Origin of the sequence: Enterococcus sp. NPDC086594 (assembly GCF_044746145.1) — a bacterium.
In the GTDB taxonomy this organism is placed as follows: Bacteria; Bacillota; Bacilli; order Lactobacillales; family Enterococcaceae; genus Enterococcus_D; species Enterococcus_D entomosocium.
The window spans coordinates 1-57,671 of sequence record NZ_JBIVBP010000016.1; the positions used below are offsets into that span (position 1 = coordinate 1).

General features: G+C 42.3%; 52 protein-coding genes (1 of these 52 running past the window's edge). 6 read left to right on the forward strand and 46 right to left on the reverse strand.

The genetic code is table 11. From position 1 onward, the window contains the following. Positions 1-68 precede the first annotated feature (68 nt). The 4 genes from lepB to clpB all read right to left on the reverse strand — a co-directional run bounded on the left by lepB (position 69) and on the right by clpB (position 6,089). Entirely contained in the window at positions 69-659 is a 591-nt protein-coding gene (gene lepB / locus ACIPK1_RS15675; RefSeq protein WP_400451291.1) for a signal peptidase I, read from the reverse strand. Positions 660-826: 167 nt separating this feature from the next. Further along, a complete protein-coding gene (locus ACIPK1_RS15680; protein ID WP_400451292.1) occupies positions 827-1,780 on the reverse strand; it encodes an ABC transporter ATP-binding protein in 954 nt (317 codons plus the stop codon). Continuing rightward, complete coding sequence (locus tag ACIPK1_RS15685; protein WP_061054205.1) at positions 1,777-3,318, reverse strand: ABC transporter permease/substrate-binding protein; 1,542 nt, start codon at positions 3,316-3,318, stop codon at positions 1,777-1,779. Before ACIPK1_RS15685 ends, ACIPK1_RS15680 begins: the two co-directional genes overlap by 4 nt. A 164-nt stretch (positions 3,319-3,482) precedes the next feature. Beyond that, positions 3,483-6,089, reverse strand: coding sequence for an ATP-dependent chaperone ClpB (clpB, locus tag ACIPK1_RS15690; protein WP_008380058.1), 2,607 nt, complete (start codon positions 6,087-6,089; stop codon positions 3,483-3,485). 308 nt (positions 6,090-6,397) lie between these two features. On the opposite strand from clpB, the gene ACIPK1_RS15695 reads away from it, so the two are divergent. Next, on the forward strand, positions 6,398-7,924 hold the full coding sequence (locus tag ACIPK1_RS15695) for an ABC-F family ATP-binding cassette domain-containing protein (RefSeq protein WP_034872663.1): 1,527 nt from the start codon (positions 6,398-6,400) through the stop codon (positions 7,922-7,924). 39 nt (positions 7,925-7,963) lie between these two features. Here the strand turns inward: ACIPK1_RS15695 and ACIPK1_RS15700 are convergent, their stop codons facing one another. The 12 genes from ACIPK1_RS15700 to ACIPK1_RS15755 all read right to left on the reverse strand — a co-directional run bounded on the left by ACIPK1_RS15700 (position 7,964) and on the right by ACIPK1_RS15755 (position 18,184). Continuing rightward, complete coding sequence (locus ACIPK1_RS15700) at positions 7,964-8,995, reverse strand: lysylphosphatidylglycerol synthase transmembrane domain-containing protein (RefSeq protein WP_016620081.1); 1,032 nt, start codon at positions 8,993-8,995, stop codon at positions 7,964-7,966. A gap of 27 nt (positions 8,996-9,022) precedes the next feature. Beyond that, positions 9,023-9,295, reverse strand: coding sequence for a DUF1294 domain-containing protein (locus tag ACIPK1_RS15705; protein ID WP_005235800.1), 273 nt, complete (start codon positions 9,293-9,295; stop codon positions 9,023-9,025). A gap of 33 nt (positions 9,296-9,328) precedes the next feature. Beyond that, positions 9,329-10,237 carry a diacylglycerol kinase family protein gene (locus ACIPK1_RS15710; RefSeq protein ID WP_016611838.1) on the reverse strand — a complete coding sequence of 303 codons (909 nt, stop codon included), beginning with the start codon at positions 10,235-10,237 and terminating at the stop codon, positions 9,329-9,331. 101 nt (positions 10,238-10,338) lie between these two features. Continuing rightward, a complete protein-coding gene (gene pepT, locus ACIPK1_RS15715; protein ID WP_301389208.1) occupies positions 10,339-11,571 on the reverse strand; it encodes a peptidase T in 1,233 nt (410 codons plus the stop codon). An 11-nt stretch (positions 11,572-11,582) separates the two neighbouring features. Further along, positions 11,583-12,701, reverse strand: a complete 1,119-nt coding sequence (locus ACIPK1_RS15720; RefSeq protein ID WP_301389207.1) for a Nif3-like dinuclear metal center hexameric protein — start codon at positions 12,699-12,701, stop codon at positions 11,583-11,585. After that, positions 12,698-13,393 (reverse strand): tRNA (adenine(22)-N(1))-methyltransferase TrmK, encoded by a 696-nt coding sequence (locus ACIPK1_RS15725; protein ID WP_008380063.1) that lies wholly within the window; start codon positions 13,391-13,393, stop codon positions 12,698-12,700. The genes ACIPK1_RS15720 and ACIPK1_RS15725 overlap by 4 nt, the downstream gene beginning before the upstream one ends. Before the next feature lie 95 nt (positions 13,394-13,488). Further along, complete coding sequence (locus tag ACIPK1_RS15730; protein ID WP_008380064.1) at positions 13,489-13,947, reverse strand: hypothetical protein; 459 nt, start codon at positions 13,945-13,947, stop codon at positions 13,489-13,491. A gap of 23 nt (positions 13,948-13,970) precedes the next feature. Next, complete coding sequence (gene dnaI, locus ACIPK1_RS15735) at positions 13,971-14,903, reverse strand: primosomal protein DnaI (protein WP_016611842.1); 933 nt, start codon at positions 14,901-14,903, stop codon at positions 13,971-13,973. Then, positions 14,903-16,279, reverse strand: coding sequence for a replication initiation and membrane attachment family protein (locus ACIPK1_RS15740; protein ID WP_087664101.1), 1,377 nt, complete (start codon positions 16,277-16,279; stop codon positions 14,903-14,905). Before ACIPK1_RS15740 ends, dnaI begins: the two co-directional genes overlap by 1 nt. Positions 16,280-16,292: 13 nt before the next feature. Then, a complete protein-coding gene (gene nrdR / locus ACIPK1_RS15745) occupies positions 16,293-16,763 on the reverse strand; it encodes a transcriptional regulator NrdR (protein WP_005226004.1) in 471 nt (156 codons plus the stop codon). Positions 16,764-16,966: 203 nt separating this feature from the next. Beyond that, positions 16,967-17,608: a FusB/FusC family EF-G-binding protein gene (locus tag ACIPK1_RS15750; protein ID WP_086316160.1), complete on the reverse strand. Its 642-nt coding sequence runs from the start codon at positions 17,606-17,608 to the stop codon at positions 16,967-16,969. A 246-nt stretch (positions 17,609-17,854) separates the two neighbouring features. Next, a complete protein-coding gene (locus ACIPK1_RS15755) occupies positions 17,855-18,184 on the reverse strand; it encodes a hypothetical protein (protein ID WP_008380072.1) in 330 nt (109 codons plus the stop codon). A gap of 177 nt (positions 18,185-18,361) precedes the next feature. On the opposite strand from ACIPK1_RS15755, the gene ACIPK1_RS15760 reads away from it, so the two are divergent. Then, positions 18,362-19,141 carry an ABC transporter ATP-binding protein gene (locus ACIPK1_RS15760; protein WP_016620074.1) on the forward strand — a complete coding sequence of 260 codons (780 nt, stop codon included), beginning with the start codon at positions 18,362-18,364 and terminating at the stop codon, positions 19,139-19,141. Between the two features lie 174 nt (positions 19,142-19,315). On the opposite strand, the gene coaE is transcribed toward ACIPK1_RS15760, so the two are convergent. From coaE to ACIPK1_RS15895, 27 genes are all read right to left on the reverse strand, one after another. Beyond that, positions 19,316-19,909 (reverse strand): dephospho-CoA kinase, encoded by a 594-nt coding sequence (gene coaE, locus ACIPK1_RS15765; RefSeq protein ID WP_005235783.1) that lies wholly within the window; start codon positions 19,907-19,909, stop codon positions 19,316-19,318. Beyond that, the gene (gene mutM / locus ACIPK1_RS15770) at positions 19,906-20,748 is read right to left on the reverse strand and encodes a DNA-formamidopyrimidine glycosylase (RefSeq protein WP_016611848.1); all 843 of its coding nucleotides are present in this window, start codon (positions 20,746-20,748) and stop codon (positions 19,906-19,908) included. Before mutM ends, coaE begins: the two co-directional genes overlap by 4 nt. Positions 20,749-20,763: 15 nt before the next feature. Continuing rightward, positions 20,764-23,409, reverse strand: coding sequence for a DNA polymerase I (gene polA / locus ACIPK1_RS15775; protein ID WP_400451297.1), 2,646 nt, complete (start codon positions 23,407-23,409; stop codon positions 20,764-20,766). A gap of 125 nt (positions 23,410-23,534) precedes the next feature. Then, on the reverse strand, positions 23,535-24,227 hold the full coding sequence (locus ACIPK1_RS15780) for a Bax inhibitor-1/YccA family protein (protein ID WP_016620070.1): 693 nt from the start codon (positions 24,225-24,227) through the stop codon (positions 23,535-23,537). Then, positions 24,220-24,693 (reverse strand): MaoC/PaaZ C-terminal domain-containing protein, encoded by a 474-nt coding sequence (locus tag ACIPK1_RS15785; protein WP_005235769.1) that lies wholly within the window; start codon positions 24,691-24,693, stop codon positions 24,220-24,222. Before ACIPK1_RS15785 ends, ACIPK1_RS15780 begins: the two co-directional genes overlap by 8 nt. A 141-nt stretch (positions 24,694-24,834) precedes the next feature. Further along, positions 24,835-26,169 carry a UDP-N-acetylmuramate--L-alanine ligase gene (murC, locus tag ACIPK1_RS15790; RefSeq protein WP_400451298.1) on the reverse strand — a complete coding sequence of 445 codons (1,335 nt, stop codon included), beginning with the start codon at positions 26,167-26,169 and terminating at the stop codon, positions 24,835-24,837. Positions 26,170-26,283: 114 nt separating this feature from the next. After that, on the reverse strand, positions 26,284-26,748 hold the full coding sequence (locus tag ACIPK1_RS15795; protein WP_400451299.1) for a SprT family protein: 465 nt from the start codon (positions 26,746-26,748) through the stop codon (positions 26,284-26,286). Then, positions 26,745-28,931 carry a Tex family protein gene (locus ACIPK1_RS15800; protein ID WP_061054213.1) on the reverse strand — a complete coding sequence of 729 codons (2,187 nt, stop codon included), beginning with the start codon at positions 28,929-28,931 and terminating at the stop codon, positions 26,745-26,747. The genes ACIPK1_RS15795 and ACIPK1_RS15800 overlap by 4 nt, the downstream gene beginning before the upstream one ends. Positions 28,932-29,066: 135 nt before the next feature. Further along, positions 29,067-29,801 carry a metallophosphoesterase family protein gene (locus tag ACIPK1_RS15805; protein ID WP_400451300.1) on the reverse strand — a complete coding sequence of 245 codons (735 nt, stop codon included), beginning with the start codon at positions 29,799-29,801 and terminating at the stop codon, positions 29,067-29,069. Between the two features lie 163 nt (positions 29,802-29,964). After that, positions 29,965-30,336 carry a VOC family protein gene (locus tag ACIPK1_RS15810; protein ID WP_008380092.1) on the reverse strand — a complete coding sequence of 124 codons (372 nt, stop codon included), beginning with the start codon at positions 30,334-30,336 and terminating at the stop codon, positions 29,965-29,967. A gap of 22 nt (positions 30,337-30,358) precedes the next feature. Then, the gene (locus ACIPK1_RS15815; RefSeq protein WP_008380094.1) at positions 30,359-30,772 is read right to left on the reverse strand and encodes a DUF1149 family protein; all 414 of its coding nucleotides are present in this window, start codon (positions 30,770-30,772) and stop codon (positions 30,359-30,361) included. A gap of 91 nt (positions 30,773-30,863) precedes the next feature. Continuing rightward, positions 30,864-31,916 (reverse strand): SepM family pheromone-processing serine protease, encoded by a 1,053-nt coding sequence (locus ACIPK1_RS15820; RefSeq protein ID WP_005235759.1) that lies wholly within the window; start codon positions 31,914-31,916, stop codon positions 30,864-30,866. Further along, positions 31,906-32,400 (reverse strand): pantetheine-phosphate adenylyltransferase, encoded by a 495-nt coding sequence (gene coaD / locus ACIPK1_RS15825; protein WP_005231326.1) that lies wholly within the window; start codon positions 32,398-32,400, stop codon positions 31,906-31,908. The genes ACIPK1_RS15820 and coaD overlap by 11 nt, the downstream gene beginning before the upstream one ends. Position 32,401: 1 nt before the next feature. Beyond that, positions 32,402-32,956 carry a 16S rRNA (guanine(966)-N(2))-methyltransferase RsmD gene (gene rsmD / locus ACIPK1_RS15830; RefSeq protein WP_194199712.1) on the reverse strand — a complete coding sequence of 185 codons (555 nt, stop codon included), beginning with the start codon at positions 32,954-32,956 and terminating at the stop codon, positions 32,402-32,404. A gap of 100 nt (positions 32,957-33,056) precedes the next feature. Further along, a complete protein-coding gene (locus ACIPK1_RS15835; RefSeq protein WP_005235753.1) occupies positions 33,057-33,401 on the reverse strand; it encodes a YlbG family protein in 345 nt (114 codons plus the stop codon). Further along, entirely contained in the window at positions 33,388-33,816 is a 429-nt protein-coding gene (locus ACIPK1_RS15840; RefSeq protein WP_005235752.1) for a YlbF family regulator, read from the reverse strand. Before ACIPK1_RS15840 ends, ACIPK1_RS15835 begins: the two co-directional genes overlap by 14 nt. Continuing rightward, a complete protein-coding gene (locus ACIPK1_RS15845) occupies positions 33,803-34,933 on the reverse strand; it encodes a CAP-associated domain-containing protein (protein ID WP_086373002.1) in 1,131 nt (376 codons plus the stop codon). Before ACIPK1_RS15845 ends, ACIPK1_RS15840 begins: the two co-directional genes overlap by 14 nt. Before the next feature lie 15 nt (positions 34,934-34,948). Next, positions 34,949-38,377 (reverse strand): pyruvate carboxylase, encoded by a 3,429-nt coding sequence (locus ACIPK1_RS15850; RefSeq protein WP_005235747.1) that lies wholly within the window; start codon positions 38,375-38,377, stop codon positions 34,949-34,951. Positions 38,378-38,399: 22 nt separating this feature from the next. Beyond that, positions 38,400-39,563, reverse strand: coding sequence for an FtsW/RodA/SpoVE family cell cycle protein (locus ACIPK1_RS15855; protein WP_005235746.1), 1,164 nt, complete (start codon positions 39,561-39,563; stop codon positions 38,400-38,402). Between the two features lie 2 nt (positions 39,564-39,565). Further along, on the reverse strand, positions 39,566-39,865 hold the full coding sequence (locus ACIPK1_RS15860; protein ID WP_008380108.1) for a YlaN family protein: 300 nt from the start codon (positions 39,863-39,865) through the stop codon (positions 39,566-39,568). Positions 39,866-40,237: 372 nt separating this feature from the next. After that, positions 40,238-41,272, reverse strand: coding sequence for a diacylglycerol kinase (locus tag ACIPK1_RS15865; protein WP_400451301.1), 1,035 nt, complete (start codon positions 41,270-41,272; stop codon positions 40,238-40,240). 10 nt (positions 41,273-41,282) lie between these two features. Then, positions 41,283-42,713, reverse strand: a complete 1,431-nt coding sequence (gene gatB / locus ACIPK1_RS15870; RefSeq protein WP_005225979.1) for an Asp-tRNA(Asn)/Glu-tRNA(Gln) amidotransferase subunit GatB — start codon at positions 42,711-42,713, stop codon at positions 41,283-41,285. Next, entirely contained in the window at positions 42,710-44,182 is a 1,473-nt protein-coding gene (gene gatA / locus ACIPK1_RS15875) for an Asp-tRNA(Asn)/Glu-tRNA(Gln) amidotransferase subunit GatA (RefSeq protein WP_400451302.1), read from the reverse strand. The genes gatB and gatA overlap by 4 nt, the downstream gene beginning before the upstream one ends. Further along, positions 44,182-44,487: an Asp-tRNA(Asn)/Glu-tRNA(Gln) amidotransferase subunit GatC gene (gene gatC / locus ACIPK1_RS15880; RefSeq protein WP_005225977.1), complete on the reverse strand. Its 306-nt coding sequence runs from the start codon at positions 44,485-44,487 to the stop codon at positions 44,182-44,184. The genes gatA and gatC overlap by 1 nt, the downstream gene beginning before the upstream one ends. A 215-nt stretch (positions 44,488-44,702) precedes the next feature. Next, positions 44,703-46,733, reverse strand: coding sequence for an NAD-dependent DNA ligase LigA (ligA, locus tag ACIPK1_RS15885; protein WP_400451304.1), 2,031 nt, complete (start codon positions 46,731-46,733; stop codon positions 44,703-44,705). 13 nt (positions 46,734-46,746) lie between these two features. After that, positions 46,747-48,990, reverse strand: coding sequence for a DNA helicase PcrA (gene pcrA, locus ACIPK1_RS15890; protein ID WP_400451306.1), 2,244 nt, complete (start codon positions 48,988-48,990; stop codon positions 46,747-46,749). 214 nt (positions 48,991-49,204) lie between these two features. Further along, on the reverse strand, positions 49,205-50,671 hold the full coding sequence (locus ACIPK1_RS15895) for an alpha-amylase (protein ID WP_016611862.1): 1,467 nt from the start codon (positions 50,669-50,671) through the stop codon (positions 49,205-49,207). 205 nt (positions 50,672-50,876) lie between these two features. Here ACIPK1_RS15895 and ACIPK1_RS15900 point away from each other — a divergent pair, with 205 nt between their 5' ends. The 3 genes from ACIPK1_RS15900 to ACIPK1_RS15910 are packed head-to-tail and all read left to right on the forward strand — an operon-like array spanning position 50,877 to position 54,485. Then, on the forward strand, positions 50,877-51,632 hold the full coding sequence (locus ACIPK1_RS15900; protein WP_061054220.1) for a DeoR/GlpR family DNA-binding transcription regulator: 756 nt from the start codon (positions 50,877-50,879) through the stop codon (positions 51,630-51,632). After that, the gene (pfkB, locus tag ACIPK1_RS15905; RefSeq protein ID WP_008380122.1) at positions 51,629-52,546 is read left to right on the forward strand and encodes a 1-phosphofructokinase; all 918 of its coding nucleotides are present in this window, start codon (positions 51,629-51,631) and stop codon (positions 52,544-52,546) included. Before ACIPK1_RS15900 ends, pfkB begins: the two co-directional genes overlap by 4 nt. A 13-nt stretch (positions 52,547-52,559) precedes the next feature. Then, positions 52,560-54,485, forward strand: coding sequence for a fructose-specific PTS transporter subunit EIIC (locus ACIPK1_RS15910; protein ID WP_005235722.1), 1,926 nt, complete (start codon positions 52,560-52,562; stop codon positions 54,483-54,485). A gap of 42 nt (positions 54,486-54,527) precedes the next feature. On the opposite strand, the gene ACIPK1_RS15915 is transcribed toward ACIPK1_RS15910, so the two are convergent. Next, positions 54,528-55,859: a hypothetical protein gene (locus ACIPK1_RS15915; RefSeq protein ID WP_016611865.1), complete on the reverse strand. Its 1,332-nt coding sequence runs from the start codon at positions 55,857-55,859 to the stop codon at positions 54,528-54,530. A gap of 130 nt (positions 55,860-55,989) precedes the next feature. On the opposite strand from ACIPK1_RS15915, the gene ACIPK1_RS15920 reads away from it, so the two are divergent. Continuing rightward, a complete protein-coding gene (locus ACIPK1_RS15920) occupies positions 55,990-56,166 on the forward strand; it encodes an SPJ_0845 family protein (RefSeq protein ID WP_005235717.1) in 177 nt (58 codons plus the stop codon). Positions 56,167-56,277: 111 nt separating this feature from the next. Here ACIPK1_RS15920 and ACIPK1_RS15925 read toward each other — a convergent pair whose 3' ends face one another. Together ACIPK1_RS15925 and yihA are read right to left on the reverse strand one after the other, a co-directional pair. Continuing rightward, on the reverse strand, positions 56,278-57,159 hold the full coding sequence (locus tag ACIPK1_RS15925) for a helix-turn-helix transcriptional regulator (protein WP_400451309.1): 882 nt from the start codon (positions 57,157-57,159) through the stop codon (positions 56,278-56,280). 170 nt (positions 57,160-57,329) lie between these two features. Then, positions 57,330-57,671, reverse strand: partial view of a ribosome biogenesis GTP-binding protein YihA/YsxC gene (gene yihA, locus ACIPK1_RS15930; protein ID WP_400451310.1) — the 3' portion only. 243 nt of this gene lie beyond the right edge of the window; the window shows 342 of its 585 coding nt (coding positions 244-585); its start codon lies off the right edge, out of view — the gene reads right to left on this strand; its stop codon occupies positions 57,330-57,332.

Sequence of the window (57,671 nt, forward strand, 5' to 3'; positions counted from 1 at the left end):
GTAAGATAACAAAAAATCTGAGCCAGAATGAGGTTCATTCTGACCCAGATTTGATTTTGCACAACTCATCAGTCCTTATTGACAAAGAGCCAGAAAAGTTTGATTTGATTCAAAGGCCAAAAACGCAGCAGCACTTTCCCCTCCATTTGATCTTCTGTTACGACCCCGAAACTACGACTGTCCCGAGAGATCAAACGATTGTCTCCCATCACAAAATAGCTGCCTTCAGGAACAGTTACCGTAAAATCGTCGGTAAAGTGTTCTGCACCAGCGGCGATCTGCTGAAACATTTCGCGATAAGAATATTCGTCTTGTAATTGATCGTCCGCAAATTTCTCTTTAAACTCATCTAAATAGGGTTCTTCGTATACTTCTCCATTGATTGTTAGGACATCATCTTTCATCTCAATCGTATCACCGGGTAAACCAATCAGCCGCTTGACAGCAATTTTGCTTGGATCATCTGGTTCAACACATATCACGATGTCTTGGCGGTCATATGAAGAAATTTTTGATGCAATCAAACGCTGCTTATCGGCCAAAGTTGGATCCATAGAATGGCCACTGACTTGAACTGGCGTCAGGACAAACAAACGGATGAGAACCACGGCGACGATAAAGAAAAGCAGTAACCAATTCTCTTTTAGGATTTTTACCATAGCTGCTCTTTCGCTCCTTTACTGCATCTTTTGTCATTATCAAAGCTCGTTTCTGGCATTCTGACAAAAGATATCTTCCTCAATCTTACGTGGAATTTTTACATTGAGCAAGAGAAATCATCGATTTTTAAAAAAATATGACATTTCTAGTGGCCATAAAGAACCTTTTACGTTCGATCACGACTCAAGAAAGCAAACACATCTTTTCGACTTAGACTCCCTACGAGTTTCTGCTCTTCTTCAATCACTACCGTGTCATGAGTTGCAAATAAGGTATACAACTCATTTAAAGTAGTAGATGCAGCGATTTGAGTAGCCACTGGGTTGACTTCATCGCTGAAAAAGTTCATCCGCATCAAATCCCCTGCAGTGACCAGTTTTGCTTCGTCTTCACCGGTCTCTTCAAAAAAACTTTTCACAAAAGCAGTTTTTGGTTGCGAGACAATCACTTCCGGTGTATCACATTGGACGATCTTCCCTTGATTCATGACAGCAATGCGCGTACCTAGTTTTACCGCTTCTTTCATGTTATGCGTGACAAAAATAATCGTCGTCCCAAGCTCTTGGTGCAAATCGAGGACTAACTCCTGTAAGGAATTTCGAGAAATTGGATCAAGAGCACTAAAGGGCTCGTCCATCAGAATAATTTCTGGGTTAGCAGCTAACGCTCTTAAAATCCCGATCCGCTGCTGTTCTCCTCCTGACAACTCTTTAGGCATTCGATGGCGGTATTGCTCTGGGTCAAGTTTGACCTGTGTCAGCAAACGATCCACGGCTTCTGAGCGATCTTTTTTCGACCACCCTAACATCTCTGGGATTACTTCAATATTTTGCTTCACATCCATTGTCGGAAACAGGGCGATTTGTTGGAGAACATACCCCATTTGCCAACGCATTTTTTGGATATTGTATTCTTTGATTCGTTTTTCTTTGAAGTAAATATCGCCATCCGTTGGTTCTGACAACGCGTTGATCATCTTCAAAGTCGTCGTTTTCCCACTCCCAGAAGGACCGACCAAAACAAAGATTTCCCCTTTATTGATGCTCAGATCTAATTGATCGATCACTATTTTTTGATCAAACTTTTTACTGACGTTTTTAAATTCAATAATTGGTGTCATTCTTGTCCCTCCTTAATTAATCCTTCATCTATCAGGAAGGTACGCGCGACTTCTGCTGGATTTTTTCCTTCGACATTGACCTGATAATTCATTTCACTCATTTGTTCTTCGGTGATTTTACCTGCCAGCTTTTCCAATGCACGGACGACTTCTGGATGTTCCTTGGCAAAGGCTTCTTTCATCAAAGGCGCTCCTTGATAAGGTGGAAATAGTTCTTGATCGTCTTCTAGAATAACTAAGCCATATTGACGCAATTCACTGTCCGTGGAATAGGCATCCAGTAGATTGATGTCGCCATTATTGATGGCTTGATAACGCAATGCTGGTTCCATACTTTGGACACTTGGAAAATCTAGCCCATAGAGTTCTTGGATGCCCGCATAACCGTCCGTCCGATCAATGAATTCGAGGGTAAAGCCGGCTTTGATTTGATTTTCGATTTTCTTCAAATCAGAGATCGTGGTTAGTCCATTTTCCTCAGCAAATTCTTTTTTCACAGCCAACGCATAGGTATTTTGATACGCCATCGGCTGAAGCAAGGTCATCTCAAACTGATCCTTTAACAGATTGACTGCTTCGGTATAGGTTTCGTCAGAGTCAAGTTTTTGACTAGCGGTTTTTTCCGGTACATCCACTAAACTCTCCAACACAGTTCCAGTAAATTCTGGATAAATGTCGACTTGGTCATTGTCTAAAGCACTGAATAAGAAAGAAGTTTTCCCAAAGTTAGGTTCCAATTCAACCTGTGCATCAGGATCTTCTTGCTCAATCAATTCTTTGTACATGTTGATCAAGATATCAGGTTCAGACCCTAACTTCCCAGCTATGGTAATGGTTTTCGGCGCGAAAAATCCGCTCTGTGAAAAAGAAACGCCGCCAATCAGCAAGATGATCGCTGCCAGCGTAATCAAGGTATAGCGCGGTTTCAGGTGTTGTAGATAACGGATCAACGTACTGAAAATAATAGCCAGTAAAGCAGACCCGATCGCGCCGATCAACGTTAATTCAGGGGCATTCCGATCGATCCCCAACAAAATAAAGGAACCTAGCCCACCAGCGCCAATCAGAGCGGCTAAAGTCGCTGTTCCGATGATCAAGACCAACGCCGTGCGAATCCCCGAAATAATGACAGGCAAGGCAATCGGCAATTCGACTTTGATCAATCGGCGCATCCGAGACATACCAAATGCCGCCGCAGCTTCTTCGATTGATGGATCGATCTCCGAAAGGCCAATATAGGTATTTTGAAAGATCGGCAATAACGCATAAATAACTAGTGCGATCAACGCAGGCGGCGTTCCGATCCCCACAAATGGAATCAATAAACCTAACAGTGCCAGTGATGGAATCGTTTGTAGCACACTCGTTATTTGTAGGCCGACTTCCGCTGCCCGTTTATGATTAACCAGCCAAATGGCTAACGGGACAGCAATAACGATCGCCACCAGCAGCGCAATGATCGACAATGACAAATGCTCAAAGACAGCTGTCAGCAATTCCCCTTTTCGCTCATTTAACGTTTCAAAAAAAGTATTCATCTTTTCATTCCTCTCCTACTCCATAAGAACAGTATAATCGAAGTGCGAATTTCCTCCAAACAACAAGCAAGAGGAACTTTTTTGTCTTATGTTGAGCGACAAAAAAACGATGGCTACCAATGAAACGGCAACCATCGTTTTGCATTTATCCATTTTTTATCTTTTTATTCCTCGGTAATTGGCGTATTTTCAAAAACCAGCTGTTCGTTCAATAATTCGATCGTGACTTGGGTCTTTGGTAAGACTCTGCCGGCAACGATTTCTTTTGCCAACGGAGTTTCGACTTCTCTCGTGATAAACCGACGTAGAGGTCGCGCACCATACGCTGGCTCATAAGCATTTTCAGCGATCCAGCGTTTGGCTTCTTCAGTGATCGTCAACAGTATATCTTGGACTTCCAGTCGTTGTGACAGCTGTGCGATGATCTTGTCGACGATGCCTGTCACATCGTTTAGACTAAGCGGTGTGAACAAAATCGTGTCGTCGATCCGATTTAAGAATTCTGGTTTAAAATGCCCTCTCAAAAGATTACGGACATTTTCAGCAACGTTTTCTGGGATCGTCCCTTCTGCGGTCACACCATCTAGCAAGACTTGAGAGCCGATATTGCTAGTCATGATCAAGACTGTATTTTTGAAATCAACGACTCGCCCTTTTGAATCTGTCAAACGGCCATCATCAAGCACTTGTAATAAGATATTGAAAACATCAGGATGGGCTTTTTCGATCTCATCCAATAAGACGATCGTGTATGGATTGCGTCGAACAGCTTCAGTCAATTGGCCACCTTCTTCAAACCCTACATAGCCTGGAGGGGCACCGACTAAGCGAGACACCGAATGTTTTTCCATGTATTCGCTCATATCGATCCGAACCATATGCTCTTCTGAATCAAAGAGGTTGACCGCCAACGCTTTCGCTAATTCGGTCTTACCGACGCCGGTCGGACCTAAGAACAAGAAGGAACCTAATGGTCGATTTGGATCTTGCAGGCCAGCTCGTGAACGAATGACGGCATCACTGACGGCATCGACGGCTTCGTCTTGTCCGATCACTCGTTGATGCAAGGTCTCATTTAATTTCAACAGTTTTTCCCGTTCGCCTTCCACTAATTTCGCAACAGGAATCCCTGTCAAACGTCCAACGACTAGGGCAATCTCATTTTCGGTCACTGATTCTTGGACCATCCGAATGCCTTCGTCTTGGTTTTTTTCTTCCAGTTCAGCTAGTTCTTTTTCCAGTTGTGGAATCGTCCCATGACGAAGAACAGCTGCCCGTTCCAAATCATAGTTATTTTCAGCATCTTCCAACTCATGCTTGGCTTTATCGATCTCTGCCCGTTTGTTGGAAACTGCATTGACTTCTTCTTTTTCCGTTTCCCACTGCATTTTCATGGTATTGACTTCTTCACGCAATTCCGCCAATTCTTCTTGTAAAATGCCTAAGCGTTTTTTCGATGCATCATCGGATTCTTTTTTCAGTGCGGCTTCTTCGATCTCTAGTTGCATCAAACGACGGGTAACTTGGTCGAGCTCAGTAGGCATCGAATTCATTTCCACCCGAATCGTGGCACTTGCTTCATCGATCAAATCGATGGCTTTGTCTGGTAAAAAGCGGTCCGTGATATAACGGTCAGATAAGGTAGCCGCTGCAACAAGCGCGTTGTCATGGATGTTGACGCCATGATGGATCTCGAACCGTTCTTTCAACCCACGTAAAATTGAGATCGTGTCTTGAACGGTTGGTTCCTGTACCAGCACTTTTTGGAAACGACGTTCCAAAGCTTTATCCTTTTCCATGTATTGACGGTATTCATCAAGGGTGGTTGCGCCAATCGTATGCAATTCTCCCCGTGCCAGCATTGGTTTCAGTAAGTTTCCAGCATCCATGCTGCCTTCCGTCTTACCAGCACCTACAATATTGTGGATCTCATCAATAAAGAGAATGATGCGTCCATCGGCTTTTTTCACTTCTTGTAAGACAGCTTTCAAACGCTCTTCAAATTCACCTCTGAATTTAGCACCTGCGATCAAGGCACCCATATCCAGAGAAAAGATCGTTTTGTCTTTTAGGTTTTCTGGGACGTCTTTTCGCACGATCCGTTGTGCCAATCCTTCAACGATGGCTGTTTTACCAACTCCTGGTTCACCAATCAAAACGGGATTGTTTTTTGTCTTCCGAGAAAGGATGCGAATCACATCACGAATTTCTTCGTCTCGTCCGATAATTGGGTCCATTTTTCCGCTGCGGACTTGTTGCACCAGGTCAACGCCGTATTTTTCTAATGCTTTGTATTGTTCTTCTTGATTTTGTGAGGTCACACGATCCCCTCCTCTTAATGTTTCGATCGTTTGCTTGATTTCTTTCGCAGTGATTCCTTGTTTCTTTAAATACACCGTCAATGGATGATTTTTCAATTTCATCAACGCATAAAGGACGATTTCTGTGGAAAGATACTCGTCTTGAAATTCATTTTTTAATTGATCTGCCTCAGACAAAAGATGAAACAGATTTTGACTCATAGATTGACCATAACGAACATTTCCTCCTTCAACCGAAGGCAGTTCATCTAATAGTCGGTCGACTTCTTTTTCAAAAGCATCGACATCGAGACCTGTGTCCGTGTAAAAATTGCGGCCGAATTGATTGGCTTGCAATAAAATCTTCCATAAATGTGGAATATCAATTTCTTGATGGTGACGGGTCATGGCAATCTGCTGGGCTTCAGCGATAGCACTTTGTAATGTAGTCGTCATTTTTTCTGGGTTCATACTTTTCCCTCCCAAAATGGTAGTCAGAAAATAAGTACACTGCAAGCAGTATGCTTTTTTCTACTCTTTTATTATACAACGTTGGTCAGTAATGGTCAAAAGATTTCCCTCGAACATCAAGATTTTTTTCAGTATTCTTTCATGAAAATTGACAGATGGGAAGCAGCAATGGTATGCTAGGTCCTGATTGGTCAGGAACAATCGATTTTCCTGATCGTTTTGATCGCTCTTTGGCGATTTTTATTCAGTAAGATTATCTACTTAGCTGTAACGTCTACTGTTTACAGCTTTTTTATATGGAGGAAATGATGTTAACATTAACGAATATTAGCCAACAATTTGGCGACAAATTGCTTTACGAAGACGTTTCCGTTCAAATCAACCGTGGTGAAAAAGTCGGTTTGATTGGACGGAACGGCGCTGGCAAAAGTACTTTAATCAAAATCATTACAGGAGAAATTCTCCCCGATGATGGCTTCGTCCAATTTCCGAAAAATTTGAAAATGGGCTATTTGGATCAATACGTCAATGTTGATGAAACGCAATCAATCCGTGATTTTTTGCGCTCTGCCTTTGCAGAAGACTTCGAAAAAGAACAACAGATTGCCGATCTTTATACTTCTTATGGCGAAAGCCTCGACGATAAGCTTTTAGAAAAAGCGGGCGAATTGCAAAATCAATTGGATCAAGGAAATTTCTACCAAATGGATACATTGATCGATGATTTAGCAGAAGGGTTAGGTATTTCGGTTCTCGGAATGGATACCCCCCTCGCTTCTTTAAGTGGTGGTCAACGCTCAAAACTGATCTTGGCAAAAATGCTGCTAGAAAAACCCGACATGCTGATTTTAGATGAACCGACCAACCACTTAGATGATGAGCACATCAAATGGCTGGTTGAGTTTTTACAGGACTTTACCGGTACCTATTTAGTCGTTTCTCATGATCGTCAATTCCTTAACGAAATCACGACCCATATCATTGATATCGAATTTGGCAAGCTTTCTAAGTATACGGGGAATTTGGACAAAGCATTAAAACTAAAAACGCTGCAAAATGAAAGCTATATGAAGCAATACGAAGCACAACAAGAGCATATCAAGAAAACCGAAAGCTATATTCGTAAATACAAAGCTGGTTCTCGTTCAACGATGGCAAAGAGTCGTGAAAAACAGTTGGCAAAAATTGATCGTTTGACCCCACCGCAAGATGTCCCTAAACCCCATTTAGGATTTGATTTGGCACCAATCGTTACCACCTTGGCCTTGGAAACCACCAATCTAGTCATTGGATACGACCAAAAGCCATTACTCTCCCCGATCAACCTAACGATCCGCTATGGCGAAAAAATTGCTATACGGGGATTTAATGGGATCGGTAAATCAACATTGATCAAAACGATTCTTGGTGTGATCCCAGCAATTGAGGGATCCGTTTCTTACCCACAGCATACAAAATTCAATTACTTTTCTCAAGACCTTGACTGGGAATATCCATTGCAGACCCCTCTTCAATACCTTGAGGATCTTTTTCCGAAGGCCACCAACAAAGAATTGCGACGGCAACTTTCTCGGGCAGGTTTACCTAGCCAATTAGCCCAGGAAGAATTGAAGCTATTAAGTGGTGGTGAACAGACAAAAGTCAAACTAGCCGAAATGATGTTGATCAAAAGTAACTTCTTGATTCTTGATGAACCGACCAACCATATCGATCAAGATACGAAAAACAATTTGGAAGAAACCCTAGCGGCCTTTCCTGGAACAGTTTTGATCGTTTCCCATGAAGGCGAGTTTTATGAATCCTTTGTTGATCGGATCATTGATTTGAAAGACTAAAAAAACACGCTTATCCTCTATTCGAAGATAAGCGTGTTTTTAACTTTCCACTTTTTCTTTTCTTAATTCAGTCAACTCTTGGCTAATATCTTTGCGTTTTTCTTTCATTACATAAGCAAAACCAATTATGAAGGGCCAAATGAATGTTGCTAAACGGTACAGTAGCATGGAAGACGCAGCATCGACCGTGCCAACTAATGGACCAAAAAGCAGCATATAAATAAATTCAAATGATCCGATCCCTGCCGGTGTTGGAATCACCCCGGACAAGACGACGGCAAAACTGATGAAGGATAACGTCAACAAGAAATCGATCTCTGGATGCTGCACAACAAGAATCACATAAGGAATCACATACCAAGGCAGCATCTTCAAAAGATTCCACAAATAGATACGCAAGAAAGCGGTGCGGTCGGTAATGATCGCATTGACTGTTTCTCGTAAAGAATAAATTTGGGTGTTGCATTTGTCAACGATTCCTCTTAATGTCGCACTTTTGAACAGCTTATTGCTGACGATCACGAAAAAGACTTGAATGTTGATGCTGACCGAAAGTGCTAACAAAGCGGCAATGATCAAAAAAACGAGTACGATCCCCGCTAAAATTACCCAAATCATATTGGGTGCATTGTCATAGAATAGCGAAAATTGAATGATCAACCCAGCGATTGCATAAGTCAATATGGCGAACTTATACATCACCATGTGTAAGGTGGTGACCCCAACGCCCTGTGACAACTGCAAGCCATTTTTACGGTAAAAATTCACCTCTGAGATTAAGGTGCCTGCCCCAAACGTCACAATCCGATAAAAACCACTGTAACAGACGGTCAGAAACCCCGCCTTGGTTGTGAATTCCGGTTGGAAAGTCACGGCAATCTCTTTGACTGTTCGTCCTTCAATCACTAGGTACAATGTGCCAAGCCCCATAACCAGTAAGACGACGAGAAAGCTGGTCTCTCTTAGCCCCGCCAAAATATCCATCATCGAGTTACGGACAAAAAAATACATCACACCCAGAATCCCTACTAGTAAAAGTAAATTAAGGGCGAACTTCACTTTAGTTTTCATATTAACTCCTTGCTTGTTATACCGAATTTATGCAAAAAAGACCATCAGCAGGATAGCAAAAACGGTGCCAAAAGCAAAAAAGAGGTGAAACTTCTTCTTTCTTGTTTTGTGGCGAAATACGCGTTGCGCAATTAAACCGCCTAATCCTCCGCCAATCGCCCCCATAAAAAGGAGATTTGCTTCGGGAACCCGCCAACCTTGTTTCACTGCCTGATATTTATCATACCCCATCAGACAGAAAAGATAAAGATTGACTGCAATTAAATAAAACCACAATGGATTGTAAATCAGTGCATTCATCCATTTCCTCCATATGATTGATCGTAGGGATCATTATTTTGATTCTTGTGCTTCTTCAGGTACCAGCATCGTCAAACCATGTTTGATAACTTTCATCTCAATCGGTAGATCATCCGTTGGGTCGCCATCGGTTCGAGTATGAACCGTTTTTTCTTTGGCCTTTATTGAGACCTTTGCGGCAGTGAAATATTCAACACTTGGTACTTTGGCAATTCTACCACGAATAATTCTTGGTAAATACAAAATAAATCGTAAAATATTCAGTTTTGGCAAAAGAATGATATGAAACAATCCGTCATCAGGCTTTGCTTCTTCATCGAAGTTCTTAAACCCACCTGCTGAATTCGACATGACGATCGTCAGTAATTGAGTTTTCCCCTGCCATTTCCGTTCGTCAGCAATGACTTCTAATTTGTATTGTTTCTTTTTGATCAACAGATGAATGAACCGTTTCATAAACGCTAACGGCCCATATTGCTGTTTTTCTTCTTGGGAAGTGGCTGCGGCGGTATCTGCCAGAAGACCAATGGTCATGGTCGAGATCATGACTTGATCATTGACCGTCCCGTAGTCGATCGATCGCTCAACCCCCGTTAAGATCGTCTCGAAGGCCTCTTCGGGCTTCACCGGTATCCCCAACATTCTGGCAAAATTATTTACGGTTCCACCAGGAATGATGCCGACCTTCAACACATCTAACTTTTCTTTAAAGGTTTGCAATCCATGATGGATCGTCCCATCTCCACCAATGATCACAATCGTATCGACTGCGTGTTTTTCGGCAGCCTCTCGAACGTCTTTGGGATCGACGTCTGGATTTGAGGCCTGCAAGAACGCTTGATGCTCTTCGCCTTGTTCTTTCACATAGGCTTGGAATTTTTCTGCTGTTTCTTTTGCTTCACTTTTCCCCGCTGTATCATTGTATAAAACGAGAATTTTCATCCTATTCACATCCTAAAAAGGCCGGGTCTTACGCAAGACCTGCGTGAAGAGTTCCCAGCCCAAGAGTTTTTCATTTATTCCAACAAATCAAAAATCAACGTTTATGCTTGAGCATTCAGTTCGGCGATTTTCACAATCACATCGGTCGCTTTCATCATTGATTGTAGTGAGACGAACTCATAACGTCCGTGCATATTTTCTCCACCAGCAAAGATATTCGGTGTTGGAATCCCTAAATAGGAGATTTTCGAGCCATCGGTTCCACCACGAACAGGTTCTGTGATCGGAGTGATTCCCACTGCTTCCATCGCATCTTTTGCTAGATCAATGATACTCATATCTTTTTCGATGATTTCTTTCATGTTGTAGTATTGATCATATAGATGAACGTGTACTCTCGGTTCATCAAAGCGGGCATTCAAGCTTTCTTGAACCGCTAGTAATTGTGCTTTTCTTTCTTCAAAACGGGTCCGGTCATGGTCTCGAATAATGTATGCCATTTTCGCTTCTTCTACTGAGCCGCTGAGACTCATCAAATGGAAGAACCCTTCTGTCCCTTCGGTTTTCTCAGGAACTTCATCAGCCGGTAGCGCATTTTGAAAATCGACTGCTAGTTGCAAAGCGTTGATCATGGTGTCTTTAGCAGTTCCAGGGTGGACATTTTTTCCTTGGATCGTAATTTCAGCTTGCGCCGCATTAAAGGTCTCGTATTGCAATTCTCCTACTGGACCGCCATCCATTGTATACGCAAAATCAACATTGAAATCTTCAACATCGAATTTATCTGCACCAACCCCAATTTCTTCATCAGGGCCAAATGCGACTTTGATTTCCCCATGTTTGATCGTTGGGTTTTTAAGTAAAATTTCCATGGCTGTCATGATTTCTGCAATACCTGACTTATCATCAGAACCTAATAAAGTAGTACCATCAGTAGTGATCAAGGTTTCCCCAGCATAATTTTTTAAATTCGGAAAATCTTTTGTGTTTAATGTGTATTTTCCTTCTTTATCTAATTTAATGGTTGATTCGCCATCGTAATTTTCGATGATCTGCGGATCAACATTCTCTGCATTAAAATCGGCGGTATCCATATGGGCGATAAAACCGATGGAGCGTACGTCATGATCCACGTTACTTGGTAATGTTGCGATCACAAAACCATTTGATTCATTGTAATGAACATCGCTTAATCCTAATTCTTCAAGTTCTTTTTGCAGTTCTTTGGCAAACGCGACCTGTGTTTGGGTAGAAGGTGTTGTCGTGCTTGTCGCATCAGAGCGAGTTTCTGTTTTTACATAATTCAAAAAGCGAGGCAATAAATTTTCGTACATAAAAGATTCTCCTATCTATAGTCAAATGGATTTGTTGAAGTGGTGGAAGGAACAAAGGTCACAGCCCAGTTCTCTTCTGCTTTCCACTGGTTGAATTTCTCAATAAACCGAGGAATACATTCCTTTTCGATATTGTGCCCTGGATCGATCCCAATCAACCCATTGGCTTGCATGTCATGGGCGAAATGGTAACTGATATCGCCAGTGATGTACACATCCGCTTGATGGCGTAAAGCATCCGAATAAAACGATTGGCCACTGCCGCCGCAAATGGCGATTCGCTGAATTTTTTCAGGTGCACCAGGAAAGCTGACGAGGCGTAAAGCAGTCAAACCAAAGCGCTCTTTGACACGTTCGACAAACTGATCAAGGGAAAGAGGCTCAGCGAGGTTGCCAACCCGTCCGATTCCATAGGTTTTCGGCAAATTGTCTAAGGCATACAGATCATAAGCTGGCTCTTCGTAAGGATGAGCAGCGATCATTGCCGAAAGCACCTTTTTCTCGATCGTTTCTGGAAAAATGACTTCGATCTTCGCTTCTTGCACCTGTTCTTCTTTTCCGATCTCACCAATGGCAGGATGTGCCGCTTGCTGTGGCGTAAAGCGACCGGTGCCAATCAAGGAATAGCTGGTATTTTGGTAATTGCCTTGCTGACCAGCACCTGCTTTACCTAATGCCTTTCGTAACGCTGGTGCCGATTCAACAGGGGTAAAAACAGCTAGCTTCTTCATTTTTACTTGATGGGTTTGCTTCAAATACGTGTCGGGTTCAACTTCTAATAGTTCACAAAACCAATCGTTCAAACCATCTTCAATAATATCCATATTGGTGTGGGCGGCGTAAACGGCAATATCATGCTTGACGAGATCCATTAGCATCTTTTGTTGTGGATCATCTGTCAGCAAGCGGTTCAAAGGCCGAAAGATCGGTGGGTGTTTGGCAATGATCAAGTCGATCTTTTTCTCGATGGCTTCTGCAACCACTTCTGGACGTACATCAAGAGTCATCATGACTCGCTCGAGCGGTTTGTTTAATGTGCCAACATGTAGACCAACAGGATCGCCTTCTTCTGCCAACCACAAAGGGCAGTATGCTTCAAAGCGTTTGATAAATTCTTGACCAGAAATCATGCCAACACCTCCTTGATCCATTCGATCTGATCCTTTAATTCATTGATTTTTTCAGCAGGTGGTTCTTTGGCTTTCTCTAACTCTTTAATGACGCGTTGTCGTTGCTTTAATTCATGTTGCCATTTTTTAAGGAAAACTGGATTTTTTTCTTTTAATAAAAAAGGACCAAAAAATAATTGCTGGGACGTATACGTCGTTTTTCCAGTTTCCGCAACGATAATTTCATAGTTTTTGTCGTTTTCTTCTAAAAGTACTTCATGAATGATTATAAAGTTGTTGCTAACGAGCCATTCTCGCAAAGTCCGTTCCCCAACATTCGGTTGTAAGACCAAGCGTTTGACTCCCGCTAAGCGATTTTTCCGGCTACCTTCTTCTAAAATCGAACGTATCAGTGTGCCGCCCATTCCAGCAATGACAACGGTGTCGATGTTGTCTTCAGGTTGAATCGCGTCCAGTCCATCTGCCAAGCGAACCACGATTTTATCAGCTAACCCGTTCTTACGCACTTGTTTGCTGGCAGAATCATAAGGTCCTTGAACAACTTCTCCAGCTACAGCATAAGAGATTTTGTTCTGCAGCATCAATGCTACAGGCAAGTAAGCATGGTCGGAACCGATGTCGGCGAAACGTGCTTGGTCGGGAATTTGTTCGCCCACGCAAGCCAAACGATCCGATAATGCATGTTCGTTCATATTGTCACTCCTTCTTTTGTAGTATAACACGCTTTCCATAAATAGAAAAAAATGTGCGTCTTGACTGTGGTGCCATTGCCAAGGCGCACATTGCATTAATCGTTCACTAATTCAACCTTTTGGATCGAGTTGCCCGGAATTTGAGGCGGGATCGACATCGTCATGATCGGTATGCCTTGCAACGTCACCTGGACGGTAGCACCTTCCGTCAATTCCTCCAGATCTCCTGAATAAGCCTCGACTGGGACATGTAGGATGACCCCATCATTTTGAAAACTTTGGACGACTTGATCGTCATCTTCCACTGCCGCCACCTCTTTCAAAAAGAGTGAAAAGGTATCATCCGATCCTGCTATTGCATCTTCTTGGATAACACCAGTAAAAATTGCGGCTGTTTCCGTTTCTGATGTACTATTTGATACGGAACTGGTCTGCTCGCTAGTTTCAGAAGTTCCAGTCTCCCCATTTGCAGCGCTGTTTCCCTGATTGCCGCAAGCTGTTAAAAGCAGCATTGCTGCAAAGGATAATCCTATTATTACCTGTTTTGTCATCATCTTCTTCCTCCAGTAATAGTCAGTTATTGGCCATCATTTCGTCGGTTTTTACCAGTCATTTGAATTTCTTGTGTCAAATAACGGATACGTTCCATAATGCGCTTGGCTTTTAATGGTTCGGATTCACCTCGTTGCGTCACCGAAAGATGCTGTTCTAACTCATGCATAGTAAAATTCGAAGTAAAAAAGGTCGGCAGTTGTTCTTGCATGCGGTATTGCAATATGACACCGAAGACTTCGTCGCGAATCCAGCTGCTCATCGCATCAGCACCGATATCATCCATCATCAAAATTGGGGCTTTTTTCACTGCATTCAGCTTGTCCCCCACTTGATCTTTGCCGATTGCTTGTTTCATCTCTACCGCAAATGTTGGAAAGTGGACAAGTGTCGTTGTATACCCCGCCTCTGCTAAATCTCTGGCGATTGCTCCAAGCAGGTAAGTCTTGCCAATCCCAAAACTTCCTACAAAGTAAAGGCCTTTATGAAATTCTTGCGGATTCGCTGTCAACTCACTAATAAAATCAACGGCGGCTGCGATAGCCTCCATTCGTCCAGGCGTTTGCTGATAATCTGCAAAGCTCGCTTCTTGAATATCTTTAGGCATATCCATCGCTTTGATGCGACTGCGGATCTCTTCTTGTTTCTGGTAAGCCAGTAACTCTTTGGTTGGCACATAAGTGACATCAATAAAATGAAAATTTAACGCTAAGCGTGGTTCATAGCCCGGTGCGATCATGGATGGATCATTGATGCGGAATTTCCGCTTTTCTTGAACGAACTCATACAGTTTCGCATAGCTTTTTTGAATATCCGCTTCGGTCAATGCTTCTTCATTTTCGGCAATAAACGCTTTGACATCAGGATCTTGCAAAACTTCTGCCATCATTGATGAAAACTGATCACGGTAATTGCGTTTATCCAATAATTTCCCTAAGTTTTTTCCAACATCTTCCATTACTTGTCACCAGCTTTCTTATGCAAGTAGTTTTGCAGTTTTTTATCTAATTCTGCTTGTCGCTCTGGCGTTAATGCTGTCTCTTCCACTGGTTTTTCAGCCCAAGAAGGCAGCTTTTCTTCGCGAATGATTTTTTTGCCGCTTGTTTGTGGTCGGCTGCGTTTTTCCTTGGCACTTCGAACAAGGCTCCGAACATGCTTGATCGCATCTTCTGCCGTACCGATTTTTAATTCTGACCACTGGGCGGCAATATTATTTACATAATTTCCGGATAAAGCGGCATTGTTTTGGACTACTAAAACGTAATGAACCAGAACATTGATCACACTATTCGGCAATGGTGATCGTTCGACAAGGCTTTTGATCAACCATTGTTCTGAATCGGTCATAAAACTGTTTTTCTCCGCTTTGATCGCTTTTAGAAAGGCGATCGGCGCATTATTTTCACTTTCTTGAATCAATAATACATCATTTTCCGAAAAACCATTCTGCTTCAATGTATTGAAGCGCCGCAACTGGCTTTCTGCTTGAGGATCTTCTCTTGTCGATGTTTTCGTGAAGGTCTGCCGCGATTTTTTCATGATCGCTTGTTCCAACTTCTTCTGATCGACCTCTCCTGTTGTCAAAGAAACATTGTCCGCCATCAAATCCAACAATTCCAACACATCATAGCCGTATAAGGAATGATATAGAACTAACTTTTGTCGAAAACTCGGCGTGAAATTAGCGGCACGGATATACCGACGTTGCGCTTCATATAAAAGAAAGTCCCAATCTAACTGCTTTTCGTCAAGCACCAAGTTTGCATTGGATTCTTGAAAAGAATTACTGACTGCCTGTAACGTTTCTTCATGAGAGGCGAAACGAGCGGTATTTAACCCATAGGCAACTGAGAAGGATTGGGTCACTTCCTGATAATCGGTTAAAGAACATTGCTTTGGTTGATACAGCTTGACCAGCTGATTAAATTTACGCTCCCCGACTCTTTCCAACAAAAGATAGGTATACAATTCATCTTGAAAAAACGCTGCCGGATGAACCGGTTCTTGCAGCCAATACAGATAGGAGGATCCGTTTTGCAAATCTGCTTTTTCATATGATTTCAGCAAGCCGATACCTTCTAGGTTTTGCTTGGCTTTTATGAAGCGAGGCATTCCGACATTCATGGCATTCAAGATATCTAGATGCACGGTCGTCATCGACTCCTCGCCAGAAATGCTTTGGGCTTGGACATCGCTTGCTAGTGTCAAATACAACGCTAAAGCATCACTTTCAATAATTGGTTGATACAAATAAATGAGGGCGTCTTTCCCTTCCGTTGTAAGTGGACGGCTTTTGAACACTTTGTACGATTGATTCGGTAAACTATTGCCCACTTGTTGTCCCCCTCTATTCTTGTGGTTCTTTCGCTTTTTCGACGATGTCTTGTAGTTCTTTTAAGAAAACTGACATGTCTTTAAACTGGCGGTATACACTGGCAAAACGGATATAAGCGATCTCGTCTAAATCAACTAGATCTTCCATCACATACTCACCAATTTGTGTCGTAGATATTTCATTTTCACCAAGAGCACGGACACGACTTTCCACATGATCGACGATTGTTTCCATCTGATCCATTGTCACTGGTCGTTTTTCAGCAGAACGAATCAAGCCCCGTAAAATTTTTTCTCGGTTGAATTCTTCACGGGCACCATTTTTCTTGATCACAAGCAAGGGTGCCTCTTCAATACGTTCAAATGTTGTAAAGCGATAGCCGCAATTTTCGCACTCACGACGACGGCGAATCACACGTCCATCATCGGCTTGTCGACTATCAACTACCCTCGAATTGTTATGATGACATTTTGGACATTGCATAGTTCCACCTCATTTTCTCTCTTATGCGCTTACGTTTTCACGTAAAGTCATCGGTTTCTATGATTAATTATAACATGAAATCCATTGGTACAATAGCCAAAGTGGTTTATTCTGTTCATTTAATACAAAATTTAAATAATGCTATAACTGTTGTTTTTTTCAATGAGAAAAAACGGCAGAAAGATTTCTGCCGTTTCATTTCGTTATTTATCTTTCATTTGCAGCAAAGAAACAAAATCATGCAAATTTGCTGGCTGTTCCAACTGCTGATTGCACCTTTGGCTATCACGGCAAATATAATTCCCGCGTTTCGTATATGTTCCATCGCCGTTGCTCTTGGTCAAAGAAAGAAACATCGACACATTTCCTTCATGCTGGCACAAGGGACAGATCCCTTTTTTGACCTCGGTTGACACATGACCGTGAAGTCCTGTAAATCCCTGCTCAGTGGCTATGATCATAAACTTGCTTTGACTACCGATATCATCCCAAGCAAGATAAGTGGTCTCTTTTAAATCAACGGAAGCAAAATCAGGTATTTTCAGTTTTTTTACTTTCCGAAACATTTTTTCAATTTGTTTTGTTGTCGGCACCTGAAAGGGTCGGACGTACTCTTTGAGTTCTGTTAACAGCTCATTGCTGCGACTGATCGTCATCCCCTGTTGAAAGAAAGCAGCTAAAATTTCACGTGGTGCTGTTTCTTCTTCAGGAAAAAAATGTTCTATGGCGTCTTTGGTCATCGTTTCAACCGTTTTGATCGTTCGAGGATCATTCACCGATTGATAGGTTCGAACTAATTGGTATACTTGATGTTTAATTGAATGAAATTGGTAAGGTTCGATCATAAAAAAGCCTTCTTTCTAATTTTCCGTTTCCTATTGCGGCTGTTCTACTTTCTTGACAGTCGTACACAATGCATAAATAAGCATTTGATGACCACCTCCCAATTTCTTTGCTTCTCTCTATGCGATCTTAATGGATTATAATGAGATGTTGAGCAATTGTCAACTGAGCAGTAGTCTCTTGACTCTTCATCCACTCTGGTTAACAAAAAAATGCCTCGTCTAGAAGACGAAGGCATCCGTGTTCAGTTATAATTTATCTTCAATTCCAGTATAATGCTTCAGCTGGTCTGCATCTCGACGATCGGCAGAAGAAATTTTATTGGCATCAGGATTTTCAGCTCGCAACAATTCTTCACTGCTGACATTTTCTGGGGTAGTTCGATCATTGCGGGCATCGCGCTCGTCATTTTGATCTTCTAATTCATTGACTCTTTTTTGATCGTGCTCTTTCTTGATCTGACCTTCGTGTGCTTGTTCTTTCCCAGAATGGGCAAGTTCTTCATTATTGGTCCACTCACCGATTTTTTCTTTAGCCTTGCCAACGATCACATCTTTTTCGTCTTTAAAAGTACCCATAGTTATCATCCCTCCTGTATAGTTTCATCATAACAAGCATTCTGAATTCTGACAAAAGATATGAATGCGATACCAAACAGTCAGCAAAATGTTTTTCTTTATGCTATAATATGAGCGATTATTTTCTGAATATTCTTACAACTGGAGGTGAAGAACCTGTTTAAGGTTCGACAATAGATGACAATCCTCGATTTCCAACAGGTTTCATTCGTTCGCGACAAGAACTATTTATTAAAAGCGATCAATTGGCAAGTGAAAAAAAATGAGCATTGGGTGATTTTAGGTCTGAATGGTGCTGGCAAAAGTTTATTACTCCAAATGATCACGGGAAGTTTATGGCCTTCTTCTGGTCAACGAACGGTCTTAGGTGAGCGTTACGGAAAAACGTCTGTGCCCGATCTTCAACGGCGCATTGGTTGGGTCAGTTCAGCGCTGCAAAGCAAGTTTTATGGTCGCGATCTTGCCGAAGAGATCGTTCTTTCGGGGCTTTATTCCAGTATTGGTCTTTATGAGTCCTATGAAGAAGAGCAGCTGATCCAAGCAAAAGCGCTTTTGACTGACTTAGGTTTGTCGCATTTGATCAATCGTTCCTATCACGTCCTTTCTCAAGGGGAAAAACAATTTGTCATGATCGCACGGGCCATGATGGCACAACCAGAGATCCTGATTTTGGACGAACCTTGTACGGGCCTTGATCTATTTGCGCGAGAAGAACTGCTAACCCGTCTGGAGGCTTTTTCACAACTGCCGAATACGCCGACTCTTCTTTACGTTACCCATCATACAGAAGAGCTACTACCGATTTTCACTCATTTGCTGATGTTAAAAAACGGCAAAGTCCACGCCGCTGGTCAACGAGAGACGATTTTTACTGAGGAGGTTCTCACCTCTTTTTATGATCAGCCGATCGTTCTTCACCCCTTTTCCAGCAATCGCGTGATCGTGACCCCAAAATAAATCAGGGCTGGTACTTTGATATTTAACCATTCATAAACGATCGTCTTACTTTCCAAACCAAACAGTTTCCGACATGTTTCAGCGCCAGTTGTTTTTGGAAATGATAGGGCTAGGTTTGCTATTGAAAGATAAAATAGCAGGTTCCCTTTTACTGAAGGGAACCTGCTGTCTTATCTATTTGTTTAAGGATGCTAACCAATCATCGATCTGCTGATTGAGTTGGGCGATCGTTCCTTGATTATCAAAGACAATATCGGCCCGTTGTTTCTTTTTCTCAATTGAAAGCTGACTGTCGATTCGTTGTTGCGCGTCTTGCTCATTCAATTGATTACGTGCCATCAACCGCTCTTTTTGAATCGCTTCTGGCACATAAACGACTGCGGTTTGATCCATGTATTGGTCGTAGTCGGCTTCATAAAGCAAAGGAATGTCAACGATCAACAAGGGCACTTCCTGTTTTTTTTCTTCGATCTGAGACAAAATCTCTTGTCGAATAAAAGGAGATAACGTCTGATTCAGCATGCGGCGTTTTTCTGGATCGTTAAAAATCAAAGCACCGAGGGTTTGTCGATCTAGGTGCCCATCATCTGTCAAAATCTGCGGACCAAAGGCTTGCGTCACCGCCTGCAAGCCCTCCGTATTCGGTTCAACGACTTCTCTTGCGATGATATCGGCATCAATAATCGGTAAACCCAGTGATCGAAAATGCGCGACTGCAGTACTTTTTCCAGTGGCGATTCCCCCAGTGACGCCTAAAACAAAACTCATTTGTTGGACCTCACATGCAGTTTTTGACACTGAGGACAAAAATGCGTCCCCCGTTGGGCAACTTTGATCTTGACGATTGGTGTGCCACATCGGCCACAAGGATTGCCTGTCTGGCCATAGACATTTAATGACATTTGGAATTTCCCGGCTTCTCCTAGTGCATTGAGATAGGTCCGAATGGTAGTTCCGCCTGCTTCAACAGCTCGTTCTAAGACATCGATGATTGCTTTATGCAGCACATCTACTTCAGTTGGCATTAATGAATCCGCTGGTTGCTCTGGATGGATTTTTGCTTGCCACAGCGCCTCATCTACATAAATATTGCCCAAACCAGTAACGAGCTTTTGGTCAAGCAATAACGGTTTGATGGCTTTTTTCGAACGCTTCAATCCTTGTTCAAATGCCTCTAATAAAAACAATTCAGGCTTAGGCTCAGGACCTAATTGCATGATGCCTTTATAGGCTGCGCTTTGGTCTTTATCCACTAAGGTCATACGTCCAAATTTTCTTACATCATGGTAATTTAACTGACTGCCATCCGTAAAATGGAAAATGACATGTGTATGTTTATCGACAATCGGGTCTGACTCAAAATACTCGTACTTGCCTTCCATTCGTAGATGAGAGATCAGATCATAATCTGTCAATTTAAAAATCAAAAATTTTCCACGTCGTTCAAATTTTTCAAAACGTTGCCCTTTCAAAAGCGCCGAAAAGATCGGTACTTCAGGACTTTCAATGATTCGCGGCCACAGGATCTCGACCGATTCGATCGTTTTATTCAAAACAAGTTTTTCAAGTCCTTTACGGACCGTTTCAACTTCTGGTAATTCCGGCACCTCTGTTCACCTCATTTATTTTGCATCGTACCATGTTTTGCCCCAATTGCTGTCTGTCAGTAAAGGGACATGCAATGCAACGGCTTGCTCCATCACTTCTTTCACTAAAGCGTCAAGACGAGGCAATTCAGATTCAGGTACTTCAAAGACTAGTTCATCGTGTACTTGCAGCAGCATCGTTGCTGCTAATTTTTCTTCTTTCAAACGTTTCTCCAGATCGATCATGGCAATTTTTAAGATATCCGCCGCACTTCCTTGAATCGGTGTATTGATGGCGGTTCTTTCAGCAAAAGTTCGAATATTGAAATTGCGAGAATTAATATCAGGTAAGTAACGACGGCGATGATACAAGGTTTCAACGTACCCTTTGTCCTTCGCCTCACGAACCACATCCTCCATATACGTTTTCACACCAGGATATTTTTCAAAATACGTATCGATGTATTGTTGGGCGGCTTTTCTGGTGATTCCTAGATTCTGTGATAATCCATAATCAGAAATACCATAAACGATACCGAAGTTGACCGCTTTGGCTTGACGACGCATATTTGGTGTCACATCTTCTGCTTTTTCGATACCAAAGACTCGCATCGCTGTGCTTGAATGGATATCTTGACCTTCGATAAAGGCTTCTTTCAAATGGGTATCATCTGAAATATGTGCCAACACCCGCAATTCGATTTGAGAGTAGTCAGAAGAATAGATAACCCAATCAGCTTCTCGTGGCACAAAGGCTTCGCGGATCTTTCGACCTTCTTCTAAACGAATCGGAATGTTTTGTAAGTTTGGATCGACAGAACTTAAACGACCAGTTTGGGTCAAGGTTTGTACATATCGCGTATGGACTTTGCCATCTCCTTGGATCACTTTTAATAAGCCTTCTACATAGGTTGATTGGATCTTAGCGATTTGACGATAAGTCAAAATGTCTTCAACGATTGGTGCTTGCTCTTTTAGTTGTTCTAACACATCGACTGCGGTCGAATAGCCAGTTTTGGTTTTTTTGATAACTGGTAAGCCCATTTTTTCAAATAAAATCACACCCAGTTGTTTCGGCGAGTTTAAGTTGAAGGTTTCTCCAGCTTCGGCGTAGATTTTTTCTTCAATTTCATGCAACCGTTGTGCAAATTCGCCCTTCATCTGATGCAAGCGAGACGCATCAACTTTGATGCCGGTAATCTCCATCTCAGCTAAAATCATTGATAAAGGCAGTTCCATTTCTTCAAAGAGCGCTGTTTGATTTTTTGCTGCCAATTCTTCCGTAAGTTTTGGTGTTAGGTTTGTAATCGCCGCTACTTTACGGGCTAAATGAGCAAAGAAGTCTTCCTCATCCGCCGGCAGCCCTTTTTTCGCTCCTTTTCCATAAATCGCTTCATCCGATTGGATCGCATCATAGCCATAGTGAGCAGCAACACCTGCGATGTCATTATTCGTATCATTCGTGTCTAAAAGATAAGCTGCCAATAAAACATCAAAAGCGATTCCCTTTGGTGCTGTCGTGTACCGGTTTAACGCCACGTACGTGCGTTTGGCATCATAGACGAATTTTTTACGTTTCTCGTCTTTTAACCAATCGGTAAAGGCTGGACTTTCAAACAATTCTTCACGATTGCTGACATAAATTTTTTCTTGATTGCCCCAAGCAACACCGACAATGTCTTCCAAATGATAGTTATCCCCCATCATCTCGACATACAATGCTGTGTCTCCCTGGAACATATCTTCCGTTACTTCTTCAACGACCGAAAACAAAATGTCTTCCATCTCAACTGGTTCAGCTGTAATCTGCAGCTTATCTAAGAAGCTATTAAAGTTCATTTCTTGGTAGAATGGCACCAATTTCTCTAAATCTTTGCCTTCATATTTCAGTTTGTCGACATCGACCTCAATGGGCGCATCCACATCGATGGTTGCTAATTGTTTTGAAAGAAAGGCGATCTCACGGTCATTGATCAAGTTTTCTTTCATCTTGCTTTTTTTCATTTCATCGATGTGTTCATAGATTCCCTCAACGGAGCCATATTCCTTTAAAAGCTTAATGGCTGTCTTCTCACCAATTTTGGTGACGCCGGGAATATTATCGGAAGCATCGCCAGCTAGTCCTTTCATGTCGATGATTTGTAAGGGCGTTAGGCCGTCATATTTTTCAGCCACATGAGCGGGCGTATAACTTTCAATTTCGCTAACGCCTTTGACCGTAATGTCAACTTTCACGTGCTCCGTTGCCAGCTGGGTCAAATCGCGATCGCCAGATAAAACGACGACATCAAATAGCTCTTTATCGACTTTATTTGCCAATGTGCCAATGATATCATCGGCTTCATAGTTATCTAATTCGTAGTATTGAACACCTAACGCGTTGATCAATTCGCGAATGTAAGGCATTTGTTCTTTAAATTCCCCAGGGGTTTTTGAACGTCCACCTTTATAATCTTCATACATCGCTGTCCTGAAGGTGGTTTTTCCAGCATCAAAAGCCACTAAAACATGTGTTGGCTGTTCTTTTGCCATCACATTTTCAAACATAGTATGAAACGCATAGATGGCATTTGTGTGCAGCCCATTGGCATTTTTAAACCGTTCTAATGAATTATGCAACGCAAAAAACGCGCGAAAAGCCACACTATTCCCATCAACGAGTAGTAATTTATTTTTTGGCATTTGATTACTCCTTTTCTCAAAAAGTTCTTCTTTATTCTATCAAAGAACGGGCACAAAAGCGATGAATTGCTTTGTTTTCTCTCTCATTTTATACAAAAAAAAAGGCGAGTTTCCTCGCACTTTTTTTAGTTGTTTTTTCCAAAGATACGCAATAACGCAAGGAATAAGTTGATAAAATCTAAATACAGTTGTAGTGCCATGAAAACGGCCACTCCAGTATTTGCGCCACCATTCGTTGCGAAGTATACATTGCGGATTTGCTGATTGTCATAAGCGGTGATTCCCATAAAGACAAAGACGGTCACGATCGATAAGAAAAAGTCAACCGGTTGACTGCGTAAAATAAATACATTCAAGAGCGTTGAGATGATGATCCCGATCAACAGACCATAGCCGATACGACCAACCACACTTAGATCACGTTTGGTCATGATCCCAAATGCTGACATGACACCAAAAGTGACGGCTGCTGAAACAAATGCTCCCACGATCGATCCAAAGTCATAGATCATCAATGTCACAGACAAGGTCAATCCATTCAAGAGCGAATAGACTAAAAAGCCAGCAACGGTCAAGGATGGATTTTTCTGCGCCTTCACACCTAATACAATGACTAAAATGATCTGTAAGATCCAAAGACCGGTAAATCCTAGCGGAAAATTGTTGATAAATTGCAGGGTTTGCGCTTGGAAGACTTCCCCAAAAATATAGGCTGAAATCGCACTGATCGCAAGCCCAACGCCGAAGAATAAATACACTTTTGAATAAAAGCGATTTAAGCCTTGGGCTTGGACGGTTTCATTGTTTAAATTATTCATCTTGTTGTTCCTCCTCATTTACTGCTACTGCTTTTGGCGGCTGGACCATGACCACAGCATCTAAAATACGATGATCTTCTGTGTTGATCGCTTCAACCGAAATAGTTACCACATCTTTCATTTTATCCACTTTGATCACTTCGAATTCAAAGGTCAATGTTTCATAATGATATACAGGTTCAATAAAGTTCACCGAAAAATTGACTACATGAGAGCCAGGACCAGGCAAATGTTTCGATACGGCACTGGTGATGATCCCCATCAACATGATGGATGGGACGATTGGACGCTGATACTCAGTATTTTGCGTGTAGTCATGTTGAATATACAAAGGGTTTGCATCATTAGTAAGCCCTAAATATAACAACAGTTGATTGTCTTCGATCGATTCTGTTAAGGATAACGAATCGCCTTCCTCGATATCTTCAATACTTTTCCCTATTTTTCGCGGTTTTCCTATATTCAAAATTTAATTCCTCCAAAAAGAATAGTTTCATCTGAGTATATTCTATCAGATGCCGACAAAAGTGCAAGTTCGCGGTGCTGCTTTTGCAAAAACTTCAGATGTAAAAAACTCTTGCAGCAAACACGCCACAAGAGTCTTTGATTACAATACGTTACGAGTTGTATTGCTTAGTAGTTTTTCATAGGCTGTTTCAAATTTTTGCACATCTCCTGCTCCCATGAAAATCACGACAGCATTTTGATGATCTAGTAGCGGAGAAACGTTCTCTTCTTTGATCACAGTTCCGCCTCTTTGAATTTTATTGCCCAGATCTTCAATCTTAACATCCCCTCGAGATTCACGGGCAGATCCAAAAATGTCACATAGATACACATGGTCTGCAAGATCTAACGCTTCCGCAAATTCATCCATTAAAGCGATCGTACGGGTAAAGGTATGAGGTTGGAAGACAGCAATAATCTCTTTATCCGGATATTTTTGACGAGCGCCATCAATCGTTGCTTTGATTTCGGCAGGATGATGGGCGTAGTCGTCTACGATCGTCATATCCGCTACGATTTTTTCGCTGAAGCGACGTTTCACTCCAGGGAATGAGAGCATCTCAGCGGCAACTTCTTTCATGTCCAATCCTTCTTTGTAAGCCACAGCGATCACACTGAGTGCGTTGTTGATGTTGTGTTGACCAAACGCTGGCAAGACAAAATGGCCAATATTTTCACCATGGATAAAGACGTCGAACTCTGAACCTTGGGTGGTGCGTTCAATGTTTTTTGCTTGAACATCGTCGTTATCGTTGACGCCGTAATAGTAGATCGGGACATCTGCTTCAAGTTTACGCAGGTACTCGTCATCACCAAAAGCAAAAATGCCTTTTTTTACTTGACTTGCCATCGATTGAAAGGCTGAGAAGACATCGTCAATCGAGTGGAAATAGTCCGGATGATCAAAATCGATGTTGGTCATAATTGCATAGCCCGGTGAATAAGCTAAGAAATGACGGCGGTATTCACAAGCTTCAAACGAGAAGAATTCCGCATCGGGCTCTCCATGACCGGTACCATCGCCAATCAAGAAACTTGTTGGCCGGATGCCGCTTAAGACATGAGAAAGCAATCCTGTCGTACTGGTTTTTCCGTGAGAACCAGTCACAGCAATACTCGTATAGGGCTGAATGAATTGGCCAATAAAGTCATGATAACGAGTGACTTCTAAACCAAGTTCTTTGGCCCGTATGATTTCTTCGTGGGTGTCAGGGAAAGCATTCCCTTGGATAATGACCATTTCTGGTTGAATGTTTGCTTTATCGAAAGGCAACAATTTGATTGCTGCTTTTTCTAGATCACGTTGAGTGAAGAAATATTCTTCCACATCAGAGCCTTGTACTTGGTAGCCTTTTTCGTGCAGAATCAAAGCCAATGAACTCATACCGGAACCTTTGATTCCAACAAAATGATGTATTTTGTTTTGATTTTCCATTATTATAATCCTCTTTTCTCAAATCCGCGTCGTAAAAAAACGCGTGTATTGACAAATATCAGGTTGTCACACGACCTACATTATCATACAAAATGAAAAAAATAGCAACGAGTTTTATTTTTCGACTTGACTTTTCTCATCATTTCCTATTTCTAGCAAACGTCCGCGACATTTTCCACAAACAAATTTTTTGATATCCACACGCCGCTGCCGCCGAATCTCGCAGCCACAATTTTGACATCGATAGCAATGCTTAGCTGTTCTTATGGCAGGAGGTGCATACCGCAGGCTTCCCGTTTTTGCCAGCAATGCTTTAAAAGCAGGATCTTGGTGACGATGACCAAGACCTGCTAAATGCAAATGATAGTGACATAATTCATGCTTGATAATGCCGATAAAAACCTCCATCCCGTGTTCAGTAAGCATCACTGGATTGAAATCCAAGTGGTGATCACTTAGATGGTAACGGCCACCGGTTGTTTTTAAGCGAGAATTAAATACCGCTCGATGCGTAAATGGTTTATTGAAAACAGACAGCGAAAGCTCTTCCACCAAACGCTGCAATTCTTGTTGGGTCATTTAGCATTTCCTGGATCGACCATTGTTAAGCTGATACGGCCTTTTTTGACATCTACTTGCTCGATCCAAACGGTTACGACGTCACCAACGGAAACAACGTCTTTCGGATGTTTTACAAACGAACGGCTCAGCTTCGACAAATGAACCAGTCCATCTTGTTTGACACCGATATCGACGAAAGCACCAAAGTCGATCACATTTCGAACAGTTCCTTTCAATTCCATTCCCGGTTTTAGATCCTCCATACTCAACACATCTTTGCGCAATAATGGGGCTGGCATTTCATCCCGCATATCACGTCCTGGCTGCATTAACGCTTTTAAGATATCTGTGATGGTTTCTTTCCCGACAGACAATTTAGCAGAAAGTTCTGCTGGACGCATTTGCGCCAACTTCACTTTATTTTCTTCAGATTGTTCTTTCCCAAGCTCCGCTAGAGAAATATCCGCGAGCGCCAAAATTTCTTTGGCAGTGTCATAACTTTCTGGATGAATCCCGGTATTGTCCAAAATGACTTTTCCGCCAGGAATCCGCATAAAACCGATCGCCTGTTCATAGGCCTTTGGCCCTAAGCGAGGGACTTTTTTCAGTTGATTGCGCTGCGTAAATACCCCGTTTTCTTCTCGATAGGTCACGATATTTTGGGCAGTCGTTTTATTTAAGCCCGCCACGTGCTGTAAAAGTGCCGCACTTGCGGTATTGACATCAACGCCTACTTGGTTGACGACCGTTTCCACGACAAAATCCAATTGTTCGGCTAAGCGCTTTTGCGAAACGTCATGTTGGTATTGCCCGACGCCCACCGATTGTGGATCGATTTTAACTAATTCTGCCAAGGGATCTTGGAGACGGCGACCAATACTGATGGCACTTCGTTCTTCCACTTGCAGATCAGGGAATTCATGCCGGGCGATCGGACTGGCCGAATAAACAGAAGCGCCTGCCTCATTCACGATCACATAATATACCTCTTGATCGATCAATTTTAATTGTTCAGCGACGAATTGCTCTGACTCTCGACTCGCCGTCCCATTACCGATTGCGACCATTTCAACTTTATAGGTTTGCAATAAGCGACGAAACGCTGGTCCAGCCGCTTCTCGTTTATTCATCGGCGCCGGTTTATGGGGATAGATCACTTCGATCGCTAATACTTTTCCTGTCTCATCAACGACGGCCAATTTACAGCCCGTTCGATACGCTGGATCAAAACCTAAAACGACTTTGCCCTTCAATGGCGGCTGCAGCAACAGATTGCGAAGATTTTCTCCAAAAATCGCAATTGCTTGTTCGTCGGCTTTTTCTGTCAATTCATTGCGGATCTCTCGTTCGATCGCTGGTAAGATAAACCGTTTCAAGGCGTCAGCAGCAGCAGTTTGGACAAAACTGGCTGCGGGTGAATCACTATTCGTGATCAATTTCCGACGTAGGTACTCCATGATTTTTTCTTCATCTGCCACAAGCGTTACCTTCAAAATGTCTTCTTTTTCTCCACGATTGGTGGCTAAAACCCGGTGGGAAACCATCTTATTGATAGGATGTTGGAAATCGTAATACATTTCATAAACGCCTTTTTCATCTTTTTCAGCATTTTTGACCGTGCTCTTATACAGTCCTTTGTTAGAATAATAGCTCCGAATCCAACTTCGAAATTCTGCAGTATCACCAACGCCTTCTGCAATGATCTCATGGGCGCCAGCCAAGACATCTTCTACAGTAGGAACAGCATCACTCATAAATTCGGCCGCTTTTTCTTGTACGTCACCTGTTTTTGAGAAGCTTAACAGCCACTGAGCAAATGGTTCCAAGCCATTTTCTTTGGCGATCGTCGCTTTGGTGCGTCGTTTTTGTTTGTAAGGACGATACAGGTCTTCAACGGCCTGCATTTTTGTCGCAACTAAAATCGCCTGTGTTAGTTCAGGCGTTAGCTTTTCTTGTTCTTCTATCAAGCGCAAAACTTCTTGCTTGCGTTTCTCTAGGTTTTCTAAGTACTGATACCGCTCTTCGATTTCTCGAATCTGAACTTCGTCAAGTCCATTCGTCATTTCTTTACGGTAGCGGGCAATAAACGGAACCGTATTTCCTTCTTGCAATAATTGTAACACCGTACTGATTTGTTTTTGGGTAAAAGAGGTTAGTTCTTGTTTCACTAAATCAAGTACCTCTTGATTCATTTCTGCCATTCGTTCTCACCTTTCCTTTGTTGCTTTTGCTATTTTAACATAAAAAAGTCAGCCATTGAGGAAACAAGAAGGCACGAAAGGAACATTGCTTCGGGGCTCTTGTAATGGCTGCTTTTCTCTTTTTAGAAAAGACTTTTAAAAGTCTGGTTGCCAAGGTCCTGCTAAATTTTGATATTCGATATCTTGAAGGACCCCTTTGTCATCAAAAATCACGCCATGCACCGATCCACCAAATACTGCCCCACCATCGATGCCGATTTTGTCGTCTTGTTGCCAAAGATCCGTTGTCTGCATATCTCCATGCATCATGGGCGTGATGGTATGGCCAAAAACGATCGTTTTTCCTGTACGGTTTTTCCCTTTATGAAAAGGTTCGCGGATCCAGATAAAATCGTGGTCGGTGGTCTTCCGCCAATCTTTTTTACTTAAATCCACGCCCGCATGGACAAAGAGGTACTTTCCCCACTCGTAATAAAGTGGCCGCTCCATTAAAAACTCTATTAAGTCTCCATACCTACTTCGGATCATTAAGGCGATTTCCGTCGGCGAATACTCCTCAGTGGCGCCTGTATGCAAAAGACTTTCAAGCGTTTCTTTGCCACCATTGCGTACGTAGGCGGCGAACCAATCCTCAGGGGCATTTAGAAATTGCAGAAAATACTCTTCGTGATTGCCACGTAAATAAATCGCTTGATGTTCTTCGACTAATTTCTTTCCAAGTAATAAACACTCTTTGGACTTTGGTCCTCGGTCATTTAGATCACCAATCAAAAGCAACTGATGGATTTTAGGATCATATTCCGTAAGAAGCCTTTTAAAAAGATCGGCCATTCCATGAATATCACTGATTGCATAAAGATATTTTTGCATTGTCATTCCCTCCTTAAAGGCATTTGATTCTTTTATTATCAATTCTAGTCCTTTAGTTGCAAAATGTCTTGCATTAAAACAAAAAACAATCATTCGCCTTGAACAGTTCGACAGCATAGAGTCGGGTTCATAAAGACGAATGATTGGTTACGATCGGCAAAACCTATTTTCCTGATACAGCAAAATAATTGCCATCTGGATCGGCAAAATTGAAAACCAGTTGTTCTTCCATCTGAATCAATTCACCCACTTCTGCTTCCATCTCTAAAAGTTTTTTATAGAGAGCTGTAATGTCCTCAGCAAAAAACATGATCGATGGAGAATTCAATGCGACTTCAGGTGAGTGCGTTTCGATGAACTCACGGTCATATAAGACAAAATGAGCCTCTGCCTCTTTTGAAGGAGCGATTTCGACGACGGATGTTCCATCGATCGTTTGCTGTTCAATGATCACAAAGCCTAATTCTTGCCAAAACTCGACAGCTTTCGTCACATCATCAACGTAGAGCATCACTTGCATTTGGTTGGAAAACAATGGAAATCCCTCCTATTTCAACTTATTTTTCTTCTTCGGTCGATTCTTGTGTGGGGTTCGAGTTGGTATTGAAGTTCAGTTGGAGTCCTGGTTTATCGGTCACGATTTCTGTCACCTCATACGTCAGGCGTTTGACGATATCAAACAAGGGCTCAACCAAACGATCAGTTTCAGCTTTTGTTAGATCTTCTCCAGAATTGACTTTGCGATTCAAAATATGATTGACTTGTCCGACACGTCCTGACAAAACATAATCAGGGAACACCAATTGGAATTCTAAGCGGGCACCAATAATACTGTTTTTTTCCATATATTCTTCATCTTTGACTTTTAACGGCGCAAAGCCGACATTCAATTTTGTTTCCATTTCTTTGTCTTTCGGTTTCATATCAAAATGATATGCTTCAACGATCGGTTGTTGTCTTTTTAATTCCACTAGATTCACACTCCTTATCTAAAAGTATAGCATAACCTTTTCTTTGAGCCTACTGTATTCTTTAGACAATAAAAAAACGGCGAGCGCCGTTTTAATTTGCTTCTTTCAGTGTTGCTAGATAATCCAAGGCATCTTGGACATTGGCGATCGGAACGATTTTCATATCCGTGTCTAACTTCTTCGCTGCTGCCACTGCCTCTTCATAATTTGTTTTGATGGAAGGATCTATTTCACGCTCTTCGTCAGTGATTTCATCATCTGGGGCAAAGAAGATTTCTGCACCACTTTCACTGGCACTCGCTACTTTTTTATCGATCCCACCGATTCGACCAACGGTTCCGTCAGCTGAGATCGTTCCTGTCCCAGCTATGTTGTGGCCTTTACGTAGGTTATCTCCGGTCAACTGTTCATAGATTTCAAGGGTGAACATCAAACCAGCGGAAGGTCCTCCGATATTGCCAGAATCGATCACGATCTCTTCATCAGAAGTGATCTCTGTATGATCGACGAGGGAGATGCCGATACCGGCTTTTTGATTGCTCTCCAGTTCAATTAGTTTGCCCGTTGCTTCTTTTTCTTCGCCATCTTGCAAGTAAGTCACGGTGATTTCATCACCAATGGTTTGACTTTGGACGTAGTCGATAAAATCTTGACTGCTTTTAAATTCTTTACCATTGACTGCGGTGACGGTATCTCCAACGGATATTTTCCCAGCAAAGCTGGAATTTGGATCGATCCCCATGACATAGACCCCTTTATAGGTCATTTCATAAGGTAAGTCTGCTAGCTTTAATGCTTGCTCAATCGCACTATTTTGCGAGGATTCCATATAGTAGCGTTGAATGCGGTTGTACTCCTCATCTGTCGCACCGCCTAAAAGTTCTTCCTCACTGATCAAGTCTTGGAATTCATTGAATTTCGTTCCAATCGCTGTGAACACGGTAGCTTGTCGAATCCCAACACTGGTCAAAGAAAAGGAGCCAGCTGAGGTGTCTTCTTTTTGATTGACGGTAATCAGCTCTTTTAAATCGATCGTTGCTCCTGGTTGCTCGATATAATAGGGAATCGGCAAAAAGGCACAAGCTGCGATGATTAGCGCTAAAACAAACAGGAGAACATATTTGATCGTTGATTTAAGATTCATTGGTATCACGCTTCTTTACTATAGCATCGTAGATATTTTGAGGTAAATATTCGGCAACATCGCCGTTAAAGGTTAAGATCTCTTTCAACAAACTGGAACTGATGAAACTATGTTTTGCGTCTGCTAAAAGAAAGACGGTCTCTAATGAGGGTTCTAGGTGATGGTTCATTTCCATAATGTCCCGCTCATATTCATAGTCTTTCACACTGCGAATGCCTCTAAGCAGAAACTGAGCACCTAATTTTTTCGCAATCGTGACTGTTAGCTCTGTTTCTTGTGCCAGAATTTTGACGTTAGGAATATGGGCGAGGGCTTCTTCGATCAAATGAACTTTTTCTTCACTAGTAAAAAAACTTTTTTTATTGGTGTTTGTAAAAACGCCGACGATCAATTCATCGAAAAGCGTGGCTCCTCGCTCGATCAGATCAACATGACCGGATGTCAATGGGTCAAAACTCCCTGGAAATAAAGCAATCTTTTTCACGTTATCCCTCATTTCTATAGATCGTCACTGCCGATATGCCATAGGTTTGGGCACGGACCAAATGCAACGAGTCGATTTGTTCTGGTAAGACGATGGACTTGTCTGTTTCGCAAACTACGTATGCAGACGGGCGAATCAATTCATCCTTCAGCATAGCTTCTAACTGATGCAGAATCTCTTGCTTTGCGTATGGCGGGTCTAAAAACAAATAGTCAAAACTTTGTCCCTCAGCTGCAAACTGCCGTAAAGCTTGATTCGCATCCATTTTTAACACCGTGAACTTTTCGGGTTCTTTGGTTATAGCAATATTTTCGCGGATCACTTTGGTTGCTGGAAAACTACGGTCGACACAAACCGCATGATTGGCACCACGAGAGACCGCTTCGATAGCCAAGCCCCCGCTTCCGCTGAATAAATCCAGTACAACTCCTCCATCTAAATATTGCCCTAACATGTTAAAAATCGCCCCTTTTACTTTGTCTGTCGTGGGGCGAGTATTGTCTCCAGCGAGACTTTTTAATCTGCGGCCACCATATTCTCCGGCTACTACACGCATACGTTTTTCCCTCCAAGATCTTCGTAAATACAAATATAGCACTGTTTCTATAAATAGCAATAAAAAAATGGCGGTGACTCAAGGCACCCCCACTTTTTTATTACACGTTTTCTGCCAATCGAATCATCGTATTTTTTTCTTCGATATCAAACCCTTCGTCTTTCACTGGATAGGCTGCTGACGTACCAATTTTTTCAGCAAAATCCATTTCGACATCTGGTCGATAGGAAGCTTCAACTTGTCGAACAAAGTGAAACTGCTCGATTTTTGTTTTTTTGCTTTCGTATTCTTCTTCGTTCAAATACATGACCACGTATTTCATCTTGCGTGACACATAATGAACAAAACCAAAACGGCGCAAATTCTTTAGTTGACGTAGGCTGTAAACCCATACGATCAATCCTCGACGCTTTTGCATCGTAAAAGGCTCTTTATCCTCGTGCATGACAATTTCCTCCACAACTTGATTTTGATTGAAAAAAGGGACTCCCAGCGTCCACTTTGACAGAAGGAGAAAAACAAGTAGAGATCGCCACAGTCAGTTCATCCAGCAAACGCTGCAGTTGTGTTTCACTCCAGCGATACTCACTTACTTGTTCATTAAGATCCAACTGCCGCTTGGCTGTGCGCAACGCCCGTTTTTTTTCTTTGAAATCAGGCGCATACTCACCGTAAGCTTCAATTCTTTCAAAATCTAGTTTTTTTTCTAAAAACGATCGCATCAACGTCTGAACATCAGGGTCTTGATGCATGACCTGTTTCGCTTTTTGATAGGTTTTACACGTTTCACTTGCTTTGATTGCCTTCACAAGTGCTTCAATTTGATCTTCAATCTCAAAAAAGGCTTCATCGTAAATCATCTGACGTACTATCCTCGGTCCCTTCCACATCTTCTTGCACTAAGACTACCATATTTGCTTCAGAAAAAGCAATTCCTATCTTTTCTGATTGTTCATGGGTCAGGCGCTCAGTAAATCTTGGGTTACTGAACCATGACAAAATCGTAAAAGTTGGATCATAAACAGGCGCTTCGAAGATTGAAGCAGATGCTTCCAATTCCTTTTCCGCTAACAACTCTCGCCATTCGTCATTCGATAAGACAAAATTACTTGTCTTTTCCGAAGAAAGTGCTCGTTGATAAGAATGGATTCGTTGAGAAGTCAAATAGTCTGATAGGTTATTCGTCAAATTAAATAAAAGTCCAGCTGCTTCTTGATGTGTTTGGGTATCCTGTGAGAAGCTGTCTAAGCCGATTTGCTGGCGAAGTTTATCGATGATGACAAACGCTAGGGTCTCTTTTTCAAGGTTGGCTTGGGCTTGGTCAATTGTTTGCGAAACTTGAAACAGCGGTCGCTGCCCTTCCGTCAAAGGATAAGGTGCCAGTTTAAGTAATGTGGTCTGATCCAAGTAAGTGACGGCTTGCAGTTGGGCAGTTTCCTGATCAAAGAACAAAACAGCAAATGTCCCGTTGTCAAAAGCCACTAATGGACGGTAGTTCATATCTTCTTCCATCAATTCGAAACTGATCGCACGATCATTTTGTGTCAAAGTAAAGTTAGGATAGATCATGGTCAACTCCGTCAAGTCAGTCAAGGTCATGCCCATCGTAAAAGGTGCCAGGGAAGAGCCCCCGGCGCCGATTACTTTGATTGCTTGCACACTTTCACCATCGGTATTGATCTCAACATACTGTTGATCGTCTAATTGATTGTAGACCCGAATTTCAAACTCGTAACCTGATCGATATGTTTGAACTGGAAGACCATAGACTTCTTCGAAATCCGAAACAGGTTCCCCGATCAATTCAGCTAATCCTTGAGCTGCGATTGGTTCGTAATTCATGTTTGTTGGTGCTTTGATTGGGTTTTCGATCGTCACTCTTGAATCTGAAGCGTTTTGCATGAAAACTGGCTGCAAATACACGATTATTAGGGCTAGGACAAATAAGCCGCAAAACAATAATCCTCTTCGCTTCATCTGTGGATCGACTCCTTACTTCTCTTTGACTTCAATCAAAAGATCTCCTGACTGAATTGGTTCCCCATCGGTTACATACACATGTTCAACTACGCCTGAGAAGCGGGCTTCAACCGAAGTTTCCATTTTCATCGCTTCCGTGACCATCAAGGTTTGTCCACGTGCCACCCGGTCGCCTTTTTTGACTAATACTTCTAAAACTGAGCCACTCATCGAAGCACCGATCTGTTCTTTGTTCGTTGGCTCTGCTTTACGTTTCGTTTGAACAGAGCTGATGATTGAGTTGTCCTTAACGACGATTTCTCGGCGTTGTCCGTTCAAGTTAAAGAAGAGTGTTCGGTTGCCTTCAATATCTGGCTCACCGATCTCATCTAGACGAATGATCAAGATTTTGCCTTTTTCTAATTCAACATTGATCGTTTCACCTAAGCGCATGCCGTTAAAGAAAGTTGGAGTATCAAGAACTTTCACATCTGCAAACTGTTCATAAGCTTTTCGATAATCAAGGAAGACTTGCGGATACATCAAGTAGCTCAAGACTTCTTCATGTTTTGGTTCATAGCCGATTTTCTCCGCTAGTTCTTGCTTCACATCAGCAAAATCAACTGGCTTCGCGAATGTTCCAGGACGTTCGGTAAAGGCTGGGCGTCCTTTCAAGATAATGCGCTGTAATTCTTTCGGGAAGCCACCAACTGGCTGACCTAACTCACCTTGGAAGAATGTGATTACTGACTCAGGGAAGCTTAATGTATCGCCTTTTTCAAAAACATCTTTCTCAGACAAGCCATTTTGAACCATAAAGAGTGCCATGTCCCCAACGACTTTCGAAGAAGGCGTCACTTTCACGATGTCTCCAAACATCATATTGACTTCATGATACATTTCTTTGATTTCATCCCATTTTTCGCCTAAACCAACGGCTTTGGCTTGCTGCTGGAGATTGGTATATTGTCCCCCCGGCATTTCATGCTTGTACACTTCCGTTTGAGGTGCGTTCAAGCCATTTTCAAAGGAATGGTAGTACATGCGGACATCTTCCCAGTAGTGGTTCAACTGTTGGATATTGTCTACATTGATTTCTGGGCAGCGTTCGCCGTTCAATAGTGCATAATACAAACTACTCATACTTGGTTGACTCGTTGCGCCACTGACCGCTGACATAGCGACATCCACGATGTCAACACCGGCTTTAGTAGCTGCTGAGTAAGTAATGATCCCATTTCCACTCGTATCATGGGTATGCAGATGAATCGGCACATCGATCGTATCCTTTAGCTCACTGATCAAACGATAAGCCGCTTGCGGTTTTAATAATCCAGCCATATCCTTGATAGCAATGATATGGGCACCAAGGTTTTGCAATTCTTTCGCCATATCTTTGTAGTATTGTACTGAATATTTTTGACGGGTCGGATCATTGATATCCCCGGTATAACAAATCGTTGCTTCTGCAATTTTTCCTGTATCGCGAACGGCTTGAATACTTTTCTCCATTTGTGGAACCCAGTTTAAACTATCAAAGATTCGGAACACATCAATTCCTTGCGCTGCAGATTCTTTGATGAATTCTTCCAATACATTGTCTGGATAATTGGAATATCCCACAGCATTGGAGCCTCTAAACAACATTTGCAACAAGGTATTCGGCATTTTTTTCCGGAACATCCGCAATCTTTCCCATGGATCTTCTGTTAAGAAACGGTAGGCAACGTCGAACGTTGCTCCACCCCACATTTCACTTGAGAACAATTGTGGCAGGCCAGCTTCCGTCATCGCGGCAATTTTCTTAAAGTCATGGGTTCTTACACGAGTTGCCAACAAACTTTGATGGGCATCTCGGAAGGTTGTATCCGTCAGTAAGACATTGTTTTGTTGACCGATCCATTCAACGACACCCTCGGCACCTTTCGTATCTAAAATATTTTTGGCGCTGACAAAATCAGGCGTTGCTTGGATGTGTTGTGGCATCCGTGGCTCATTATAAAATGGTTTCTTTTGTTTTTCGATCCCCGGAAATCCATTGATGGTAATTTCCCCGATATACTTCATGGTTTTGTTTCCACGATCACGAATCCGAGGGAAATTGAATAGTTCCGGCGTATTGTCGATAAAGGTGGTTTTGGCTTCACCCGAACGAAAGGCTGGATGAGAAACGACATTTCGCATGAAGAGAATGTTTGTTTTTACCCCACGTACACGAAATTCTTTCAAACAGCGCATCATTTTCTGAATCGCTTGATCAAAGGTTGCCGCATGTGTACAGACTTTTACAAGCAGTGAGTCGAAATACGGGGTTACCACCGCACCTGCGTAAGCATTTCCGACATCCAAACGAACCCCAAATCCACCTGGAGAACGGTAGGTATCAATCTTACCAGTATCTGGCATAAAATTATTCGCTGGATCTTCCGTTGTCACGCGACATTGAATCGCAACCCCTTCGAAGCGAATATCTTTTTGTTCAGGAATCCCAATTTCTTTATGCAGATCCTTGCCTTGTGCAATTAGTATTTGTGTCGTCACGATATCTAAATTGGTGATCATTTCAGTGATTGTATGTTCCACTTGGACCCGAGGGTTTACTTCGATAAAGTAAAATTTATCGCCTTCAACTAAAAATTCCACTGTTCCGGCATTGATATAGCCAACATGCTTCATCAATTGAACGGCAGCTTGACAAATTTTTTCCCGTTGTTCAGTCGTCATTGACACACAAGGTGCCACTTCGACTACTTTTTGGTGACGGCGCTGAACAGAGCAGTCACGTTCAAATAGATGGACGACATTTCCGTGCGTATCCCCTAGAATTTGGACTTCAATATGTTTTGGATTACTAATATATTTTTCAACGTAAACTTCGTCACTACCAAATGCCGCTTTCGCTTCACTTTTGGCACGTTCGTAGCCATCACGTGCTTCTTTTTCATCATGAGCGACACGCATGCCTCGACCACCGCCGCCAAGAGCTGCTTTGATCATGATTGGATAGTCATGTTCGTCAGCGAATGCTAAAACGTCGTCAATCGATGCCACTGGACCGTCAGATCCGGGAATGGATTGAATCCCCGCCTCGATCGCTGCTGCTTTTGCTTTGATCTTGTCGCCAAAAATATCTAAGTGGTGAGTGGATGGTCCGATGAAAATCAAACCTTCTTCTTCACAGCGCTGAGCAAAGCCCAGGTTTTCTGATAAAAAACCATACCCTGGATGAATCCCTTCAGCCCCGGCTTTTTTCGCTGTGCGAATAATATCTTCAATGTCTAAATACGCATCAATCGGCCGTTTGCCTTTCCCCACTAAATACGCTTCGTCTGCTTTAAAACGATGGACGGAGTATTCATCCTCCGCAGCATAAATACCGACTGTTTTGATTCCTAACTCCGCACATGCGCGGAAGACACGAATCGCGATTTCTCCACGATTGGCAACAAGAATTTTCTTCATCTAATCCACTCCATTCAATTGATCAATAATTCAAATAATATTGTTTCCTCTTTTCTTCGGCACTGATATTTAATACAAAACCAATACAAATCGACAGCATCAGCAAACTTGACCCACCCTGACTTAAAAACGGAAAAGTGATTCCCGTCAATGGGATCAAACCAGTGATCCCCCCTAAGTTGATGAAAATCTGAGACATAAATAATGTCCCTATGCCGATACACATCATGGAATTAAAGGGATCTCTTGAACGGATACCGACAAGAAAGATCCGTCCCACCATATAGAACAAAACACCTAAGATAATGATCGATGGGATCAAGCCTAATTCTTCCATAACGATCGAAAATATATAATCGGTGTGCGCTTCGTTTAAGAAGCCACGTTTTTGGATACTATTTCCAAGTCCGCGTCCGAAAAGCCCACCGTTGAACATTGCGTAATACCCATTAACCATTTGATGACCTGTATTGTATTCATCCGCAAATGGGTTTAAAAATGATGAGAAGCGACTATAGACATAATCAGGTAAAAGCTTTCCACCAGTTAAATTTACCAAGAAGACGATCAATGTACTGCCTACGATTCCTGCCACACCTAATATCAGGGTATACAGGTAATTCAGACCACTAGATAATAAAACGACAAAAGCCAGTAGCATGACGATCACAGCATTCCCGAAGTCGGGATAAAAGGCCATGATCCCGGTGTAGACGAAGACGATTCCGATTGGACGCCAAACCGTTTTCCAAAACTCTTGTTGGATACCTTTTTGACGATAGGAAAGAGTCACAGATAAAAACCAGATGACAATAAATTTCAAGTACTCAGCTGGTTGAATGGAAAAGCCCGCAATCGTTAACCAACCATGTGCCCCGTTTCTTCTTGGGAAAAAGAAGGCAGCGATCAATAAAAACAAAATGACGATCATGGCGATCTGGACAAATTTTTTGTTCCGAAAAACATCCGTTTTCATTTTATACATGACAGTGATTGCTACTAGACTCAACAACCAGAATATTGCTTGATTGATGACGTAAGAAGCAGCTGTGGTCGGTTGTGTGGCGGTCATCGCAACATAGGATGTGGAGCTGTAGACCATCATCAAACCCGTAACACACATCACTATATAAGGCAGTAAAATACTATAATCTAATAAATGTCTTTTCTTTACTTTTTCTGGCAAGTTTATGCCTCCTTGCCGATTTCAGGTGTCCGCTGGTCTTCATAGACCTCGCTGTACAATTGGTTCAGATCTTTTTCGAGATCCGCCATCAATTGTTGTCCTGTTTGATTATCGACGATCCCCAAGCGGATCGCAAATGCCACTTGCCGTGATAGACCATACATTTGGGTATCAACCACTTCTTCAAATGCTTTGCATTGTGCGATACATAAACTATTTTCTTGGTTTCGGATCAGCTTTTTGATTCGTTCTGCGTCATCTCTAAGCAGATCTAGCGCTTTTGTAGAATCGATGTGCTCCATTCCGGTCCCCCCCATTTCTTCGTTTCACCATTATAGCATATTCTCTCTGGCTTTTGCATCATTAGATTGCATAGAAATACGTAAATGACGAACTTTAACGAGTATATTTTCAAAAAGTTCGTTTTTTAGCGAAGATCGTTCGTTTTTTCAATTTTTCATTCGCTTTATCTTCATGAATCGCGCTGATAGCCGTGAAACAAATACCCGATGTGGAACATAACGCAAAAAACGTCCTTTACTAAAATTTAAGAAAAGCTGCTCTATCAACTTTTCTTAAAAATATTCCTGTTACTTTTTCCACAATTTATTTTTTAAAAAAAGAACAGGTCCAAAAGTCCCTGTTCTTTCACTTTGCATGAAAAGAAAAATCGTTTACCTTGTTTCGTCGCCGATCTTGCCATCTCCATTGATGTCCTCATCGGAAAGACGTTCGACTTCTTTAATAAAACCTTCGCTCATCTCTTGATAGTTCTGCTCACCAACGACCGCATCATCAGGAATTTGATCGACATTCGCAAAAAACTCAATATGATTGTGTAGATTTTCAAAGCGCATAGGAGCATCTCCGCCGTATTCACCATCAAGGTTGATCATTAATCGATTGACCTGCTCTGGCGCGTCTACTTCAAGAAAAGATGTTTTCGTATAAATCAGACGACGATCGTTGATGTGCTTGCCACCATTCATCATTAAAGCAACTAAGTGGACAATCTCAAAAATATTGGCCGTTTTGACAATGATCAACGAAAATTTCCCATCGTCAAGCTTTGCGTCAGGCGCAATCTGTTCAAAACCTCCCACTGAATTCGTTAGTCCTAAAAAGAACATTGAGGCTCCGCCAATGTATTCTCCGTCTTCATACTTTAGATGCATTTTGATCGGTTTGACGCGGGGCAGTAATTCGGCTCCTTTTGCTAAATAAGCTAAGTAGCCAAAGATACTTTTCAATTCAGAAGGAACATCGTAGGTCAATTCCGTTAAGTGCCCACCAGCAGCAATGTTGATAAAATACGTGTTGGGTGTTTTTCCGACATCCATCTTCACCGTTTGCTGCTTCAAAATCACTTCCGCAGCTGCTTTGATATCTGTACGGGGAATTTTTAGTGCTCGTGCGTAGTCATTGGTCGTGCCTCCAGGAATGATCGCCATTTTTGGTCGCTTTTCTAAAGGAGCGATCCCATTGACGACTTCATTGATCGTGCCATCACCACCGGCAGCTACCACCAAATCAAAACCAGCTTCGCCAGCTCTTCTTGCTTCATCACGGGCGGAAAATGGTGCAGCGGTCGTGGCAAACGCACTCGCCTCATAACCGCCTCTTTCCAAAACATCTAAAATATCTGCTAAATTTTTTCGAATCAATTCTTTCCCAGATGTCGGGTTATAGATTACTCTTGCTCTTTTCATCGCTTGCCTCTTATCGCTTTGCTAGTTCTTCTTGCAACAGCTTGTTCACAACGCCTGGATTCGCTTGTCCTTTGGTTGCTTTCATGATTTGACCAACTAAGAAACCAACTGCGCGGTCTTTTCCGTTTTTGAAGTCATCGACGGATTGTTGGTTGTTATCTAATACTTCATTGATCATTGGTAGTAATTGCGCAGGATCTGATAATTGGATCAATCCTTTGGCTTTTACGACTTCTTCAGCGTCGCCGCCGTTTGTGATCAATTCTTTGAAGACTTTTTTCGCAATCTTCGAACTGATGGTGCCATCGGCGATCAAACGAATCATTCCCGCTAAATTGTCTGGGGTTAATTTTGTTTCTGGCAGTTCCAATTTTTCACTGTTCAGATACGCTGAAACTTCCCCCATCAACCAGTTAGAAGCTTGTTTGGGATCAGCACCGGCATCAATGGTTTTTTCAAAGAAATCGGACATTTCTTTTGATAAAGTCAAGACCATTGCATCGTATTCTGGTAAGCCCAATTCAGAGATGTAACGGGCACGACGTTTTTGCGGCATTTCTGGCAAGCTTTGACGTACCCGTTCGATCCATTCATCATCGATCACAAATCGTGGGATATCTGGTTCTGGGAAGTAACGATAATCAGAAGAACCTTCTTTGACACGCATCAATAAAGTTTTGCTGGTTGCTTCATCAAAACGACGAGTTTCTTGTTGGATCTCGCCTCCAGAAAGCAATACTTTGGCTTGGCGTTTTTCTTCAAATGCTAAACCTTTTTTCACGAAGGACATAGAGTTTAAGTTTTTCAATTCTGTTTTTGTTCCGAATTGTTCTTGGCCGTAAGGTCGCAACGAAATATTGGCGTCGCAACGCATGGAACCTTCTTCCATCTTCACATCAGATACTTCTGTAAACAAGATGATTGAGCGCAATGCTTCTAGATACGCATATGCTTCTTCTGGTGAACGCATATCTGCTTCGGAAACGATCTCGATCAAAGGGGTTCCTTGACGATTTAGATCAACATAAGAATAACCGCCTTTGCCGTGCATGTTTTTCCCGGCATCTTCTTCCAAATGAACTCGCTCAATGCGGATTTTTTTCTTTTTACCTTCCACTTCGATTTCAATCCACCCATCATGACCTATCGGTTGATCGAATTGTGAAATTTGATAGGCTTTTGGATTATCAGGATAGAAATAGTTTTTGCGGTCGAAATGTGTTTCTTTTGAGATTTCACAATTCAACGCAAGCGCAGCTTTCATCCCAAATTCGATAGCCGCTTTGTTCATTACTGGTAAAACACCTGGATAGCCCCAGTCGATCACATTCGTGTTGCTATTTGGTTCAGCGCCAAAGTGAGCAGGTGCTGGAGAAAAAATCTTTGATTCTGTTTTTAATTCTACGTGGACTTCAAGCCCAATGACTGTTTCGAAGTTCATGCCTTATCCCCTCCTAAAATCACTGGTTTTTTCGTGTGGAAATCAGTTGCTTGTTCAAAGGCATAAGCCGCTTTATACATGGTTGCTTCATCAAAATGTTTCCCAATGATCTGCAAGCCGACAGGCAGTCCTTCAGAAAAACCTGCTGGAATCGACATCCCTGGCAGTCCTGCTAAGTTCACAGGAATGGTTAAAATATCATTTAAGTACATGGTAATTGGATCATTGATATTTTCTCCAATACCAAATGCTACCGTTGGTGATGCTGGGCCAATGATCAAATCGTATTGGCTGAAGACCTTATCGAAATCTTGTTTGATCAACGTCCGAACTTGACCGGCTTTTTTGAAGTAGGCATCATAGTAGCCAGCACTTAGTGAAAACGTACCTAACATGATCCGGCGTTTGACTTCTTCCCCGAATCCTTCACTACGCGAATTGACATAGACATCTTCTAAATTGCGGACATTTTCTGAACGGAAACCGTAACGGATACCGTCAAAACGTTGCAAATTAGAACTTGCTTCAGAAGATGCGATGATATAGTAAACAGCTACCCCATATTTTGAATGTGGCAAGCTGACTTCTTCCACGGTCGCTCCTAACGCACGGAAAGTGTCCGCTGCTTTTAAGATTGCTTCTCGAACGCCTTCTTGGATCCCTTCACCTAAGTATTCTTTTGGCAAAGCAACTTTCATGCCTTTGATATCACCAGTCAAACCTGCTGTAAAATCAGGAACAGCTGCCCCGGCTGACGTACTATCTTTTGCATCAAACCCACTGATGGCATTTAATGCGATGGCATTGTCTTTCACACCACGGGTCATCGGACCAATTTGATCTAACGAGGATGCAAACGCGATCAGACCAAAACGAGAAACCCGTCCATATGTAGGCTTCAGCCCGACGATTCCATTGAAAGCTGCTGGTTGGCGAATCGAACCACCTGTATCGCTACCTAAAGATAATGGGACTTGTCCCGCTGCAACGGCAGCCGCCGAGCCACCTGATGAACCACCAGGTACTTTTGTCTCATCCCAAGCGTTTTTCGTTTTCTTAAAGAACGACGTTTCGGTACTTGCGCCCATCGCAAATTCATCCATGTTTAACTTACCTACTGGAATCATGTCTGCTTGGTAAACTTTGTCCATGACGGTTGCATCGTAGATTGGGTCAAAGTTGCCTAAAATTTTAGAAGCAGCTGTTGTGCGTAGATCTTTGGTAACAATGTTATCTTTGATCCCAATGGGAATCCCTGCCAACACATTGCTTTCAGTGATACCTTTTTGATCGATAGCTTGCGCTAACGCATGGGCTTTTTCTTCGTTCAATGCAAGAAACGCATCGACTTTTGGCTCTGTTTCTTTAATGCGAGCAAAGGTTTCCCTCGTTAGATCTGTCGCAGTAATTTCCTTTGACACTAATAAGCTATGCAATTCTTCTAAGCTTTTATTATATAGTTCAGTCATTAGGCACCCGCCTCCCCATTGTCAATGATTGCAGGCACTTTAATAAAGCCTTCTTCGGATTCTGGAACATTTTTCATTAATTCATCACGGTCCCAGCCACCGGTCGTTACATCTTCACGCATCACATTGATCGTTTCTGCGACATTCGATGTAAAGGGTACTCCTGTAGTATCCACTTCTTCAAGTGTTTCTACCATATCAATAATTTTTCCTAGCTGAGAGGTAAACTCATGTAATTCATCATCTGAGAATGAAAGTTTTGCTAGTTTGGCAACGTGTTTGACTTGTTCTTCGCTGATCGCCATAAAATCCTCCTCTTTCTCGCATCCGTAATCTACGTTTACGTTTTTCCAATGTATTGTATCATTTTTTTAACAAATCATGAAATAGAATTTGAAAATTATCAAATATAATTGCAAATAAAAGCAGAAATCATTTCTTTCCTCGTACTGCAGGGAAGAAATGATTTCAATTAGACAAGAAGAAACAACTGCTTCTCGTCTGTGACAATACTTAACAGTTATTGATCTGCCGAATGACTGCCTTCGATCGCAGCCACCATTTGAGCTTCATCCCAAACGGTAACGCCTAGGGACTGTGCTTTGGTCAGTTTACTGCCAGCCTCTTCCCCGGCAACAACGATATCAGTCTTTTTCGACACACTGCCTGTTACCTTCCCACCGAGATTTTCAATTCGTTCCTTGGCTTCTTCGCGGGTGAAATGACTCAATTTTCCTGTCAAAACAACTGTTTTCTCTTTAAATGGCGACTCCACTTCTTCCAATTGATCCGTTCTCAGCCCTAAATAAGCAAAGTTAACACCCGCTTTTTCAAGTTCATCTAAAAGGTCGTGAACTTCTTGATTGTCAAAATACGTAACGACACTTTCCGCAATTGTAGCACCAATGGTTTCCAACGAAATGATCTCTTCTTCTTTGGCTTTGCTAAGGGTCCGAAGGTCACCAAAATGTTCCGCTAAAATCCGAGCCGCTTTGGCACCAACATGACGGATGCCTAGCCCGAAAATCAAGCGCTCAACTGAATTTTCTTTGCTTTGATGGATGGCACGCAAAAGGTTATTAGCTGATTTCTCTTTGATTTTATCGAGGGTCAGCAATTGTTCTTCTGTTAAAAAGTACAAGTCGGCCACATCTTTGACTAAGGATTTATCGAACATTTGCTCTAAAACACGTGGCCCTAAACCATCAATATTCATAGCATTTCGGGAAACAAAGTGGCTTAAGCCCTCTTTAATCTGCGCTGGACACTTCGGATTGATACAACGCAAGGCAACTTCTTCATCTAAATGGATCAGCTCACTCCCACATTCGGGACAATGTGTAGGCGCTTCAAAGGGTTCACTTGTTTCCGTGCGTTTTTCTTCCAAGACTTTCGCAACCTCTGGAATAATGTCCCCCGCCTTATAGATGATGACCGAATCGCCAATGCGAATGTCTTTCATTTTAATGAAATCTACATTATGGAGACTAGCACGGCTGACCGTCGTTCCAGCAACACGAACAGGAGTCATAACAGCGGTCGGTGTCACAACACCCGTCCGTCCCACGGTCCATTCGATCGTTTCGATCACTGTTTCCGCTTCTTCCGGTGGAAACTTATATGCCGCCGCCCATCGGGGTGCTTTTACGGTAAAGCCTAACGCATCTTGATCTTTAAAATTATTGACTTTGATGACTACGCCGTCAATCTCATACGGGAGCTCACTGCGCTTGTCATGAAACTCTTCGATATATGCCCACACTTCATCGATGGTGTGGCACACTCTGCGTTCGTGATTTGTACGAAAGCCTAATTGATCCAGTTCATTCAATGCTGAAAATTGATCATTAGCTTCAATTGGACCAAAGTCAGCTAGTGTGTATAAAAAGGTGCTCAAGTTTCTTTGGGCTGCGATCCGAGTGTCTAATTGACGTAAGCTTCCAGCAGCTGCGTTTCTCGGATTGGCAAAAACCTCCACCCCTTCTTCTTCTCGCTGTTGATTCAATTTCAAAAACGAAGCCTTTGGCATATAGCATTCGCCACGAACTTCCAACGAGATCGGTTCTTTTAATTTCAGTGGGATCGATTTGACAGTCTTTAGGTTTTCTGTAATGTTTTCACCTACCGTACCATCTCCTCGAGTCGCTCCCCGAACAAAGCGCCCTTCTTCATATTTCAAGGAAATTGACAATCCATCGATCTTTAACTCGCAGACATAATCTACCGCTTTCCCCAATGCTTTTTGAACACGAGCATCAAAAGCCACGATTCCTTCTTTGTCAAAGACATCGTTCAGGCTATAAAGTGGGATATCATGGGTGACTTTTTCAAAGCCAGGTAAAATGATGCCGCCTACTCGTTGGGTGGGCGAGTCTTCGGTTATTAGCTGCGGATAATTGGTTTCAATTTCAACCAGTTCTGCATACAGCTGATCATAGAGATAATCTTCAACAGAAGGTTGATCTTTTACATAGTATTCGTACGCGTACTGATTTAATTGCGTACGCAGCTCTTCTGCTCGTGATTGGATTTCTTTTGAAGGGACATCCATCCTAATATCCTCCTTATTTTTCAATTTTTTCAATCGGCGCAAAGGCCGCCAACAATCGTTTGACGCCTTGTTGTGGGAACGCCACATCTAATTCGATGTCTTGCGCGCTGCCAGTCGTCCGAACGACCGTACCGATTCCCCATTTTTTATGTTGAACTTTCTCGCCTACTTGCCATGTATTACCAGCTGCAGAGGTCTGTTGCTTAGAAGCGACGGTCGTTTGACGCGGCTGTGTATAGCTCGGTTTAAAGACTTTTGGTTGAAACGGTGCAGCAGCTTTCGGTTGTGAACGCTCGCCTAATGATTGCAGCAGATCTTGTTCAATCTCCTCGATAAACCGTGACGGACGATTGTATTGGGTACGACCGTATAATGTTCTGGAAATAGCGTTGGTCATAAAGAGCTCTTCCTCAGCACGAGTGATTCCCACATAAGCAAGGCGCCGTTCTTCTTCGAGTTCGCTTTCTTCCATTAAAGCCCGAGAAAGCGGGAAGATATTTTCTTCCAAACCAATCAAGAATACCACTGGAAACTCCAGTCCTTTTGCCGCATGCAAGGTCATCAACGTCACTTGACTACTTTCTTCTTCATAACTATCGACGTCTGACAATAAAGCTAAGTCATTTAAGAAAACACTCAACTTCTCATCTGGTGCATCTGCATCGTCTTCGTTTTGCGCCTCAAATCGTTTATCGAATTCTTGGGTAACCGATAAAAATTCTTCCAGGTTTTCAAGTCTAGCTTGTGCTTCTAAATTATTCTGGTTGACTAACTCTTGACGATAACCCGTCTTTTCTAATATTTCTTTCGTCAGTTCAGTTACTGAGAGGTAAGGAACCATTTGGGCGAAGCCATCCATCATCATCCCAAAGCTTCCTAATTCTTTGCCGGCCTTTCCAGAAATATTCGCCAACTCGACGTTCATGGCTGCTTCTAGCAATGACCACTCATGAAGATTCGCAAAATCTCGTAGTTTTTCGACGGATGTCGCACCGATCCCACGTTTTGGTACATTGATGATTCGTTCCAAGCTGATGGAATCACGAGGATTGGCGATCGCCGATAAATAAGCCAAAATATCACGGATTTCTTTGCGGTCATAGAACTTTCTGCCGCCGACCATCGTATAAGGAACGTTGGCTTTTAAAAGCATTTCTTCAATGATCCGTGACTGGGCGTTGGTCCGATACAAAATCGCAAAATCACCGAATTTACGGTTCTTTTCTGCAATTTGTTTCTGCATTTCACTGACGATAAATCGCGCCTCATCTCGTTCACTATCCCCGCGATAATAAGTGATTTTTTCCCCATCACGATTTTCTGTCCACAGATTTTTGTCTGGGCGGTTGCGGTTATTTTTGATTACTTGGTTTGCCGCATTTAAAATCGTTTGCGTTGAACGATAGTTTTGCTCTAACAATATCGTTGCGGCATCCGGATAGTCTTTTTCAAAGTCTAAAATATTTTGCATGTTGGCGCCACGCCAACCGTAAATACTTTGGTCCGCATCCCCAACGACACAAAGATTTCGAAAACGAGCGGCCAATAAATTGACTAGCGTGTATTGGGCATGGTTGGTATCTTGGTATTCATCGACATGGATATAGTGGAATTTCCGTTGATAAAATTGCAGCGCATCTTCATTGTCTTGGAAGAGGCGGATCGTATTCATGATTAAATCATCGAAGTCCATGCATTGATTATTACGCAGCTCTTTTTGATATTTTTCATAACAACGACCTACGATTTGCTCAAAGAGACTACCTTCCATGGCTTGGTAAGCTTCAGGTGTCAACAGCTCATTCTTTGCATGAGAGATCGTTCCCAAAATAGAACGAGGATCATATTTTTTGGGATCGATATTCAATTCTTTTAATACTCGTTTCATCAGCGTATTTTGCTCAGAAGAATCAATGATAGTAAAATTCTTCGAATACCCGATTCGATCAACATCCCTGCGCAAAATTCTGACACACATCGAGTGGAAGGTTGAAACCCAAACGTCTTCACCACCCGATCCTAATAGTTGACTGACCCGTTCTTTCATTTCACGTGCCGCTTTATTCGTAAATGTGATGGCTAAAATATTCCATGGATTTACATTTTTTTCTTCTATTAAATAGGCGATTCGGTGGGTTAGGACACGGGTCTTCCCGCTTCCTGCCCCTGCCATCAGCAGCAACGGCCCTTCCGTATGCATAACGGCTTCTTTTTGCCGTGGATTCATGCGCTTAAGTAATTCACTTTTGGATGACATGCTTTTAAACATCCTTTCTTTCTCAATCTTCTCAATTATAGCATTATCCGTGAATGGGGAAAACCGAACGCTTTGAAAACTTTTAATTAAAAGCGCTTTGATTTTAGTACTCACGATGCCATCAGTTTTGAAAGAAAAAAGTCAGTCCGTTGTTTGTTTACATAATAAAAAGGCTGTAAACTTACCAGCCTCTTATTATGACTATTGAAAGAGATCAGCTAAAGTATTTCTCTACTAGCTTTTCATTCACATAGATTGACACTTGCCCATCATTGACCGGGAAAACACCTTTTCCGGTATCATCTAAAACAACTTTCGCTTCATTATTTCTCAATATATCCACGAAGGTCTCTCCACCATGGATCGCGCTGATGGTCATTTCTTTTTCCGCACCTTGAGCATTGGTCATCACGACCGCCAATCCAGAAAGCTCATGTTCATAATCGCCCGTTAATACCCAGCCAATACAATTAGGATCATCGAAATAATCGACTTGATTCCCAAATGCAAGCTTCTCTCGAAGTTTTAACATATGGATCAAAGCATCACCAACAGGAGCGATTTCTTGCGCTGGGATTCCGAATAAGTCACCCCAGAAAACAACCGGTACACCCGCTTTTCGTAAAAGGATCAATGAATAAGCATGGACTTTAAACCATCCGTCTATCCAAGATTGTAAACTTTGTCCGACTTGCGTATCATGATTGTCTACAAAAGTCACGGCATAATCTTCGCGCGCGGCAGTCAGTGTACCGGCAAAAATTTGACTCATATCATATTCGCCATTCGAGTGAGATGCTTCATATAAATTATAGTGCAAAGGCACATCGAATAAATAAATCAGATTTCCTGAAGAATCTAAATACTCTTCTAATTTTGGCAGATCCCCTGACCAATATTCTCCGACAACAAATAGTGGTTTGCCTTTTTCTTCCCGACGATTCAAGATCCAATCTGCGTAATAGTTGAACTCAATGTGTTTCACCGCATCTAAGCGATAGCCATCAACACCGGTCAACTCTTGGTACCATTGCCCCCATTTATTGAGCTGTTCCACCGTTTCAGGATTTTCCATGTCCAGATCACAACCCATTAAATAGTCGTAATTACCCATTTCATCATCCACTTGGTTTTCCCAGCCCTTATCAGCGAAGTTAAAAATCCCGTGGTCTTTATTGCGATCATCATAATCGACACCAGAAAAATTATGCCAGGTCCAGACATAGTCATTGTAAGTTCCTTTACGTCCTGGGAAAGTGAATTTAGTCCAAGCTTCGATCTCTTCTTCATCACTGATCGGTTCATTGCGGTTTTCGGTATTGTATTTAACCGCCGGAACGACCTCCTTTTCATCGGCGCCGATCAAGTGATTAAAGACGATATCGGCATAAACCTCAACTCCTTGTTCTTGTAGTGCTTTGATGGCTTCCAAATACTCATCCTTGGTTCCATATTTTGTTGGCACCGACCCCTTTTGATCGAATTCGCCTAGATCATAATAATCATAGACACCATACCCAACGTCTTCGGACCCAGCTGTCCCTTTATAGGCAGGCGGCAGCCAAATTGCGGTAAATCCATACTCTTTGATTTCTTTACTCATTTCTTTCAATTTGTTCCAGTGCTGGCTATCTGCCGGCAGGTCCCATTCGAACCCTTGTAAAATGACTTTGTTATTCATTTATTTATCCCCCCTTAATTCAATTAAGCCAAATAATAGTAAAAATTGTCAAATATAAGGACAGCAATCTCAGGAAAATGAAGGTTACCATGACCGTTTGTGACCGATTTCTATTATTCACGCTTTCATTTTGAATGTTTTTTACTGTTTATGATTGATTTTGAATGAATCATATGTTACTATGGCAGGTGAAGAGGTGATGTAAATGCTTACAGAGGAGCGGCATCAAGCGATTTTGGCACGATTGGATCAAGAGGAGATCGTCAAAGTCAGTGAACTGATCCAACTGCTGGATGCTTCAGAGTCAACGATCCGCAGAGATCTCCAAGAACTGGAAGATAAAGGGTTTCTAGTTAGAATTCACGGCGGGGCCAAAAAAAGCCAGCAATTAGGTTTTGAACCCAACATGTCTGAAAAAAAAGCGAAATTTCAAACGGAAAAACAAAAAATTGCTCGCGCAGCCGCACAAACGATCAAAAATGGTGAAGTCATTTATCTAGACGCAGGAACAACGACCCTTGAAATGATTCCTTTCTTATCGTCCATCACAGCGCTGAAAGTTGTCACGAACTCCGTCAAGCACGCTTCCCTACTTATTGATCACGGGATCGACACCATGATTTTAGGGGGAACCATTAAGATAGCTACGAACGCTGTTTTAGGAATCAATGCCGGTGAACAGTTGCGTAAATTGCGCTTTAACCGCTGTTTTATGGGCATGAACGGTGCTCATTCGGAAGCTGGTTTCACCACACCCGATCCTGAAGAAGCCCTGATCAAGCAGATTGCACTAGAGCACAGTCAACAAGCCTATGTCTTGCTAGACCATTCCAAGTTTCAGCAAACAACTTTTGCTCAAGTTGCTTTTATTGAAGGTGCAACGATCATCACCGATTATTGCCCAAAAAACTATTTAGCGAAATTCAGAGCAAAAACAACCATTATGGAGGTAATACAATGATTTACACAGTAACACTCAATCCATCGATCGACTTTATCGTCCACGTCGATCATTTGGAGATCGGTGCCCTTAATCGAATGAAACAAGACTTTAAACTACCTGGTGGCAAAGGAATCAATGTCTCACGTATTTTGAAGCGAATTGGCATCTCCTCGACTGCCCTTGGTTTTGTTGGCGGATTTACTGGTCGTTTTATTGAAGAGTGGCTGACCAAAGAGGAAATCAACAGCAATTTTACGCAAGTCGCTGCCGATACCCGGATCAATATCAAATTAAAATCCGGCGAAGAAACAGAAATCAACGGCCTTGGTCCAGTCATTCAAGAGCAAGAAATCGCTGAATTGAAACACCAATTAGCCGCTCTTTCTGCCGAAGACATCGTCATCCTATCAGGAAGTAAACCAGCTGGTCTTCCAGCCGACTTTTATAAAGAATTGATCAAAATCGTTAAAGAAGCTGGTGCAGAATTTGTCATTGATACGACTGGTGCGGAACTATTTGATGCCTTATCCGATCAGCCTTTGCTGATCAAACCAAATAATCATGAATTAGCGGAACTTTATGAAACTTCTTTTTCAACAATCGAAGATATTTTGCCTTATGGCCAAAGAATGCTAAAGGATGGCGCTAAAAATGTCATCGTCTCTCTAGGTGGTGATGGTGCCCTGCTCTTTACTGGCAATGAGATCTATCGCTCCAATGTGTTGAAACGACCTTTGAAAAATTCAGTTGGCGCTGGAGATTCCATGATTGCTGGATTCATTGGGCGTTATGCAAAGACCAAAGATGTGGTTGAAGCATTCAAATGGGGAGTCGCTTGTGGCAGTGCCACTGCGTTTTCAGATGATTTAGCTGAGGCGTCATTTATCGAAGAATTACTACCGGAAGTCATAATTGAACAAGTGAATCTATAGGAGGATGGAAAAAATGAAAATCAATGAGTTGATGCTGAAAGATGCCATGATCATGGACTTACAAGCAACAGACAAAAAAGGTGCCATTGATGAAATGGTAGCAAAATTATATGCTGTCGGACGGATTTCAGATGTCGAAATCTACAAAGAAGGAATTCTTGCCCGAGAAGCCCAAACCTCAACAGGGTTAGGTGACGGCATCGCAATGCCCCATGCCAAAAACAGTGCAGTCAAAGAAGCGACGGTTTTATTCGCAAAGAGTAATGCGGGTGTCGACTATGAGGCGTTAGATGGACAACCAACGTACCTCTTCTTTATGATCGCAGCACCAGAAGGAGCAAATGATACTCATTTACAAGCGTTAGCAGCTCTATCTCGCTTATTGATCGATCCAGATTTCGTTGCTAAACTAAAAACAGCGACAACTGCTGATCAAGTACAACAACTTTTCTCAGAAGCTGAGGCACAGCAAGAAGCCGATGCTTTAGCAGAAGAAGCGGCAAACCAAGAAGCAGCACCTGCTAGCGAACGTCCCTATATCGTCGCAGTTACAGCTTGCCCGACAGGGATCGCCCACACCTACATGGCAGAAGATGCTTTGAAAAAGAAAGCCAAAGAACTTGGTGTTGACATCAAAGTCGAAACAAATGGTTCAGAAGGAATCAAAAATCGTTTAACAGAAGCTGATATCGCCCGAGCTGCTGGTGTGATCGTAGCTGCCGATAAAAAAGTTGAAATGGATCGCTTTGACGGTAAACATTTAGTAAACCGTCCTGTGAGCGATGGTATCCGTAAGACCGAGCAATTAATCAATGAAGCATTGAGCGGAACTGCTCCTGTTTTTCACGGTAGTGGCCAAGCTTCTGATAAAGAGGACGCTTCTGCTGATGGTTCAGTCGGTCAACGAATCTATAAAGATTTGATGAATGGTGTTTCTCACATGTTACCATTTGTTATTGCCGGTGGAATCATGATCGCTATTTCCTTCATGGTGGACCAGTTCATGGGTGTCCCTCAAGATGCCTTGAGTCAATTAGGAAACTACAACCAAGCCGCTTCTTGGTTCAATCAAATCGGTAGCGCGGCATTTGGTTTTATGTTACCTGTCTTAGCTGGTTTCATCGCTTCAAGTATCAGTGACCGACCTGGATTGATCGTCGGTTTCGCAGCAGGTGCCCTAGCAAATACGGGTGGTGCTGGATTCTTAGGAGCATTGATTGGCGGTTTCTTAGCTGGTTATGTCATCAAGTTCTTGCGTTCATTATTCAAAGGTTTACCAAAATCATTAGAAGGAATCAAAACGATCCTTTTCTACCCTGTTTTCGGCCTATTGATCACTGGCTTCTTGATGTTACTGATCAACGTGCCAATGAAAGCCATCAATGACGGTTTGAATAGCTTCTTGACTGGCTTAAGTGGTACCAACGCCGCTTTACTTGGTGCTTTGTTAGCAGCAATGATGGCAGCCGATCTAGGTGGCCCAATCAACAAAGCCGCTTATGTTTTCGGTACTGCAACATTGGCAACGACCGTTGCTGAAGGTGGTAGCGTCGTGATGGCATCTGTAATGGCGGGCGGAATGGTTCCTCCATTGGCAATCTTTGTCGCAACGTTATTGTTTAAAAATAAATTCACCAAAGACCAAAAAGAAGCTGGTTTAACAAACATCGTCATGGGGCTATCCTTCGTCACAGAAGGTGCGATCCCATTTGCAGCAGCAGATCCATTGCGGGCGATCCCAAGCTTTATCGTTGGTTCTGCACTGACTGGTGCGCTTGTCGGTGCCTTTGATATCCAATTAATGGCACCACATGGTGGGATCTTCGTTGTTCTATTATTATCTAAACCAATTTTGTTCTTGCTATTCATCTTAATCGGTGCGATCGTTTCTGGCGTTGTATTCGGTTTGTTGAAAAAAGCTCCTGAACAAGCTGCCTAATTGAAAAGACCCGCAAGATCCTCGTGATCTTGCGGGTCTTTTTCATTCTTGATTGGTAAAGAGCTGCTGTTCGACTAGCTTTTGGGTATTCATAAAATACACTCGAAGTTTCTTGCCATTCTTTTTTAGATTGACCCACGTATATTTGCGCGTGCGGTGCAAATACCCAAAATGAACATCCGGCATCGCTGCTTTCAATCCGTCTATCGGCAGCTCCTTCAAGGCTGTTTCTGGTAAATAAAATTGTAAGCAAGCTGTGTAGTCTTTAAAGCGATCCTCTGAGTAATCAATTTCGAGGTGATTCCGAATATAAAAGGCATATGCCTCGACCCCATCATCTACAGTCAATTCCGGTTTTAATACAATATAATCCATCATGCGCAACCGATCTTGGTCGATCCAAGGAAAATACGCTTGTGCATTCAAGTAACCTTTCACCCGTCGCTCCTGGTACTCTTCGTTCACCAAATCGAAGCTTCGAGTGACGAAATGTGTCGCGTTACGCTTAGTCGTCGGCTGCAGCCGATCATTTTGGTACTGGATGGTTTGGATCAATTGGTCGCCAAAGGCGTACTCAATATATGGTTCCCTCAAAATACCGACGCCATTATCCCATGTCAATTGATCGATCCCAGTTTGATCGCGAAACAAACGCTGGTATGAAAGATTCAACTCGTGATCCCACTGAAACGGATCGCGATACAATTCCACCATCACGATTCCCTGATCTCTAACTTGGACCTGCTCGACTTGTTGCGCATCCGTAATGATCACCTGAGGAATAATACGGGCATAGAATACCGAAAAGTACATTCGCCAACAAGAGGTCAGTGTGTAGCCATTGTAAAAAACATCGTACCCAGCAAATTGATTGCAATCAATAACGATCTCTTGTTCAAAATTTTTCCGCTTCGGTAACGCGTTGATTTCAGCAATCGATTGAAAATTTTGTCTTTTCTCGATTCGCTCGACGTTATGCATCAGGTACTCATCATATGAACGCAAATAGCCAAACATTCCATCTCTTTGCATCGTTTCATCGAAGTAACTTAAAATCACTGTTTTCTGTGTGGAAAATACGTCTTTCGTAAACAGGTGCCGTTGTAAAACAGCCTCTTGAATGATATGGATACTGGACTCATTTTGGCCGTCCGTCACAATCAATTCAGTATTGATTTCTTCAGGGGCGCTATGCAGCAGTTGACTGACCTCATCAAAATCATAAGGTTTCTTTTCTTGCTGATTGTAATAGTATTCCGTCGGCTGATAGCTAAGACGAACCAAAGCGAACCAATTTTCAATCAACAAACGCAACTGTGATGCTTCCATTTGTGTCGATTGTAGAAAGCCGTAAATTTTTTCAGTTTTGATCATCGCTATCCCTCTTTTCTATCCCCTTTCTTTAATTATAGTAAAGGGAGAAACGATTGAACACTATTTCGCTTTTTTTTGGTGAAATCTACGACCGTTCGTGGTAAACTAAAGGCGCTTGGAGGTGAACCTTATGGGCTTAAAATTCCAACGAGAAGACTCGCTAGATAAAATGTTTGATGATTTTGCCTTTCTTCCCGATAACGATAAGGACAATAAAAAGCAACAAAACGATATTGAACGTTTCTTAAAAAACGAACCTGATGATGAGAATAAAAAACAACCAAAAGATAGTAAGAAAGCAGACTAATAAAAAAGGCAAAGGACGCTTCCGTCCCTTGCCTTTTTACTTATGCGAATAGAAAATGAGCCACTGAGTCTACTTAAATGCAGCAATCAGAATTGGCATCTAATGGTTTCCTTATAGCTCTTCATACATCATGCTTTGACGTAAGCGCACCAAGCCAATGGTCAACAAGCAGAGAATAAGGAAGACGGCTGCTAAGATCGTCATCACGAAGATCACCACAAAAATCGGTGAATTTGTAAAATGAATCATTGGTTCAAAGATAGTGGTCTTGATCAAGTCAGGGATCTCCGAAGCTAAGAGTTGTTGAATGGCTTGGTTAAAATCCTCTGTGGTTGAATTTGATGGCAAAACAGCCATAAAACTCCCCACGCCGTAATTGGCAACCCCAATCCACGCAATTGCGACATTTGCTAAAGCGAGCCAGCCAATGCCAAGATTACCGACAACAATCGAGCCGACAGCAAGATTGCCAATCCCAACTAAAAAGCCAAAACAGAGGTTCCCTATTGCAATAACACCGGTGCTGACTGTCCCAATCCCCAGCATTCCGAAGGACAATAAGCCAATCGATAAAAAACCTAAGCTGACAATTCCCAAAGCAATAACCCCTTTGGATTTGACACCAAGACTAAACCAGCCGCTGGCAGTTGGTACCTCTTTCATCAGAACAAAAAACTCTCGAACGCTCGTCACTTGATTCAGTAATAAGAATAAATTGGGAATCAAAATGTGCATTAACGGAAGCCGTAGAACCCTCCGTTCACTTTTGTATTCATAATAGTAGGTTTCTTTCTTTTCTTTTAATAGCTCTTCCACTGGAGTGCCTAATAAATCGGCGAGACGAACCAATGTCTCGATGTCTGGCAACCCATTTCCTCGTTCCCATTTTGAAATGGCCTTATCAGAAACAAATAACCTCGCAGCTAATTTCTTCTGGGTTAAGTTATGTCTTGATCGATACTCTTTTAATTTTTTACTTAATGTTTCATGCATTCGACCACACCTCCTTGTTACAAGTTTAACAAATATTAAGGAGATTTTCGCTGAAATTGGGCAAATTTGGCACTCTACGCTCCGTAGAATAGCCTAAATCCCCAATTTTTACTTTTAAAAAGCAAAGAAACGAAGGGAGCGACTTGCTCGCTTCGTTTCTTTATTCAAAATTATTTGATTGCTGCTTCGATGGCTTTCCATGCTTCTTCTTTTCCTTGTTTGGTAATGGAAGAAAAAAGAATGAACGTATCAGCTGGATCAAAGGACAACACTTTTTTGATCATACTTTCATGCTTATTCCATTTCCCACGAGGGATTTTGTCTGCTTTGGTGGCAACAACGATCACAGGGATCTCATAATACTTTAAAAATTCATACATTTGAACATCTTCTTGGGAAGGTGCATGGCGCAAATCTACCAAAGATACTACTGCTCGCAGCTGCTCTCTTTGTTCGAGGTACGTTTCAATCATTTTTCCCCATTTTGCTCGCTCGGTTTTTGATACTTTTGC

Coding starts and splice junctions, on each gene's coding strand:
- ACIPK1_RS15805 (WP_400451300.1), bottom strand. CDS start 29,801: ATGCAAAAATATCTTTATGCAATCAGTGATATTCATGGAATGGCCGAT.
- ACIPK1_RS15920 (WP_005235717.1), top strand. CDS start 55,990: ATGGGCTTAAAATTCCAACGAGAAGACTCGCTAGATAAAATGTTTGAT.
- rsmD (WP_194199712.1), bottom strand. CDS start 32,956: ATGCGTGTAGTAGCCGGAGAATATGGTGGCCGCAGATTAAAAAGTCTC.
- ACIPK1_RS15915 (WP_016611865.1), bottom strand. CDS start 55,859: ATGATCAAAACTGAAAAAATTTACGGCTTTCTACAATCGACACAAATG.
- coaE (WP_005235783.1), bottom strand. CDS start 19,909: ATGAGTTTTGTTTTAGGCGTCACTGGGGGAATCGCCACTGGAAAAAGT.
- ACIPK1_RS15780 (WP_016620070.1), bottom strand. CDS start 24,227: ATGAATAATTTAAACAATGAAACCGTCCAAGCCCAAGGCTTAAATCGC.
- ACIPK1_RS15840 (WP_005235752.1), bottom strand. CDS start 33,816: ATGATTTACGATGAAGCCTTTTTTGAGATTGAAGATCAAATTGAAGCA.
- ACIPK1_RS15795 (WP_400451299.1), bottom strand. CDS start 26,748: ATGACCCAACAAGAATTGCAGCGTTTGGTGGAAGAGCTTTCGCTGTCT.
- ACIPK1_RS15680 (WP_400451292.1), bottom strand. CDS start 1,780: ATGACACCAATTATTGAATTTAAAAACGTCAGTAAAAAGTTTGATCAA.
- murC (WP_400451298.1), bottom strand. CDS start 26,169: ATGGAAAATCAAAACAAAATACATCATTTTGTTGGAATCAAAGGTTCC.
- ACIPK1_RS15685 (WP_061054205.1), bottom strand. CDS start 3,318: ATGAATACTTTTTTTGAAACGTTAAATGAGCGAAAAGGGGAATTGCTG.
- dnaI (WP_016611842.1), bottom strand. CDS start 14,903: ATGGAAGATGTTGGAAAAAACTTAGGGAAATTATTGGATAAACGCAAT.
- ACIPK1_RS15925 (WP_400451309.1), bottom strand. CDS start 57,159: ATGCATGAAACATTAAGTAAAAAATTAAAAGAGTATCGATCAAGACAT.
- ACIPK1_RS15755 (WP_008380072.1), bottom strand. CDS start 18,184: ATGGGTACTTTTAAAGACGAAAAAGATGTGATCGTTGGCAAGGCTAAA.
- ACIPK1_RS15720 (WP_301389207.1), bottom strand. CDS start 12,701: ATGATTTCTGGTCAAGAATTTATCAAACGCTTTGAAGCATACTGCCCT.
- lepB (WP_400451291.1), bottom strand. CDS start 659: ATGGTAAAAATCCTAAAAGAGAATTGGTTACTGCTTTTCTTTATCGTC.
- gatC (WP_005225977.1), bottom strand. CDS start 44,487: ATGGCGATCAGCGAAGAACAAGTCAAACACGTTGCCAAACTAGCAAAA.
- ACIPK1_RS15730 (WP_008380064.1), bottom strand. CDS start 13,947: ATGATGACAAAACAGGTAATAATAGGATTATCCTTTGCAGCAATGCTG.
- gatB (WP_005225979.1), bottom strand. CDS start 42,713: ATGAACTTCGAAACAGTCATTGGGCTTGAAGTCCACGTAGAATTAAAA.
- ACIPK1_RS15800 (WP_061054213.1), bottom strand. CDS start 28,931: ATGGCAGAAATGAATCAAGAGGTACTTGATTTAGTGAAACAAGAACTA.
- ligA (WP_400451304.1), bottom strand. CDS start 46,733: ATGGATGTCCCTTCAAAAGAAATCCAATCACGAGCAGAAGAGCTGCGT.
- gatA (WP_400451302.1), bottom strand. CDS start 44,182: ATGACTGAACTATATAATAAAAGCTTAGAAGAATTGCATAGCTTATTA.
- ACIPK1_RS15725 (WP_008380063.1), bottom strand. CDS start 13,393: ATGAACGAACATGCATTATCGGATCGTTTGGCTTGCGTGGGCGAACAA.
- ACIPK1_RS15760 (WP_016620074.1), top strand. CDS start 18,362: ATGACAATCCTCGATTTCCAACAGGTTTCATTCGTTCGCGACAAGAAC.
- ACIPK1_RS15860 (WP_008380108.1), bottom strand. CDS start 39,865: ATGGAGCACATCGATTCTACAAAAGCGCTAGATCTGCTTAGAGATGAC.
- pcrA (WP_400451306.1), bottom strand. CDS start 48,990: ATGTCATCCAAAAGTGAATTACTTAAGCGCATGAATCCACGGCAAAAA.
- ACIPK1_RS15705 (WP_005235800.1), bottom strand. CDS start 9,295: ATGAATGCACTGATTTACAATCCATTGTGGTTTTATTTAATTGCAGTC.
- ACIPK1_RS15835 (WP_005235753.1), bottom strand. CDS start 33,401: ATGCACGAGGATAAAGAGCCTTTTACGATGCAAAAGCGTCGAGGATTG.
- polA (WP_400451297.1), bottom strand. CDS start 23,409: ATGCCAAAAAATAAATTACTACTCGTTGATGGGAATAGTGTGGCTTTT.
- ACIPK1_RS15695 (WP_034872663.1), top strand. CDS start 6,398: ATGTTAACATTAACGAATATTAGCCAACAATTTGGCGACAAATTGCTT.
- ACIPK1_RS15710 (WP_016611838.1), bottom strand. CDS start 10,237: ATGAAAATTCTCGTTTTATACAATGATACAGCGGGGAAAAGTGAAGCA.
- ACIPK1_RS15750 (WP_086316160.1), bottom strand. CDS start 17,608: ATGATCGAACCTTACCAATTTCATTCAATTAAACATCAAGTATACCAA.
- ACIPK1_RS15895 (WP_016611862.1), bottom strand. CDS start 50,671: ATGAATAACAAAGTCATTTTACAAGGGTTCGAATGGGACCTGCCGGCA.
- ACIPK1_RS15910 (WP_005235722.1), top strand. CDS start 52,560: ATGAAAATCAATGAGTTGATGCTGAAAGATGCCATGATCATGGACTTA.
- ACIPK1_RS15865 (WP_400451301.1), bottom strand. CDS start 41,272: ATGAAAAGAGCAAGAGTAATCTATAACCCGACATCTGGGAAAGAATTG.
- clpB (WP_008380058.1), bottom strand. CDS start 6,089: ATGAACCCAGAAAAAATGACGACTACATTACAAAGTGCTATCGCTGAA.
- ACIPK1_RS15845 (WP_086373002.1), bottom strand. CDS start 34,933: ATGAAGCGAAGAGGATTATTGTTTTGCGGCTTATTTGTCCTAGCCCTA.
- ACIPK1_RS15820 (WP_005235759.1), bottom strand. CDS start 31,916: ATGAATCTTAAATCAACGATCAAATATGTTCTCCTGTTTGTTTTAGCG.
- ACIPK1_RS15700 (WP_016620081.1), bottom strand. CDS start 8,995: ATGAAAACTAAAGTGAAGTTCGCCCTTAATTTACTTTTACTAGTAGGG.
- pepT (WP_301389208.1), bottom strand. CDS start 11,571: ATGTACGAAAATTTATTGCCTCGCTTTTTGAATTATGTAAAAACAGAA.
- ACIPK1_RS15900 (WP_061054220.1), top strand. CDS start 50,877: ATGCTTACAGAGGAGCGGCATCAAGCGATTTTGGCACGATTGGATCAA.
- nrdR (WP_005226004.1), bottom strand. CDS start 16,763: ATGCAATGTCCAAAATGTCATCATAACAATTCGAGGGTAGTTGATAGT.
- pfkB (WP_008380122.1), top strand. CDS start 51,629: ATGATTTACACAGTAACACTCAATCCATCGATCGACTTTATCGTCCAC.
- ACIPK1_RS15850 (WP_005235747.1), bottom strand. CDS start 38,377: ATGAAGAAAATTCTTGTTGCCAATCGTGGAGAAATCGCGATTCGTGTC.